This window comes from Scytonema hankhaensis NUACC26 (genome assembly GCF_045865695.1).
In the GTDB taxonomy this organism is placed as follows: domain Bacteria; phylum Cyanobacteriota; class Cyanobacteriia; order Cyanobacteriales; family Nostocaceae; genus Scytonema.
This window is the reverse complement of record NZ_BAACAP010000255.1, coordinates 57,672-115,342: the sequence shown is the minus strand read 5'-3', so window position 1 is coordinate 115,342 and position 57,671 is coordinate 57,672. Positions and strand designations below refer to the sequence as shown.

Below are 57,671 nucleotides of genomic sequence, written 5' to 3'. Positions count from 1 at the left end.
CTCATCAACGAGTGCTGGCTCAAGTTCCATTCTCTAGCTATCCTTTTACACTCGGTGTAGCTTCTGGAGAACCATATGCAAGTAGCGTAGTTCTCTGGACTCGTTTAGCGCCAGAACCGTTAAATGGAGGTGGGATGCCATACATTAATGTACCAATTCGTTGGCAAGTGGCAACCGATCCCAACATGAGCCGGATAGTAGCACAAGGCACTGAAATTGCCATTCCAGAATTGGCTCACTCAGTTCGTGTTGTTGTTAATGGGCTAAAACCTAACACTTGGTACTGGTACAGATTTATCTCAGGGACAGAAGAAAGCCCAATTGGTCGCACGCGCACAGCACCCAAACCAGACAGTGACATTAACAAACTCCCTTTTGCTTTTGTCTCTTGTCAACACTACGAGCAAGGATACTACACGGCATATAAATATTTAGCGGAGGAAGACCTTCACTTAGTCGTACATACTGGTGATTATATTTATGAAGGGGGAATTACACCAGATCGTCCCAGACAGCACAACGGTCCTGAAATCACAACTTTAGAAGATTATCGCAATCGACACGCTCTGTACAAAACTGATAAGAACTTGCAAGCAGCACACGCTGCATTTCCTTGGATTGTCACTTGGGATGACCATGAGGTTGAAAATAACTACGCCAATGCTACTTCAGAGGTCGATGATGAACCAGACCAAGATCCCCAAGTCTTCTTACAACGACGAGCAGTTGCGTATCAAGCGTATTACGAGCATATGCCACTACGTCCCTTCTCTAAACCTGAGGGACCCGATATGCAAATTTTTCGTCGGCTATCCTACGGGAAATTAGCAACTTTTCACGTGCTGGACACCCGCCAATATCGTACAGACCAACCTTGTGGAGATGGGACAAAAGAACGCTGTCCAGAAAATCTAGACCCTAATGCCACAATCACTGGTAAGCGTCAAGAAGAGTGGTTGTACCGTGGATTGGATCGCTCTCAGGCTCAATGGAACATAATTGCTCAGCAAGTTATTGTTGCTCAAAGAGATTTAACACCTGGAGAAGGTCAGACTTTCAGCATGGATAAGTGGGATGGATATTACGCTTCTCAAAGAAGATTGCTCGGTTTCTTAGAACAGCGCAAACCCTCAAATCCAGTCGTTTTGACAGGTGATGTACATTCTAACTGGGCAATAGACTTAAAAGCTGACTTTGATAACCCAAATTCTGCTACTGTTGGAAGTGAGTTTGTGTGTACTTCAATTACTTCTGGTGGAGATGGTGCGGATTCTAGCCCCGCAGTTGAAGCTTATTTGCCAGACAATTCCCACATTAAGTTTTACAACGGTCAACGAGGATATGTACGTTGTGTGGTAACTCCTGCAAGTTGGACAACAGACTATAAAGTTGTGTCAGAAGTGACAACCCCATTTGGTACAATTAGTAATCGTGCTTCATTTGTGGTTGAAAACGGACGTCCTGGAATCGAAAAAGCTTAACTGTTTTTATCAACGAGTTTCTTACCGTAAAAGAGGGGAATGCGATCGCTCTTCCCTCTTTCACTGTGGCTATCTCCAATAATGCTTATACTGTCATTGATAGATTAATATTTTTCTAAAATTTGATGAATGTTCATTTATGAATGATACCGATCGCCTTCAAGCACTCTTAGCAAATTCCCCTGTTGGTATTGTATTACCCGCGATCGCTGAAATTCACCTTCCTAACTGGTGGCTGGCTGGTGGCGCGGTACGAAACACTGTATGGAGACAAATCTTTGGTGAAGACTGTCAGTTGGTTATCAAAGATTTTGATATTGCCTTTTTTGATGAGGGGGGCGATCGCTCTCAAGAACTAGCCGCTAAAACAATCCTTATGGAACAATTTCCCAATTACCTATTTGATATCAAAAATCAAGCTAGTTTTGCGCGGTGGCGTCCTGGTAACAAAACTTATGACAGTACAGAAGATGGTATTAAAAATTGGTTGCACACTGCTACTGCGGTAGGAGTTCGGATAAACACAGATGGGAAGTGGCAGTTTTTTACACCTTATGGTCTGGATGACTTGTTTAATGGTATCATTCAACCAACAACAGCACATATTTACAACCTAGATGCAGAGCGTAAAGCATCTGAGTTCTTGCAAAAATGCCCTTGCTTGCGAATGGCATAAAAACTCATAAAATTCTGATTTGCTTAATAGATTTTATGAAATGGTACAACGAACCGCTCTCTTGGAAGGATGAAAATGGTACTGTTACTGTTACTTCTGGAGCAAAAACAGATTTTTGGCGTATAACACATTACGGTTTTATTCGCGATCATGGAAATTTTTATTATCGAGAGGTTGCGGGAGACTTTAGCGTAAGTGTGAAAATTACAGGACTTTACCAAGTTTTATACGACCAAGCAGGAATCATGGTTAGATTGAATGAAAAAACTTGGATTAAGACTGGTATTGAATTCGTAAATAGCGTACAACAAGTCAGTGCTGTTGTCACGAGAGAGTTTTCTGATTGGTCAGTTGTACCATTATTGCAAAATCCTCCTTCTTTGTGGTTGCGTTTGTACAGAAGAAGCGCCACAGTTGAAGTGCAATACTCATTTGACGATCGAAATTACACCATGCTTAGGTTGGCGTATCTGACAGAAGTAGAAACGCTGCAAGTCGGTCTTATGTGTGCGTCACCGGAAAGAGAGGGATTTCAGGTCACGTTTGAAGATTTCAAAATAGAAACTTTATAGCAATCGTTTTTGATTTTTGAAATATATGTAGTAGGGTGGGCAATGCCCACCACATAATTCTATCGGTAGGCATTGCCCACCCTACAAAGATCGGTAATTTTAAAGCGGAAAGGGAGTAATATTTCTCGCTCGGGAACAATTGTTCATAAATAATTTTTTTGATACCGCTTGACTTTTGACTCCCTATATAGTAATCTTGTACTATAAAATTATTCAACAGAGCAAAATGTCAGCACCCCATTAATGGTTTGTCTCATAAAACCACTCGATAAATAATGCTTTACCATACCAGCAGGAGAAAAAATTTGAATGAAACTATCTAAGATAGATTTGAGCAATCTTGTAGCGATCGCTCACTCGGATGACTATTTGCAATTATTGATTGACCGAGGCGAAGAGTTTGAGTGCGTAGCTATTCCTGCACCAATACAAGCTTACGAAGGATTACAGCAACTGAATGCGATCGTTGCTGATTCTCCTGCACTTCCTTCATCACCAGAATCCATTGAGATGTTACCTGTAAGTTCATCCATGGCTAACGCTGTAGGATACGATCCAGACGCGCAAGTTTTGCAGGTTGAATTTCACAGTGGATCTGTCTATCAGTATTCTGGAGTAGAGCCGGACACTTGGGAAGATTTACACGAAACCGATTCCATTGGCAGATTTTTCAACGAAAACATTAGAGGTCGATACTCATCCGAACGCATAGATGACGAATATTACGCGGATGATTGTTATTAAATAAAAAAACATTAAAATCTTACGAGTTTTGGCGCTCCTTGCTTAAATCGCTAACTGCTAATTGCTCTTCATGAAATGCCATTAACAATTAGCGATTTTCCTCATATTACCTCTCATTTAGCTTTTCACAACCTTTAGTAACCAAAGGTAATTGAACGCTAACTTTAGTTCCTATGACTGGATTAGATTGAATGAATAATTCTCCACCATGAGCATTAACAATGCGTTTGACGATCGCAAGCCCTAATCCAGTGCCATTAGGTTTTGTAGAAAAAAATAACTGTGTCAGTTTTGAGAGGACTTCTGGAGGAATAGGCTCGCCATCATTACATACATTGATGCAAACGTTACCAGGAGACGAACTCTCTACTTGCCATTGAATGACATCTCCTGCTGAGACTGCCTCACAGGCATTGCGAATAATATTAATAAACACTTGTTTTAGCTTATCTCTGTCCCCAAAAATTTGGACTCGAGAGGATGCTGGGATAAATTCAATTTGACGTGATAGCGCTTCTGGCATCTCACGAATTGACACAAGCAACTCGCGAATAAATTCATTCACATCCAATTCATTCAGTTGCAGCACTTGGGGCTTGGCATAGAGTAAAATTTCACTCAGCAGCTTTTCCAGACGATTAGCTTCGCTAAGGGCTAAAGATAATCGCTCTTGAGCTGGTTCGGTCAAAATAGTTTTCTTAAAATACTTCAATCCCATAATGGTTGTTGTTAGAGGATTGCGAATTTCATGCACAATCGTCGCTGCAAATTCACCAATCGCTACTAAGCGTTCCTGTTCTACAAGTTTGGCTTGTGCTGCTTGCAGTTGAGCAGTCCGTTTTTCTACCTCAACTTCCAGCAGTTGATTAAATTGGCACTGTTTTTGGTAAAGATGATAGTGGTCGATCGCTGTCGCCGCACGTTCTGCAAACAGTTCTACAATTTGGATTTCTTCTTGTGTGAATTCCCTTGGTTGCCGATGAAAAGAGCAAACCGTACCGAATATTTGACCTTCGGGGGTTTGTAATGGTATTCCCAAATAAGCTCGATAACCTGGTGCAGGTTTGCCATACTCTGGATTTGCCACTGCATCCTTAACAGCCAATGAGCGACCATTTTGAATAACAGTGGCAATTAACCGACCGTGCAATGCATAAATACGAGGAGCATCTTCAGCCATTTCCAGACTACTGGCTAGGATAGTTTCAAATCCCTCTTGGCAAAAGGTAACAACCGTCCAATCTACTCCAATGAGTTCGCTAACTCCACAGGCAATATTATGCAAATAGCTGCCCAGTTCGCCAGTGCGATAGTTCAATGAAGATAACCGTGCTATTATTTGCCGCTCGCGCTGCCAAGGTTGTTGCAACAACATATCTTCATCATTAGCTTTGCTCATGGATGCTTGTTGCATGGTTTAGTAAAGTAAGTTTAAAAATTAAATGTTAAATTTTGGATTTTCCAGGTATTAACTCTGGATCGTTCCAGGAAATTGAAACGTATTATACTATATAAATTGGCTATTTTTGTAGCATTAATACGATCTGTTATATTAAATAAATGTAAATTTTGTTAATTATGAGTAGTCACAACCAAGGCTTTTGTTGGGATATTGAATATGATTGCTACTAATGAAAGGACTTTTCAAACATCCTCTAAGGAAGAAAGTTAAGATTTTGCTGAGAACTGTATGAGAACCTTCTAGACAAAATTTCAGCTTTCTGTGTATCAATCTTTAGAACCTCATAATTTTTTGACAAATTCTTCAAGTAACAATTAGTTTATAGTTCAAGTTAAAATTCCAAACTGATTGATTCTTGAGGTATTTTCACTTATGAAATTAGGATATTTATTAACACTGGTTTTAGCTAGTACAGTTACAGTTAGCTGTACAAAAGAAATTTCCCAGAATGAGTTGACCCAAAGTGGCGCTCCAGCAAATGAAGCAGTTCACGTATCATTCACTCAAGGAAAGTCTCAAAATGCAACTGCTATGAGTTCTGGTACATTTGTTTCCGGAGAACACGCAACTCAAGGCACAGTTCGCGTTACTAATAAAAACAGTAAATTAGTACTAGAGCTTGACCAATCATTTAAGACTTCTGAAATGGGACCCGATCTAGTCGTTATTTTACACCGTTCAGAAAATGTAATAGGTTCAACTAAGCCCCCGTCATATCCTTTGAAAAAGGAAGATTACGTTGTAATTGCTCCTCTTAAAAAATTTAGTGGCGCTCAAACTTATACGCTTTCTAACAATATTAATTTAGAAAATTACAAATCTGTTGCTATTTGGTGCCGCAAGTTCAATGCCACTTTTGGTGCTGCTAGTTTAAAAAGTTAAACAATAACTTCAATTTGAAAAAAGAATGTAACACATGAACAAGACCCCAGACCAACCCTCCCTTTAGTAAGGCTACGGTGTACACACGTTTTTACCCCACCCTAACCCTCCCCTTGGAAAGGGGAGGGAATTATAGCGGTTTTCAATTGGGTGCAATACATAAAAAAGTTATGGAACCACAGCCTGTAGCAGACGAACGCGGATAAATCTGTACTTCAATAAGAGTGAAAACCGCTATAGAAATCAAATTTTGTTACTTTTCATAGCTGATTTTTTTCTACCTTGAAAAGAGGAGGGAAAATAGAAATTCAATCTTTCCTATTTTCAAGGGAAACTAGAAATTCAATTTCCCCCCTTTCCAAGGGGGGACTAAGGGGGGTAATTTAACGTTATAACCTTGAATTGTAAGCTATTACAACTTATGCGTATACCGTGGTAAGTAAGGGGAGGGGGTGCGTTAAAGGGGGTGGGTTGCTTTGGAACTCTCAGGAGCTGTAAATACCTTAATATCTCAGTAAGTCCAAAATAGCACTAGTCACAAAAGAATTATGACAAATACTCCTCTGTTTATTCCTGTCATTTTGGGTACTCCCCGTCAAGGTCGCCAGAGTGAATATGTAGCCAAATTTCTTGTCGAGCAGATTGCGGTACGAGATGATGTGGAGACGGAATTGATTGATATTCGTAACATTCCAATTACCACCAATGACGCCGGTGAGTCTATTAAAGACCCTCAGTTCTCCAGTACTGTTGAGCGAGCAGATGGATTAATTATCGTTGCACCAGAGTATAACCATGGTTATCCGGGTTTGCTCAAGCATGTACTCGACACCTGTCTCAAAGAATACATTCACAAAGCTGTTGGGTTATGTGGTGTCTCGGCTGGACCCTTTGGCGGTACGCGAGTTATTCAAAACCTTTTGCCTGTCATGCGTGAATTGGGGCTGATGACGATTTTTTATGACCTCAACTTTAGTAACGTCCAAAATTTGTTTGATAAATCTGGAAATTTGATTGACAAAGCAACTTACATTCGCCGTTTGGAACGGTTCATGAATGAGTTGGTTTGGATGTCAACAGTACTTAGGTATGGGCGGCTAGAAATCAACTTGGAAAAGAAAGACAGCACTCCAGTCAACCTCCATGCTAGCAAACCTTGCCCAGAAATGGCGGCTCGAATGGGTGTTGATGCAATGGATACTGTCCTTAATGTTGGTCATGATGCCCAGACTGGCAAAGTGGAAGCCACTTTAATCACTTAAGTTTCAGTTTTGCTTTTAACGATCGCTTCAAACTAGTACATGAAGGCTGAAGCATGAAGGCTAAAATTTGTTTGATGGAGTGCTGCTATGGCTGCTAAGTTAAGTAAGAAAATTGCTGGGGCAATTCTATCTTCGGTTGTTTTCATTACAATAGCTCTAACTCAAAATTCAGTTCGATCGCAAAGGTATCGTTGAATTGACAGAATATATGACACCGAAGGGAAAACCAATACCAGTCAATTCGCGTAGTCATGACCAATAGTTTCAACATATTGCGATCGCAGTGAGCGATATGGACAAAGCCTACAAGCACTTGCGTTCTTACAAAGTACAACACGCCTCCACTGCTCCCCAACGCATTCCTGCGTTATGCGGATTGTTGAAAAATAAACTTTGTGCAGATGAACGGGCGTCCTCGCCCGTTCACAAGAATTGGGTTGGCTCTTGTGCCTGTTATAACAGATAGCGCGTAGGTAGTTTATAGCAAGCGGAATACAACTGGACAATTAATAATGTTACCAGTTGAACCAAATTTACTACCATTGGGTCCGCTCAAGTAACCAGCTTCAACAAGACCTAGAATCTGAAATTCTTCTCGTAATTGCGAACGATAGCCTTTGCTAATTGCTTCTGGCGTCCACTCATAGAGGTTCGCATCCCAAAGTGGACTGTAATCTGTAGCTAAAGTCGGAATTCCGCCAAAGGTATTATTTGGGCGGAAGCCATCAGTTAAAGCTGCAAATAGACCTTGACGTTGTGGGTTTTCACAGGCATTTTCAGAGGGTCCATTGACAGCGATAAAGATCCGCTCAACTGCACTAGAAAAACTATCATCATTGCCTACTTGTATTCTTTTTAAAGCAGGAGCAAAGGTTGCGCCCTCGATCGCGGCGACGGTTGGATCGTTAGCATCCATTGATACGTACCATACTGGACGACCAAAGCTAAAGCCGTTGACTAAGTTAAGAGTCACTGTCATTTTGGTGGTATCTATTGCCACGACTTCATCATGGACTAACTTATAGTCGGGATTGCCGTCAGGGAAATGAATTCGAGAAGCATCTGTGTTAAAAGCAATCATTGGTGCATTGTAAACATGGCCTCCTGAATTACGAATCCGAACCAATGGACTATATGCAGCATCACCTACTGAACCAGGTTGTGCGGCTGTAGGCGGAAACGGACGATTACTCAAACCAGGTTGCACTTGCCGTTCTAGACTAAAATCAACCTTACCCTCGTTAAAAATAATTTGTCCTGCTGAATTAAAGTTTCCAGTGCGTACTCCTGATGCTGTAAAAGCTAGCTTAGACGATAAGTTGAGACCAAGAGCTTTGGCATTTTGAGCGTCATCAGTGTCAGTTAGAATATACCAGACGGTCTCGCCAGTCCTTAACTGACCTTTGTACAACGGTATTGTAATAGTGCCTTTTTGGAAATTAATTTCTCCTGTATTTAGAAGCTGAAGTGGACCTACTAGACTGGGATTGACACTGGATGGAGGCGGACCAAAGTAAGACGGGTCTACAGCAGCACCTACTGCTGCTGATACAGGAAAAAAGTTGCAACCAAGACCCGGTCCTAAAGGTCCAGGTCCAGGTCCGGATTCGGCAGTAGCTGCTAAAGGTAGAGCGATCGCAATTGCTACTGTTGTAGCGATCGCTTCAAATGCACTAAAAGCCAAGCGCAATCTCTGCTTCAGGTTCATAAATGTTAGCTCCTCAGAGCGTTATTTGTTTAAATTTATATCTTGTAAACTCTTACCTGCCGGTAATAGCCTATATGTAGCAAGGTTTAGGGTTACACAAAAATATTAATTGAAAAAGCTAGTACAATCTGAATTTTTCCTGAGAATAAAACTAGTTTTTCCTGAAAAATTATTCCTACAGTAATTAAAGTTTTTCATAAATTAGTTCTGCTTCTTAAAGTTCTCGATAAGAACATAAATGTCCATTTTTTTCTGAAAGGAATATAAGAATTTCCTGAGAAAGTTTATAGATTAATATGAGATTCGTACAATAAAATTAAAATTGTATTTATTGAAATAAAGTATTGACAAACACTCAAAAAGAAGTATTCTATTCAGTGTTGATATATTTATGTTTGAAAATTTTGGCAAATAGAATTCGCTACCTATACAAACAAAGCCCGCCTACGCAGCAGACTAACAAAAAAATTAATGTTTTGAACCCACCTCTGTGGGTTTTATCTGTGTAACAGCGAATTCTATTCGCCTTCGTTAGTAATAAGACTTGTCTTGGTGTTATAACAGCAATTTATTAAGCAAAACATAGTTTTTTAAGGAATGTTTTCCTATGACTACTTCTCTACCAATCGATCTGGATTCTGAAAATGTTTCGTATTCTCAATCTCTAATTATCAATAGAGGCTTTGAAACTGGTAATTTTACTGGCTGGTCAACTATTGGGACGCAATTTGTCGATAAATCAGAAGTTGGGCATATAGCATCTGAAGGAAATTACAGTGCTCTATTGATTACTGGTGCAGCAGAAGATGGGGAATTAAATATATTTTCAGACTCTACAATAGAATCTTTCTTGAGCTTGCCAAATGGTACTTTGGATGCTCTCATAACACAAGATGCGATTGAAGGTTCTGCAATTCAGCAAACCTTTGCTGTAACGGCAGGAGATCGTTTGAGTTTTGACTGGAATTTTTTGACTAATGAAACTACCTCAGAAGGTTTTAATGATTTTGCTTTTGTTAAAATCAATGGTGTTATTTTTAAGTTAGCTGATACTTTTTCTCCACTTGTTAGTTCTTCTTCTAATGACTTTGATACAGAAACAGGTTTGAAAACTTTTTCCTATACTGCTACTTATGGTAGCAGTTTAACGTTAGGGTTTGGGGTTGTAAATGTAGGAGATACAATTATAGGATCTGGGTTATTGATTGATAATGTCAAGATTGAGAGTGGTATAAGTAATTCATGAGAAAATACAAAGACCAAATACTCATTGGCGAGATTTGATTTTATTTTATGAATACTTTTATGGTGATAATGGAGTAGGTATTGGTGCAAGTCATCAAATCGGATGGACGGGTTTAGTTGCTAAACTCATTCGGCAATTTGGTGAGTATGAAGCACAACATCAAGAACCAGAAGTTGAAAAAGAGAAATAAGTATTTCTTGTATATAAAAGCTCTCGCATATACTTAGAGTAGGCAATGCTATTAGATCCCCGACTTCTCTAAGAAGTCGGGGATCTTGCATCTCTAATTCTCAGTCTAAATTAATTTAAGCCCTCATCAATTCGTATATATTTCTATTAAGAAATGTTTGAAAAATCTTGTTTCTAACCCAGTAGAAAAGGATATTTGTAAAGTTACAATTTATACTTTTATTGACAACTAAAAGTCGCGGCTCTACACGCAAAACCTACCTCCGTGGGTTTCAAAGCCATTAATCCGCGTAGGCGGACTTTGTTTGTATAGCAGCGAATTCTATTCGCCCAGAACTTTTAAAAGAACTAAAACAGTGAACAACATTAGAAGGCTTTGGCAAAATATAGATCCCTTCTCGTTGCAGTTACGCCTCACAACGGGTATGGCTGTATTTTCTACTTTGGTACTGGGTAGTGTTGCCTTATGGACGAGTTGGAAAATGCAGCAAATTTTGATTGATAGTCATAAACAGAATATAGAACACATAGCCAAGCGTTTACCGCAAGATGTACAACTTTATAGTGAGATGATGCAACCGGAAATTGGTTTGCAAAAGGCTATCAAGAACTTAGAAGATACTAATACATTACTATGGATAAAAAGCCGCGAGCGGAAAATACTAGCACAATCGACAAATTTAAATTTTTTATCTAAGTCTATGGTATCTGAGTTAATGTCTTTAGCTCAAATGCCGCTTAAACCAGAAGTTTATAAAATTAATCAAAGCTACTTTATTTTATCTGAAAATTCAGTGCAAGTCAAAGGTAAAATCCTTGGCGATTTATTTGTAGTTAAGAATATTACTCGCGAACAGTCAACGTTTGTACTTATGGTACAAAGCTTAATTGTTATTAGTATTCTAGCAATTATTACCCTTACGATCGCGATCGCATTTTACATCAAGCATTCTCTCCATCCTCTACGCCAACTCAACCAAATGACAGCAGTAATTTCTGTAGAGGACTTGGGACAAGCACAGCTATATCTTAACAATGCACCTAGTGAAGTCAAAGAATTGGCTCAAACCTTGACAATGTTGTTATCTCGCCTCGCCCAATCTTGGGAGCAAGAGCGAGAATTTGTGAGTAATGTTTCTCACGAGTTACGTACACCTTTAACAATTGTACACGGTTACCTCCAAAGCGTCTTGCGACGGCAAAATAACTTAACTCAAATCCAAAAAGAAGCTTTAGAAACTGCTGCATCAGAAGCTGAACGTACCATCCGCTTACTACAAGATTTACTAGATTTAGCGCGTGCAGATAGTGGTTATTTACACTTTCAGATGAAATCTTACGTGCTGAATGATTTAATTGAAGAAATTGTGATGATGGCAAAGAAATATAGCGATCGCGACATCACTATCGAGGCAGAAACACACCCCATTGAGGTTAAAGTAGATTACAGTCGTCTCAAACAAGTGTTACTAAATTTAATTGATAATGCTATTAAGTATTCTGACGCTGGCACACCTATAAATTTTAAATTATATCAACTTCAAGACAAGGCAGTTATTGAAGTTTGCGACGAGGGTTATGGTATTCCTCTGCAACATCAAGCACGTATTTTTGAGAGATTTTACCGTGTAGATGAATCTCGGAGTCATGCAACTGGCGGTAGTGGTTTGGGTTTATCAATTGTCAAAACACTTGTCGAGGGAATGGGAGGTAGTGTTAGCGTGCAATCAAAGCTAGGGGAAGGAAGTATTTTTACAATCACTTTACCCGCTTAAGCTAGTGAATGCAGCAATTCCCCAAACACCAACTAAAAATTTTTATTTTTCGACCACATAGGGGAGAAAAGCACGGCGCACTTCCGATGCACCCCGCAAGCTTGGCTCGATAGTTGCTGTGAACCAGGATGGATCTCCCTTGAGAAAGTGAGCGTGGAGATCGACAAATTGTCCGTAGCGGTTAGCAATTTCTTGAATTGCAGCATTCATGCGCTGGAGGTTCTTGCGAGCGATCGCCGCATCAACCCCTAAAAAGTTGCGCTGGTCATCTCCTAACGTAGGATCGTATACACTGCCTAGTAGAATGGGACGGATTGGCAACTGTTGCACGAAGGTTTTGAGGGCGTTAGCAAAGACGGCAATTTCTGCACCTGTATCCCGAATTAATCCGCGCAGTAGATCGTTACCACCGATGGTGATTAATGCAATTGCCTTTCCCTCAACCTGCAATCTCTGAGCTTGAAATGGCAGTTCATCAACCGTTGCACCATCACGAGCAAGATGTTCGAGGCGAGCAAGTCCGTGTGATGTGAGGTCTTGTCCCTGAAATTCTGGAAACAGGCGATCGTCATTCTTGACAAGGAGTTGTCCTGGATGAACGCCGAACTCGTTGTATCGTCCGCAGTCTAGAATCGAGTCACCAAATGTATATAACGTTACCATTGCTTGCTCCTGCCGATTGCAGCTCAAGAGCATTAGGACACCAGCCCCTCCAATCCCTTGAATAAATCTTCGGCGGGTAGGTCGAAAAGCCATCTCACTCTCCTGTTTGTTCGATGCTAGCACTGGAAGAAGGTCAAGATATTAAACGAAAGATGGATTTCGTTAAGGGATTTCCAAATAAAAAAATATTCAACTTGACTCTTGTGGTGCGGGCTTTTAACCCGCTACTCATACAGAACGGGCGTCCTCGCCCGTTCCACAACATAGGTAATTAGTTTCACAACATGGGTAATTAGTTTATCGTTGTTAGAAGTGGTAAAAACATAATTGAATACTGCTCGCTACTGGTCACTGGTCACTGGTCACTGGTCACTGCATAATCGGATGCGGCTTGGGTGCGACGGCGGCTCATTTTTTGTTCGTAAGCTTCGTAAGCGATGCACATCCAGATTAAAGTCATGAATAGGATATTTTTGTTAAAGCTTTCTGCTCCATTGGGAAACAAAGTGCCAGCAGGTATGATACCAAATGCCAGAACAATGCTAAATGTCATCAGAATTAAGAGTAAGCCCGTCCACTTTACCCAATAGTTGAGAGCAAACAATGCACCTAGTACAATTTCTGCTAAAGGGAGCAACCAAGCATAAGGAATCGCAATTAACCCAGGGAGAGGTCCTATACCTTCCCAACCTGGTGGAATTCCGGGACCAATGATTTGGAGTTTTTGAGTGAGGACAGTTTGGTATAAACCATTAGGAACGCTAAAGTTGAGGTAGTTCGCAATACCAGAGACGAAAAAGAATGCACCCATGACGACGCGATTAACAGTTACAGCAGTCCGAAGGTTGAGTAAGTATTTCATAAATAGCTCCTAAAGTTAAAACTAGTTTGAAAAATTAAATCCCACAAGGTTTTTTCAATCCAAAATCCAAAACCTAAAATCCAAAATTCAAAATGGTAAAAAACTTCATTGAGATGGGGGAGGCGCAAGCTGATTGAGTAATGTCGGTACGCCCGTCCAACTTAAGTTTTGCTGAAATTGGTTCGGTTGAGCAGCCCGCCAAACCAGAGGAGATGCCAAAATGACTCCGGCTGCTACAGTTGCAACTCCATATAACCAAGGTGTTTGTCCTAGCTGCATATGGGAAAAAGGACGATGGCGATGGAATAATTTATCGGTGAGCCATTCTGTTGTGAGTTTGAGGTTACGACCAGGGGTTGGTAACAGTTCTAAGTATGTTGCTTCCCGGATAAAATGACCGGGTTGACCTTTGATTTGGACTTTATTAAATAAGTTAGCCACACCTTCGTTGAGTCCCAGTTTCATTAACGTACCGCGCATATGAACTTGGACGGGAACGGTAGGTTTGTTTTCTTGAAAATATTGAAGATTCCGAGCGATCGCAATTCCTTGCTGATAGGCAACTTGTGCTGTAGGTGGTTGGGGATTGTCGCTATCCGCAGCGCAGTCTCCCGCCACAAAGACTTCTGGAAAATCAGGGAGTTGCAATGTCGGTGTTACCACAAGCCGCCCTCGTTTGTCTCGCCTTTTTTCTGGGATTGGTAGCTCTATTAAGAGAGGATTGGGAGTAGTCCCTGCAGTCCAAGCGATCGTTCCAGCTTGTAAAAACCTTGTTTGGTCTTGTTGCCAATACTCTATACCATCTGCTTGAATTTTTATGACAGCCGCGTCAAATACGAAATCCACGGGAATAACGCGACGTTTGAGCGCCCGTTGTGCTAAGCAACGCAAACTGCTGTTGATGTCTCCTTTCAGGATTTCACGGCTACGATTTATTAAAACAACTCGAATTTCAGAGGCATCACCGCCCAAATCGTCATACCAGATAGGCAACAGATCTGCCAACGTACATGCTAATTCTATGCCTGCTGGTCCCGCTCCAATAATGGCAACGGTAAGCAGCAACCGCCGACGTTCTAAGTCTTGAGTTTGGATTGCCAGATGCAAGCGGTGTCGTAAGTGTTTTCGCAGAGCGATCGCTTCCGCGCCACTAGTGAATGGCATTGCGTGCTCTGCTGCACCAGGAGTATTAAAATAAGTTGTTTTGCCTCCTAGTGCTAAGATTAAGTTGTTGTAGTCAAAAACTTTTCCAGACGCTACAGTGACTTTACACTCATGTATATTAATGGATTTCACCGTGTCTTGTACAAAGGTTACACGGCTTCCTGCTAGAAGATCTTTGTAGCGTGGATAAACCTGTTCGCTATGGAGTTCCTCACTGAGTAGCTCATATAACAATGGTTTGAAGCTGAAGCGATCGCGTTGCTCAATCAGAATAATAGGACGTAAATAGTTTTGATGGCTTAAGTGTAGAGCTGTAAACAGTCCAGCAAAGCCACCACCTAAGATGACTGTGGGATGAGACGCCTGCTGCATAAATGTAAAAGTTGTTTTTTGAAGTATCTAGATTGCCAAACTTTTAGATTTGTAAAGACGTGCCATGATACGTCTTTACTAATAGTTAATTTTTGTTACATAAAATTGATAAAGCGTAACAAACTATTTCACTTCATTGGGTTCAAATTTAGCAACTTTACCTTTTTTAACAGCAACTACAACATCATAAGTTGAACAGTAAGAAAATGTGGTGTCATTGGCTTTGTTATAAAGATTAACAACGTGACCCGCGCCTCCGGGCTGAATACCGATTGGCTCCAAATCTCCATAAAAGAAACGACGTAGCTGGTCGCCACTACCGATCTGACCCTTATTTTTAGTTATTAACGCGACTTTCTGCTCTACAGATAATTCTTGGGCTGATGCCTGAACCAATAAAGGATTTATCGCTTTTAATGGTGCTTCCCATACTGTTAAAAAACCAGTCAAGGCAATTGTAGCGATTAAGGGGGCGAATTTCATTTGTGTCTCCTTTTTCCCGGACATCCAAAGCTTCTCAGTGACTACTGAAGCCCATCTGAAACTCAGCTACGATTTTCATGAATTTATTCTTTAAGCTAATTTAGGGTATTCTCAGCATTTTCTCAGTTAAGTACTGTGACTCAGAGTCACAATTTAAGTAGGTAGGGCTAAAGCCCACCATTCTCTGTTGGTGGGCTTTAGCCCTACCTACTACGTGTATTTAAAAAATCAAATAGAAGTCTTAGTATAATTACTAGTGTTCTTATTGCGGTGGTGTTATGATGACTAAACTAAGAAAACCGCATCGCTTAATTCCCAGAATTCCAGGGCAAATATATCTCTGGCTCGCAATCCTAATTTTTGGAGCATCTGGTGCTGTTACCCGCAAACTTACAGAAATTGGAGCACAACATTTCATAGATGGTCGCAATCCAATTTCTTTATGTAATGTTTTATTCGTGGGAAACCTCTGTGCCTTAATAGTTCTGCTCTTAATCTATGGACGACAGTGGAACAAAGCGACTTTGAAACAACTCTCAAAGAAGAATTGGATTGGTTTAACAGCCATCGCTATCTTATCAGGAGCGCTTGCTCCTGGCTTAATTTTTCAAGCGCTGGGACTGACAACGGTTAATAATGTTATCTTAGTTGGACGCTTGGAACCGCCTCTCACTCTGGCTTTGTCAGTTTGGTTATTGAAGGAACGAGTCAATCTTTGGGAATATATAGGAGCGATCGCAGCATTTGTGGGCGTAACTCTCACCATACTTCTTCAACCCCCTGGGGAAGCGATGATGAATATGGGAGCTTTGCAAGTGGGCTTAGGAGAACTTCTGGTAGCAGCTGGATCTGTAGCTGTTGCCGCTTCTACAATTATTGGGAAAAAATACCTCTCCCAAGTTCCTTTAGGAATTTATAATATCTTTCGTACTGCCCTAGGAACTGTCATATTTTTCTTTTTTGCTTTAGTGCTGTACGGCAAAGACCATTTTGCAAATGTACTCTCACCTTTTCTATGGAAGTGGATGTTCCTTTATGGCTCTTTAATTGTTGTGGTTGGTCAATCATTTTGGCTAAAAGGCTTGAGAAGTTCAACAGTATCTATGGCTTCCTTAATCGGCTCCTTTACCCCTGTTGCTGGAATTGTGGCAGCTTATCTAATTTTAGGTGAGGCTCCTACCCTAGCTCAATATATTGGCGGTGGTGTTATTTTAATTGGTATTTTCTTAAGTCAAATTGGGACTCGTCGTCAAGCATCTCACAGAAGTGAGTTTTCCAAGGTCGATTCTACTCAGGCAGAACAACAGGTGGAAACTGGTATGGGATTTAAGGGAATCTGAAAGCAACCTAGTCCTCAGCCAAAGCTTAAAATTTGTTCAGGAAAAACTCATCTTTTTTCTTAATAAAGATATTAAATTTGAAATGTAAGCCAAAAACAGATTTATCTCAGCTTGACTTATGAAGTTCCGATTAAAATATATAGAGATGATTTATTCCAATGAAATTTTTAAACAAGTTAAAGAGAAAATTAGCTGGAGTCATTGGCGATCGCATCGATTCCTCTTCACTACAATTTCGCCTAACCATTGAAATTATTATAATTTTTATATTTGTATTTAGTAGTTTTACAATGTTGATAGTTTGGGAAATCAAACATTTTTTTGGGACAACTTATCAACAATATAGTGTGTTGAATTCAAACCATAGACTATTGATTATGATTCAAAGTTTGGCAACTGCAAGCGTTCTGTTGCTTGTTGCTACTACAGTTCTTACATTTATAATCATCAGGCGATCGCTCTTACCGTTGCAACAAATAAATCAGTGGGCTGCGACATACAATACAGAACTGATACCGTATCGAGTCCAGTTTGGTTGGACACCCAGCGAAGTTAGAGCTTTAGCCCAAACCTGGAATGAATTGTTAACAAACCTAAGAGAAGTGAAAGAACTACAGCAACAGTTTACTAATGACTTAGCTCACGAGTTACGCACGCCTCTTAGTATGGTTTATGCTTATTTACAAAGAACTTTGCAACAGAGTCAAAATCTAACAGTATCCCAGAAAGAAGCTCTAGAAATGGCTTGTTCTGATGCAGAACGCATGACTTATATCTTGCAAGGCTTACTAGAATTAGCAAGGGCAAGTAATAATGCATTGCCATTGCAAACGGAATCGCTTATCTTAAATGATTTAATTGCAGACATAGCACAGATGGTAGAAAAGTTTGACTATCGAGCAATCCAGCTTAAACTGCCTTTGTTGCCTATTAAAGTAACAGCAGAACGCAATTGGTTAATGCAAGTGTTAAACCATTTGATTGATAATGCTTTTCAATACTCTGAAGAAGGAGAGGCTGTAACAATACAATTGGATCGGGTCGATGGTTGGGCAACGATCCAAGTAAGTGACAAAGGCTGTGGCATTCCCCTATCGGAGCAATCCCGTATTTTTGAACCCTTTTACCGAGTCGATCCATCCCGTACCCGTTTAACTGGAGGAACAGGCTTAGGGTTACCGATAGTAAAACGCCTTGTGGAGCGCATGGGGGGTAAGGTTGGAATTCGGTCAGAACCCGGTTATGGCAGCACCTTTATTTTAAGATTACCTGCATTAAAAGCGAAATTCTAGTACACGATCTACCGGACAAAGTGAGTAAAAGTATGGCAGCACATATCCTTCTGGTTGAAGATGAAGTAAAACTAGCACGATTTGTCGAATTGGAACTTAATAGTGAAGGTTATAAGGTCAGTGTGGCGCATGATGGTATCACTGGTTTGACTTTAGCACGAGAATTTTCGCCAGATTTAGCAATTTTAGATTGGATGCTACCTGGATTATCAGGGTTAGAACTTTGTCGGCGCTTGCGTGCGACAGGAAACAAAATACCTGTGATTTTGTTGACAGCAAAAGATGAAGTGAGCGATCGCGTTGCTGGATTAGATGCAGGTGCAGACGATTATGTCGTTAAACCTTTCAGTATCGAAGAATTATTAGCCAGAATTCGCGCCCATTTGCGTCGTACTCAAGAAACAGAAGAAGACTGGTTGCAGTTTGAAGACTTGAAGCTCAATCGCACCACACGTGAAGTCTTCCGAGGTAATCGAGCCATTGAGTTAACTGCAAAAGAGTTTGACTTATTAGAGTATCTTCTCAGCCATCCGCGTCAAGTATTTACTAGAGATCTAATTCTAGAGAAAGTTTGGGGTTATGACTTCATGGGTGATTCCAATATTATTGAAGTTTATGTCCGCTACCTACGCCTCAAGCTTGAAGAAAATAATGAAAAGCGTTTGATTCATACCGTGCGTGGGGTAGGGTACGCCTTACGAGAGTAATCGTTATTGTAGGGCATAGCCTTACCTACAAAGATGGGTAATTTAAGAGTCCAAAGGGAGTAATCTTGTGGTATGGGAGTCCTCGCCCGTATACAGGGCAACACAGCAGGTTGAAGATGCTCTGAAAATGCCTTATCGAGCAGCGAACCCTAGCACTTCTGTCCATACCATAAATTGGGTACAATACATAGAAAAGTTATGGAACCGCAGCCTGTAGCAGCCTGTAGCAGATAAATCTGTACTTCAATAAGAGTGAAAATTGCTAGTTGACTCCACTTTTTGGCTATCTGGTATTACGTCTTGGAAAATGCAGTATGTGCTGAGTCAGCGGTACTTTTCCAGTGAAAGTAGAATTGACATGAACGCGATCGCGCCCTTGCCGTTTTGCTAGAGATAGCGCTTCTTCAGCAGCATTTAGCAATACATCCGGTGAATTGTCAGAACTTGGGGTAACAGACGCAACTCCAACGCTAATGGTTAGTACTTCAGAAGGTAATCCGTCAATACCCGGTAAGTTGTAAGGAATTCCCAACGCTTTAACATTGTCTCGCATACTTTTCCCAACCTTTAACACTTCCTCAGCATTAACTTGAGGAAATGTTGCTGCAAACTTTGTACCTCCATAACGCACCAAACTCGATTGCTTTTGCTGAATGCACTGACTTAGGGTATTGGCAATCTGTTGCAAAGCAGCATCTCCAGACGTATAACCGTGTGTATCGTTGTACCACTTAAAATAATCTACTTCACATATAATCAGTGACAAGAGTAAAAATTCTTTTCCCCCTTGCTGCCAAAATGTTCCTAAATCTTGCCTAATATGGGTACGACTAACACATTGAACTAGATCGACTTTGTTTGAAAGTTTGACTTCTTGCTGTCCTGAAGTGGATTGTTGCAGGGGAACATTTAAATGTTTTTCTACTAGTTGTTGGCTGAAATAGAGGCTATACAATTGGCAACTTGGTCGTGCTTGATTGCCATCTAGTTGAATCAAACCCATACTTTCCAACTTAAAAGCTGTAAGAGCATCTAATGGCACGCTTTCACAAGCAGTAACAACTTGTAGAAGTGCTGATGCTAATTCTGGTTGTTCTCGTATTATTGCTAAATGATTTCTTAAATGGTTGCTGTAAATACCAGTAGCTGTTGGAGATGTTTCCAACAGATCCTGTAGTGTCATTTCCCCTCGGTAGAGATGATAAAATGCCAAGTTGATTAGAAAAGGATGTCCCCCTACCATAGCCATAAGTTCTTGGCTTAGTTTGTTATTAATCCAATTCAATCCATAACGCGATGCTAAATCTTGTACTTCCTCTAAAGTAAACTGAGGCAGCTTAATAGATAGCCCAACATTAAAGGGAGATTGGTTAATGTTGAGAGGAATGTGTATTTCTGTAGAATGAACGATAATCAACCGTAGGTTTTGCCAAATTTCTACCGTTGTTCCTATTTCATGCCAAAATCGTAGCATCGACAGAAAATCATTGGCTATTTGGAGATGCTCAAAAAGTCTGTTAACTTCATTTAATGCTAAAACAATAGGAGCATCGAGCTGTTCGAGCAAATATTCCTCAAAATAAATTTTGCAGCTCACCTTGCTGCCCATGTCTTCGTCCCAATAATCATCAAGCTTGTTGTTGAGGTTTAACTGTCTGCTAACGTTAGCACAAAACCACCGCAAAAACTTGTCGAGAGAAGTAAATAAAATTTCTTCCGTCTCCTGAAAGTCTATGTAAGCTATTTTATACTCAGCACTTTGAGCGCAAGCAATCATGCGGTTAAGCAGCGAACTCTTGCCTGTCTTTCTTGGAGCTTTAATACGTATAAGGCATCCTGGTTTGCTAATTTCCTTATATACAAGTTCTTCTATTCGCAAGCGATTGATGTATAGTGGTGAGTTCAGTGGTAAGGGTACACCAGGATACTCTATTTCTACCCTTTCTACAAAACTTTTTTCTGTATATATAGTATTATTATTTACGTAATTAGTAGTTTTGTTCTCTCCTCCTGCGTGTATAAAGCTTTGCTGTGCTTCTCCTTTGGGTTCTTCTTGGTTTGGCTGATACTGTGCTAAAACAAGATGTAAATTTTTCTTGGTAACTCTTTGCCCTACTGCTTCTGACAAGTCATGCCACAATTGAGAGCCAACCTCTTTAAAGTAATTGCTACCATAGCCAGAATTTTGGGCCATTTCACCATAGCCTTTTCCCTGCCATGATTGGTATAGTATCACTCGCTCAATGGGGCTAAGCTGTCTAGATAGTAAGACTCGCTCAACAATATCTAGAACTAAATCGGTATTCATCTATTATGGTGTATTTTTACTGACTTTTTATTTTACAATCCTATGGCAATTGCTACTTTAATGCAAGTAGTAGGGTTTTTACTGAGACGCAAGCGCACTCATTAAATCATTAGACTTCTTTATGTCATTTTATAATTTATCCTTTTTCATATAAATTTATTACATAAATTATTTTTAACCGAATTTATACTTTTATCTCTAGGTAGATTTTTTTACATATATTTAAAAGGTTATATTTGGGCTCATAGTATCATTAATTACTATAGCAGTCCTAGACCGTTTATGAAAAATTTTAAGTACAGTAGGGGAGCCACTCTCGTGCGTGTCTTTATATGCATTGAGAGGAGTTGCGTTGGGCAATGCCCACCACACAAGGCTTTCGGTGGGCATTGCCCACCTTACAGGTATTTTTACTTACTGCTAACTACTAGCTATTTCTACTCATTCATATTGTGATAGGTAGCGACAGCAGAAGGAGAGATGCGATTTAAGTAGCGGAATATCCAGTATTTAAAAATGGTATCTAAGATCACTGGAAATGTAGCAATAAAGAGAAAGATGAAATCATGATTGGCTGGCAATCCCCAGTGTCGCGATACACCTTCTAAAATCACTTCCCAACCATGAGGAGAGTGGAAACCTACAAAGATATCAGTAAATAGAATGATGATAAAAGCTTTGGCACTATCGCTTAAACCATAAACAACATGGTCAAAGAAATCTTTCAGCACAGCGATTTCACGCTTACTTATTAGTAAAAGCCACGTGAAAGTAATGACTGATAATATATCTGCAAAAACATTTTTAATAGCATTTCCACTCTCTAGCTGAAATTCTTCAGCAATTTCACGTGCTTTGTTTCTGACTTCAAGTTCCATCTCCTCTCTAGATAGAGGTTCCCCGCTACTAATCAGACTATTAAATTTGATACGTTCTTCAAATCTTTCAAGTGCTGTCAGTGCCTCCTCTTCCATTTCATTATTAAGAAATATTTTGACTTGCTCGGAGTGCTTGCTAAAGTAAGATTCAACAATGGGTCCGACAACTAAAGCTTTTGATATTTGATGAGTCAAAATGGGAACTATGATGAGTAGTAAAAGAAACCTAATGGATATTATGGTTCTTTTTTGAGTGTTACGGAAATTTTTAACAACATCTTGTTCTGCACCGGGATCTAACTCAACCTGCAAGCGAGTGATAGTGTTAAAAATCGAACGAGGCAGTACTCCTGTCGTATTCGTCTTGCTACGAGGAGCGTTATCCAATTGATTTTTTAAAGGATTTTGCAGTTTTGTTTGATTCGGAGAAGGTTCTACTGGTACAATTTTACTCTGGGATGATAAAGTATTAAGTGCTACTTCATCAGGCTTAAAAGTGTTATATTTAGTTATGACTTCATCAATAAAGTTCAGCTTTTCTAAAATCAGTGACGGGGGTGAGTACTCAATACCCACTTGCTTCGCAGTTTTTTGATTGGCTTCATCTAGGAAAAAACGGCTAAATTTAAATTCTGTTAACCGCATCCGAACAATTTTTAATTGCTTTTTCAATTCAGACTCAAAATAATCCATAACGATACCGCTATGTCTAGTTGAATCGAAGTTAATTTTATTACCATCAAAATGCTCGTCTTCTATTGCTTTGATTTGCAAAGCAGCCTTGTAAGCCTTATCTAGGGAACGCTCCGATGTTTGTAAGTAAAGGTAATAAGCCTTCAGTAGAAAAGGGTAGATCTTTTGGCGATAAACAGAATTAATCATTTTTGCCAGTAATTATCTAACATTGTTTTATATCTCTTAAACTTACGTTAACGTATTAGTCTCTTAGGATCGGGGAGTAGGGGTTAGGGGTTAGGGGGTAGAGAAATGTTCTAGTGTATGCAGTTCATGATGGCTATTATATAAATCTCTAAAGAAGGTGGTTTGTGGTTTCTGATTCTCTATGGATAACGGGTCCGAGTCGAAGTGGTAAAACAGGTTGCTTGGTAGAGCAGTTTTGCCATTGGATCTCCAGTGCGAATAGTAGCAAAACACATTATACGAAAAGCAGAGAGCGAAAAAACAGCATACCCAAGCGTCTTTATCCTCAACAATCAGAACTAGGGGTGTTGCTCTTAGCAGCTAATGATGAAAACCGGCGGGATTTGACGGATAAACTTGTAAGCGCAACTGAGGGGAAGTATCCAGTACGCGGAAAGACCCCTCTTGGCTTTATTCAAGACGAAGTGATTCTATTTTGGCCTTTGCTAATCGAGTCGTTACAATTGAAAGCTCAATTTCCAGTGCGATTGCGACCAGAAACAGAGCAGGAATTGGCAACTAAACTGTGGCGATCGCAACTCAGTGAGGAGATTCTCAGACAAGTTGGTATCAATGAGTACCGTTTCGTCCGTCGTATTTTAGACATACTGCAATTAGCAGCATATAGCGGAACCAATTTTGAGGAAATTGAGAATATTTTATCGCGATCGCTTGCAGAACAAGAAAATATAAATTTAAACCCAGAATTAGTCGCATCCTTATTACTTGACTGGCGTAACTGGTGTTTGGAAAGGGGCTTTCTGACCTATGGAATTATGACTGAGCTTTACAGCCAGCACCTACTCCTACAGACTCGCTACCAACAAGCACTCTTTAAACGTTACCAAGCTGTTTTAGCAGATGACGTGCAAGATTACCCAGCAGTGGCACGTCAATTGTTTGAGGTATTGTTAACAGGTGGGGCGGTAGGAGCATTTGCTTTCAATCCCGAAAGTATCGTGCGTTTGGGATTGGGAGCAGATCCAAATGACTTGCAAGAGTTATCAGCCCGTTGTCAGCAAGAAACCTTGACTCAGTTACCCCGCGAATCCCTCGCAGATAGTTTGGGGACACAAATACAAGAGATAGCAATTGAATCGGCGGCGGGAGTGTTGAGTTTACCAGAAGCAGTGCAGTCAATTCAAACAACTTCTCGCTCCCAATTATTGCGGCAAACGGCAGAGGTTATTATTCATGCTATTAAAGAAGAACAAGTACAGCCGAAAGAAGTAGCAATAATTGCACCCGGTTTGGATGCGATCGCCCGTTACACCCTTGTAGAAATTCTAACTAAGCAAAATATTCCAGTAGAATTCCTCAACGATCAACGTCCTCTGATTAGTTCTCCCAGTATCCGAGGTTTACTCACAGTTCTAGCTTTTGTCTATCCCGGTTTGGGACGCTTAGTCGATAGAGATGCAGTAGCAGAAATGTTGGTTGTCTTAAGTAAGGGAGGAGAAGAAGAAAGAAACTCAGATTCCCCTATCGCTCCATCCTCCCACATCGATCCAGTAAGGGCGGGATTAATAGCAGACCACTGTTTTGTACCCCATCCCGAACAACCCAACTTACTACCCGTCACCACATTCGATCGGTGGGATAGATTGGGGTATTCAGCAACAACAGCTTACAGCGAGATTTTACAATGGTTGGAAGAACAGCGAAAACAACAGGAATTGCGTCTGATTCCCAGCCCAATTTCCCTTTTGGATAGATCCATTCAGCGTTTTTTATGGAATGGCAGCAATTTGCCTTATGACCAACTAGCAGTGTTGCGAGAACTGTTAGAAACTGCCCAACACTATTGGGAAATCGATACACGACTTCGGCAATTTTCCCCCAATCCCGTACTCCCTAATCCCCAATCGCCAATCCCTAATCCCCAATCGCCAATCCCTAATCCCCAATCGCCAATCCCTAATCCCCAATCCTCAATCGCCGAATTCATACAACTACTACGACGCGGTACGATTACTGCCAACCCCTACCCCATGCGTCCCGTCGGACTCCAATCAAACGCTGTCACCCTAGCAACTATCTTCCAGTATCGTTCCTCTCGGCGATCGCATCGCTGGCATTTTTGGTTAGATGCAGGTTCTCCCCTATGGGCAAAAGGTGGAGCGGCAACATTATTTGGTGCGCCATTCTTCCTGAGAGAAAGGATGGGACAACCGTGGACAGCAGAAGATGAAAAATTAGCAGATGAACAGCGATTGCAAAGGATTTTGACAGATTTACTAGCCAGAGTTTCTGAAAGAATTTATCTGTGTCATAGCGATTTAGCTGTGAACGGACAAGAACAGTTAGGACCTTTACTATCTTTAGTCAATGCCTGTGTTCCCCTTACAAGTAGTGTAACCATGCAGGAAAACCGCACCCAATCCGTAGAGTCCGATAGCTTACAATATGAAGTTAAGTGAAGAAGTTTATGAAAAATCAGAATCGAAAGCAATGGTATTATTTGGATTTGGTAAAAAATTAACTCTTCCCACTCCCGAACAAGCATTACCTGGAAGAGCAGAAGAAATGCCAGTACCCGGTCAGCACTATGTGTTAGGGAATCCTCTCAAACCTCCCTTTCCAGAAGGTATGGAGATGGTAATATTCGGTATGGGTTGCTTTTGGGGAGCAGAACGGAAGTTTTGGCAACTCGAAGGAGTTTACACCACAGCAGTTGGTTATGCTGCCGGAATCACGCCCAATCCCACTTATAAAGAAGTTTGTAGTGGAATGACTGGTCATAATGAAGTTGTGTTAGTAGTTTATGACCCAAAAGTCGTTAGCTACTCTCAGTTGCTAAAAGTTTTCTGGGAAAATCACGATCCCACTCAAGGAATGCGTCAAGGTAACGATGCTGGTACTCAATACCGTTCGGGAATTTATGTCTACTCTGAAGACGACAAGAAACTAGCACAAGCATCTCTTGATGCTTACCAAGAAGCCTTAAACAAGTCCGGTTATGGCAAAATCACCACTGAAATCCTAGATGCTCCCAAGTTTTACTACGCGGAAGCTTACCATCAGCAATATCTCGCTAAAAACCCTAATGGATATTGCGGGTTGGGTGGAACAAATGTGGCTTGTCCTGTAGGAATTTTACAGTGACCAGTGACCAGTGACCAGTGACCACCTGACCAGTGGTTGGTAGTTGATAATTAACAATTAACAATTAACTACTAACCACTAACAATCAAATCTTAAAATCTTCGCTAATCTCTTGCAGTATTGCTTGAAGTTGAGCCATTGCGTCATCTGATAGCTGCGATCCCCCATCTATTTCGATTTGCACTTTGATTTTTAGCTCGCCACCATTTGCTACGTTTTCTAGTTCTACAATTCTTTCTGCTAACTCTTGAAGTTCTTGAGGTTGCAAGTAAGCTGCTGTTAAGCGCACATTTCCCTTCGGTTTAAGTTCTGAGCCATTAATTCGGTATCGAGCAGATGAATCTGAAACTCCGGGTTGTTTCCGTGTCGCATCATTTCTTCCCTGGAGTCTGAGTTGACGGTTTTTTCCTTCGTCTTGGGGTGCTTTGAGTCTTTGTTTGAGAATTAACACCGCCATTTGAGACAAAGAACGATCTTCTGCTTCTGCTAATTTTTGCAGAGCTTCCTTATCATCTTCTTCTATATAGAGAGTCACAGTTACTTTAGCCATGTCCCCATCATAGGCTTTGTTACGTGTTTTGAGGGTAAATACATATAAACACACAAAAACACATAGATATTGTGTTATGCTAATTTCTATCAATCCTTCCTTAAAAGTCAAAAGCCAAGGCTCAACCTTTTACAGTTAGCACTGGCTTCTGACCTCCCTATTTCAGGAGAATTTTTTTATGGTAAAACCTGTTGGTTGTCAAACTGATGGGTGCAGGGGCTGTCTCCAAGCTTTAAATGTCTTTGGTATTGCACAAGTCATTGCGAAATGTCTGGCTTCTTAGAGAAGTTAGGCATCTAGACCAACTCGAGCCTTATCAACAGTCATTGAAGTGCTAAGAAAATCTCAATATGAATCCTCGTCCTCTGACTCAGCAAGAGCTAGATCTGATCCAATTCTATAGTTGTTGTCAACTAGGAATGACTCCCACTCGATTTTACGCTAAGTGGCAGGTCAGTTATGAAATGCTAGCTCAAATTTGTTCGCGATCGCCTTCAACTGTGAAGCGCTGGTTTGCTCATGGTGCTAACTACCGCCGACCCAAGCCTTCTGACTTACGCCATCTTGCATTGATGGATTTTCTACTAGAGCACTTTGACGAACTTCCACCCGAACTCTTGCTCGAACTTTGTTTTCCTAAATTCAGCACTGTATAGAGCAAAGTGTAAAAAAAAGCAAGTCCATTTTGAAATGTCTTTTTCAGACACCCTCACATAAACTTGCTTCAGTCCAAAAATAGAGTCACGACAATCGTATGACATACATAGACAGATTAAGTCCCTGGTGTCTGGTTCGACTTCAAGCAAATATGCAGCATGAAATTGTTGCGCGGTTTCGTCGTCGCAACGATGCAGAGGCGCATCTACAAGTGATGCAAAGGCTGAGTGCAGATGGAAAATATACCATCATTTTTAATCCAGTCATAGAAGAACAAATCTCCGATCGCAAAGGATAAAGGATGCAGGCAAAAGTTAACTCTTTATCTATTCTCCTTTAAACCTTTCTGAACAAAATGTAAGGGCGCTCTTAGAGGTTGTTTGAAAAGTAGTTGGCTGTGATTTTAGGCACTTATCGATCCCCCCTAGCCCACGCCAGTCGCTGTGAGTTCGGGAGACCCTCCTGCAGCGCTGGCTCCCCTTAAAAAGGGGGGAAAATACTTTTAAAGTCCCCCTTTTTAAGGGGGATTTAGGGGGATCTTGAATGTTTTACTACTGATGAAAGAACTTTTCAAACATCCTCTTGCGTTGCGCCCCTACTATGACTTGCAGGTTATTGGTTGTCTTTCTTTTTTTTGGTAGTGAAAATGGTGGTAAACATCATGAGAAAACCACCTAAGAGAATTGCGATCGCAATTCCTGCTGTTATCCCATCAAGTGTATTGGTGTCCATGTTAAAAATCTACCCCACGTTTGAGTTCTACACCTTGGTTAGCATAATGCTTATGACAATAAACTTCAGAGTGTGTACTTGCTAAGTCAAAGTATGCTGGCTGATGTTGACAGCGCCCGGTAATAATGACTTCCGTATCTCGTGGCTTGCGGAGTAAAGCTTGAACAATGGGTTCAATGGGTAATAGTTCTAAATCTACGGTTGGATTGAGTTCGTCAAGAATGATGGTTTTGTACAAACCAGACGCAATTGCGGTTTTCGCAATTTCCCAGCCCCGTTCCGCTTCGATGTAATCTAGCTGTTGGCGGGAGTTACGCCAAACAATGGCATCTCGACCACAGCGTTGATGATCTACAACTTCTGGATATGACTTTTGTAAAGCAGCTATGGCAGCATCTTCTGTGTAGCCAGTACCGCCTTTAAGCCACTGCATAATCAATACACGGGTAGAACCTGGATGATTGATTCCCCTACCAATCGCTTTCAAAGCTTTACCTAAAGCACTCGTTGATTTACCTTTACCCGCACCTGTGTAAATTTCAATACCTTGAATTCCCTGTAATTTAGCTGTTGGATGAACTTGAGGTTTCATCTCAGAGTGTAAATCCGCAATATCAAGCAACTGTTGTGGTGCAGCACGTCCAGTCGCAATGATTTCTAATTCTTGGGGCTTAGATTTTAATGTCCGAACCACTTCATCTACAGGAAGCAGCCCTAAATCTAGGACTGGGTTGATTTCGTCTAAGACAACAACTGAGTATAATCCAGAAGCAAGAGCGCCTTTAGCCACGTCCCAACCTCGTGCTGCTTCAGCGCGATCGTAAGACGTAATTTCATCTGGACCAAAAAATTCTGCTCTGCCAGTACGGACTTGATCGATTAGGTGAGGAAATCCGCTTTGCAATGCGGCGATTGCCCCATCCTCATCGTAATCTCGTTCTGGACCTTTAAGAAACTGTAGTAGTAAAACACGGTTAGAATTATTTCGTGCATGAATTCCCAAGCCGATAGAGCGTAAAACGACTCCCAGTGCAGCTTGTGACTTGCCCTTTCCCGCGCCGTCATAAACATGAATCTGACCTGTTAGTCGTGAGGAACGCAATTGTGCTGTCCGGATACCGATGCCGTTTCTTGTCATCTCGCAAAAAGCTGTAACGTCGCAGTCTTCTATATTACACAGATTTTGCTTAATTGTTATTAAGAAAGGCAGCCTTGCTGGAGGCTGAAGAGAATACAGGCTCCCGCCTTCTTCAAGTGGAGGCTTGTGTGTTGCAGAATATCGAGATATATAAAGAAAAGCAACAAAGACAGATTTGGACAAAAAGATGGTAAAAGAAGAATAAAATAATTACCTCTAAGTAGCTAGGCAGAAATAAACCAAACTATATTACAAAATGTAAACAGGCTAGAAATCTTTACCAAGGACGAATGACTAATGACGATCCTCACAGGTTAACTTTAATTGTCCTGACTCACTTATCGTAATGTGGTTACACCTTACCTATCACTTTTATATGTTTGAACTTCCCGAACTCCCACTTCCTAGAATTTTCCCTTTTGGCGCAATTCTGTTCAATTTCTTATTTTTACTAGTGTCTATTCCTATAGAATCCTTCATTTTAAATTCAAGATTAAGATTTGATAGAAAAACAAGCGTTTTCTATGCTATTGCCATCAACCTTTTTTCTAATGTTATTGGTTGGATTATATTTTTTCTGTTAGATCCAGTTCTACCAATACAGGTAAAGTCAGAACTTATTAACTACATTTTCTTCGACCAATTGCGGTCGAGTAATGTTCAATCTTTGTTAATCTTAACAGCATTTATTATTTTCTTTGGGACTTTTATAGTCAAATATATTTTGTTAAGAATTCTACTTTTATCATTAGCAGAATTTGGAAAAGCACAACCAGAACCTGTAGTAGAGAGAAACTCCCGTCGGGCTTACAAAAATAAACTGCAAAATTCAACTGTAGTGACTAGCATACTGGTAGCAAATGCACTTAGCTACAGTTTTATAGTGGCTGTTTTATTTATTCGTTCATTAGATATTTAAAGGAAAAAAAGTATGCAGATAGTTAGAGATTTATTTGGTGTATTCAATGTTGTTGGAGATATTTATGCAAGAATAAAGAAAATAGTCATTCCGCCAAAAGCATATTCCTGGCAGACATTAATTTATCTGAGTATTTTTTCTTGGTTCATGTCGTCCATGGCTACAGGCTTGATAAAAGATATTATTGCCTTTTGTGGCTGGATATTTTTAATTTTAGGGACTGCTTGGTATACAACGGATAGCCCAATACTCATTCCCGGAACTAATATGCCTATAGGGGCTGTTATAACTGGATTTTTAGTCAGCGTTTTTGCTTTTGGTCGTGATGAAACTATATTGACAACCAGAACAATAGTTCTTTGGCCAACAATTTCAGCAATCATTACTGCAATACCAGAATTTTTTGAAGGAACCGGTACAGAAGCTAAAACTCTGATTCCCAAAATAGAAGACCGTCAAAAGATGATAATATTAATTGGTAGCTGTGCAGTCATCAGTTGCTGGTTGCAATTTTACTTTGTGACGGAAAACTGGTTGAATGAATTTCCAAGCTTGCAGGTAGATAATTACCAAGGCAGTGCTTTTGTAAGTAGAATAGAACCTGCAGAGAAAATTCCGAGAAATGGCGTTGTTATTTTAGATAAGCTTGCACCTCAAATAGAACAGCAATTAAACGAACAACCTTGGTCTCAAGTGGAACAATGGCTTCTAAATGCCGGACAAAACGTAAATAGACTGGGTAGACAAGTCATTGAAACCAATTTGGCACAATTTGACGAGAAAGCTTTATGGGTTGTGGAACCTCGCGTAACAAATCTTAAGTCAGGTTACAAACTTGACTTACTAAGTATTTGGATGGGTCCCACTTCCACTCCTCGCGGGTATTATCTTAAGAAAACTTGTCAAATAGAACCTGTTGCAAATATTGGGAATACTAGAAGCAGAGTTACTAATAAACCCGATGAAAAAAATACACTGGCAGAAGTGAGTTGCGAACCGAAAACATCGTTCTTTGCAGGTTCACCTCCACCTCAGCAATAATAAAGGGTTAGTTGTTAGTAGGGGCGCAAGACCTTGCGTCCTTACAGTCGTTAGTAGCAAATAACTAATAACCACTAACCACTAACCACTAACCACTAACCACTAATAAATTTTTATGAATTTCAATAGAGTTTTTGTATTAGCAACTAACGTGTTTCGAGAAGTGGTGCGCGATCGCATTCTCTATATTGTGTGCTTTTATACTATAGTACTAGGAATTGCCATCCGTTTACTTCCTGATTTTGCTGCAGCCACGGAGGACAAAATGTTTTTGGACTTTGGTTTAGCGGCGATGAGCATCCTTGGTTTGATTGTTGCTATATTCGTTGGCACGGGATTGATTAATAAAGAAATTGAAAAACGTACTGTACTAGTACTGATTGCAAAGCCTGTTAGCCGAAGTGAATTTATTACAGGGAAATATTTAGGCTTACTTATGGTGCTAGGCTTATTGATTGCTGCTATGACAGCGATCTACTTGATATTTTTGCAAATGGGTCGTATTTCCTATCCATTGGTAAGTATTCTAGTAAGTACCATTTTTCTATTTTTTCAGTTATCCTTAGTGGCAGCGATCGCAGTCACCCTAGGAGTGTTCACTAGTTCCATTCTGGCAACAGCATTAACATTTGCAGTGTACTTAGCGGGTAATATCACTCAAGATTTGCTTCAACTTGGTCGTATAAGTCAAAGCCCCGGTATAGAACGCATAACTCAAGCTTTATACTTGGTGTTACCAGATTTATCTCGATTAGATATAAAAAATGATGCTATTTATGGATTTGGTACGTTACCCGACTCAGTAACGCTATTACTGAATGCTGGATATGGTTTGCTTTACACTATTATGTTGTTATTAATAGCCATTTTTAGCTTTTCACAAAGAGAGTTTTGACCAGTGACCACCTGACCAGTGACCAGTGACCACCTGACCAGTGACCAGTGACCACCTGACCAGTGACCAGTGACCACCTGACCAGTAACCAGTGACCACCTGACCAGTAAAGAGAAAAGGTAGGGGAACGAATTCTACCTTGTCCCCCTTGTCCCTTGCCCCTCAATACTACGTAGGTTTTGCCATTCTTTCCTCCCCTGCACCCCTTGCATCCCCTACTTGTCTTGATGGAAAATCTTGTTAAGCAAGTAGTATTGCCTTGCCGCTCAAACTTTGCACCCTGAGATTTATTAAAATAAATTAAAAGAATAATTGTGGGTAGTGAACTGTACTATCAGGCATAATAGTACCGTGTAGCTTTGCATTTGTGAGATTTGTCTCCCAGAGATTAGCCTCACTTAAATTTGCCTCTATTAAATTTGCCCACGTTAGATCTGCACCCGTTAAATTGGCTTGATTTAAATTTGCTTCTAGCAAAATTGCCCCACAAAGCTTTGCCCCGGAAAGATTTGCCCTAACCAAATTGGCTTCAATCAGTGATGCTTCAATTAATCTTGCTTCACTTAAGTCCGCTTCACTTAAATCTGCATCACATAAAGACGTTGACCACAGGTTACTGCGAGATAATTTGACCCTCCATAAGAAAGCCCCACACAAATTCGCAGCATATAAATTTGCACCGCTTAAATTAGCTTCGCATAGAGAAGCTTCGTATAGATAAGCATCTTGCAAGTTGGCTTCCTGCAAATTTGCACCACTTAAATTTGCTCCGGTGAGGATTGCCCCACTTAGGTTTGCACCACGTAAATCAGTTCCGATCAAATGAATTCCACTTAAATCAACGGCTCTTAAGTCAATTCCGCTTAAGTTACATCCACTCAAGTCCCTTCGATGAAAACACGTATCCGTAATTTGACTGAGAATAAATTCCTGTTTTTCAGCAAAGTTTCTCATGGTATGACCTCTGGGTGTGTAAATACCTCCACGGGAGATACTTAACAATTACTGCATCTCTGAGATTACACCGCAAACGTAGTCAAGCTGGGTAAAAAATCTAAAAAAATTGGAGAAAATTTCGGGAAAAATTCGGGAAGACCTTATGATAGGCAATTTATGTCATTTTTATGTCAAAAGATCCTGATAAAGGTTACAAAAGCTTGATAAGAATGGGGAACTCGGGGTCCCCTCTGGGGATAAGGGGCGATGGGGAACTCGGGGCCCCCTCTGGGGATAAGGGGCAATGGGGAATGGGAAAATGATTAATATTCAATGCCCAATGCCCAATGCCCTGTTTTCTCAAGAAACCTGCTTCATTCGATATCCCAATCCGTGAATTGTCTCAATCAAATCGTCTGGGGCTGCAACAGATCTGAGTTTTTGACGCAAAGCTTTGATGTGTGCTTTGACTGTATCCTCCTCTGGAGGATTTTCACTGTTCCATAGGTTTTCCAGAATGACTGCACGGCTGAGAACTCTACGTCCATTCCGGAGTAACAGTTCTAGAAGACTAAATTCTTTAGGTGTCAACTGTAAAGGGATATTCAGGTATGTCACTTCGTAAGTACTGGGATTGAGGTACAAACTCCCCCACGCTAGAGTGGGTGTAGAGGCAAAACTTCCGCGTCGTAATAAAGCACGAATGCGGGCTAATAATTCTTGCAAATCGAAGGGTTTGACGACGTAATCATCCGCACCAGCATCTAAACCATTAATTTTATCGGTTCTGGTATCGCAGGCGGTTAGCATGAGTATTGGCAAAGTATAACCATGATACCGCAAGCGCTGACAAAGACTGATACCGTCTAGTATGGGAAGCATAATATCCAGCAAAATGAGGTCGTAAGCTACGATCTTTATCTGTTTCCAAGCAGACTCCCCATCTTTCACTAAATCTACGACATAAAGCTGATCCGTTAACGCTTCACATAAGGCTTCTGCTAAACGCCCATTATCTTCAACAAGCAAAATTCGCATATCAACTACAAAGAAATCTTAAAAAAATCCTAATCCAAAAATCAGAAAGTGCTATCAATCATCATAGAAATTTTAGAGAGATATTGCAGTGTTGTACATGAAGTGGTTTTTAGAAAGGAAAATTTTGACTGTTGGGTTTGCCCTTGCAGTACTTATTCTCACGGTTGTCAATACTATTTCATATCAAAACACTGCAAAAGTTTTTTCTAGGCAAAAACAAGTAGAGGCTTCCTACGAAGTTTTGCAAAAAGTTAGAGATATATTAACTACACTACGAGATGCAGAAAGAGCAAGACGAGGTTATATTATTACAGGAAAAGAATCTTATCTGGAAACTTACAATACTGCTGTTCAAAGTATTAATACTGAATTTAATGAAGCTCAAAATGCAACTGCTAATAATCAAAATCAACGTCGAAAACTTAATCTTATTAGACCCTTAATAATTGAAAGAGTTAATTTAATTAAAACTTCAATTAAATTATACAAACAAAATAAATCAGATACAAAGACTCAAATAGCTTTGACAGATAAAGGGCTGATGCTTCACGATGAAATTTGGCAGATTATTACTCAAATAGAAAACGAAGAGCAGCTACTATTACAGCGTCGGAGGGCAGAATCAGAACAAAGTTTTCACTTCACAACTATAATGACGATCGCTGGTTTCTGCTTTAGCTTTAGTTTATTGTTTTCTGTCTACTCACTCCTTCAGGCACAAATTAACAAAAGACAGCAGTTGGAAAAGGTTTTAAGAGAAAGCAAAAAACGATACCGAAAATTATTTGAAGTCAATCCTCATCCTTTATGGGTTTACGACCTAGAAACTTTAAAGTTTTTAGTAGTCAATGAAGTTGCTGTTAAGCAGTATGGTTATTCTCAAGCAGAGTTTTTATCGATGACGGTTAAGAATATTTTGCCACCAGAAGATGTATCAAGCGTTATGAAGAGAATTTATCAACTCTCTTCAACAATAAAGCAAACAGCGATCGAGAGGCATAAAAAGCAAGACGGTACGTTAATTGATGTTGAAGCCATTTCTCACGAACTGATTTTTAGAGGAAGACGTGCAAGGTTAGTACTAGCACGCGACATTACTATAGAAAAACAAGCAAGGGAAGCAGAAGAAATCCGACGAAATTTAGAAAAAGAACTAGAATTGCGGGAATTGAAAACTCGTTTTTTTTCAATGGTATCCCATGAATTTCGCACTCCCTTAAGTACGATTTTGATTTCAACTCAAGTTTTAGAAAACTCTAAAGATTGGTCGGAAGAGAAAAAGCGAAAAAATTTGCAACGCATTCAATCTTCTGCAAAAACCATGACCCAACTATTAACAGATATTCTCACTCTATCAAGAGCCGAAGCAGGAAAATTAGAGTTTAAACCTCATCCTCTTAATTTAGAAAATTTTTGCTACACCATAGTGGAAGACATACAGTTTATTACGGGAAGTCAACAAGATATTATTTTTCTCCATCAATCTTTAGAAAAAATAGCTTGTGTGGATGAAAAACTTCTCCGTTCAATTATTACCAATCTACTGGATAACGCTATTAAATACTCACCTCAGAATAGTAAAATATACTTTACTCTAACAAAAGATAAAGAACAAGCAATTTTTCAAATTCAAGACCAAGGAATTGGAATTTCTCAAGAAGATCGAGAACAGTTATATCAAGCTTTCCAAAGAGGCCAAAACGTGGGTGATGTGTCAGGAACAGGATTGGGGTTAGCAGTTGTGAAAAAATGTGTGGAATTACATGGTGGTAGTATCAATGTGGAAAGTCAACTAGGAGTTGGGACTACTTTTACCGTCTCACTCCCCTCTTAACCCTCTTTCATCACTTTCGTCAAAGTTGGTCGGATTTGTGGTGCTAAATCATTGGCAATTGCAGTAATTAACCTATGATGAACACCCGACCCTAAAGATGGATGTTCCAAATAAGGATTCATTCCAGGAAAAGGATATGACATAAGTTAATTGCCGTCAATTTTACCTAAGAACAGGCTAATACCAATTCTCTATATTAAAGCAACAGATTGAGAGCCCCCCTAGCCCCCCTTAAAAAGGGGGGAAAGTACTTAAAGTCCCCCTTTTTAAGGGGGATTTAGGGGGATCGTGTGTAGCAATCATTTGGAGAATTGGTATAACATTTCTTGAAAGTAAAGTAGAATAGAAAAGTCGTTATGAATGTTATTTTTTATGAAGAGGCAAGTAATTATTTATCCAGGTGAAGATGGATATTGGGTAGCTGAATGCCCTAGCTTACCTGCTTGTATTAGTCAAGGTAAGACGAAAGAGGAATCAGTTGTTAATATTAAGGAGGCTATTGAGTTATATATTGAAGTTTTAAAGGAAGAAGGTCGTCCTATACCAGAAGATAATTTGGAAACGGTTCTGATTGACGTATTATGAGCAAGTTACCAAGAATTTCTGGTCAAGAGTGCGTTAAAGCATTACGGAAAACAAGATTTTACATATTACGGCAACGTGGAAGCCATATTATTTTGCGTAGGAATGAACCGTTTTCTGAAGTTGTTGTACCAAATCATGACGAATTAGACAAAGGAACTTTACGAGCTATTATTCGATAAGTTGGTTTGAGCGTTGATGAATTTATCGAGTTGTTGTGAAAAGGTATCCCCTCAATATTTCGGTGTAAGCAATGACTTGGCGTTACTTTCTTAGGACATGAATTTAAAACGTGCAACAACGCTAACTACATGGAAAATTCAACTCTTCGTCCATATCCTTATAATTTGCATTATTTATCTCTCAGCATGCACATAGTCTACAAAGTAAAATTTAGGGCTTAACAAGAATTTGAGCCAAGTGTAAACTGATAGACTTAAAAGTGCCAAAATAATTAAAGGTACACCTAATTTCACTCGAAGTACATCGGGAAAAGTAGCAACTGCTGAAACAAGAATGACAAAGCATCCCAAAAGTATCCACTGCAGGCGCTGTATGTTTTTCAGCGCACCTCGACAGCTACTACAATGTTGAGTATGTTGCTTATAACGATTGAGTAGTTCTTGACGATTCTCGTTTATTGTCAAATTTTGTGGAATGTCTATCCCAACTTCGTTCCAAGGTAATTGTCCTTGACAATATTTATCAAACCATCTCCGAAACTCAATAACCAAGAGATCTGCGCTTGTGGGTAGTCGGTAAGCAGTTTTCCAGTTACCTTTTTGCTGTTGGAGAAAATACTCTTGTTGGTGTAAAAAAATCATATCTCCATCCAGTACTTGATTCCGGTTTTGAATGTGATCCCACCAACGAGGTATGAGACGATGAAGGGTTTTGGCAAAGTTACGGGGAAACTGAGCTACAATTCTTGATTTACCCGGAGCCACTGGTATGCAATAAGTTACAAGCCCTATTTGTTTTCCTTGGTTACCAAAATTGATGGCATATTCTAAGTGACAAGGTGGCTCAAAAGTAATTGTTGTGTTGTACCCTCCTTGATTGGCGACTTGAATCAAGTTTGGTGTTGATTGTACAACTTTCATGTTCATGGGAGCTGCTTTTTCGCGATCGCCCTGCACTCCGTGATGGGCAAAAGGAACATGACTGGGGTCTGCCACATTTTCTACAAGGGTTTGCCAGTCATAATCCAAATCTCGTACAAAAGAATGCCACACAAAACCTTGACTTGCATCAACCTGTGGCGACAGAGGTAACGCTGTATTAGCTGCTTGCTCGGCAGAATTCACATCAGGCCAAACCCAGAGTAAACCATTTTCCTGACAGCAAGGAAATGCGATCGCGCACAGTTGTTTATTCTCAGTCACGAGTTCTGACTTTTCTGCTTGGGGAATGCGAGTACAAATCCCATTAGAATCGAATTGCCAACCGTGATAGCTGCACATTAAATTGCCAGTCTTCTCATCAATTCGTCCTTCACTTAACGGTGCAAGACGGTGAGGACATCGATCTAAAAACACTTGAAAATTGTCAGAGGACTTGGGTTTCCAAATGACCAAACGAAGCCCTAAAAGAGTTACTGGTGTTGGTTTCGTTGGGTCAAGGTCTTCTACAGGCGATATAGGATACCAGTGTTGGAAAAAGTTGAATTCCGTTTGCATATAGAACTCCTATTTAATTTTTTAACTATAAGTACTAGGTAGCCATGTGACAGTTGGGGTGCGGAATGGGGGTTTTAACCACATTAGTACCCCCCTTAATCCCCCCGATGTATTGGGGGGAAACTAGATTTCTAGTTCCCTCCCCTTGGAAAGGGGAGGGCTAGGGTAGGGTAAAAAATATTTGATACATCAATCATGACTTTTCAAACATCCTCTAAGCTCTATCATATCTAAATAATCGTTAGCAAATGCTTTGCGTAGAAGTGGGTAAGGAATAAATTCGTCATACTTTTGCATTTGCGGCGCTTCAGAAGTGCTGACTAACGCTTCATTAGGAATTCTTTGCTCGCATAGAGAAATAATTTCAGATTGTAAATATTTCAATTTTTCTGGTGCTAGTTTAATTATGAAAAAATAAGGATTATTGCCACCTATACTTTTAATTTCTAGTGATTCTCGACAAAAACAGTTCAGCAACCTTTCTAATGTACGATAAGCCACTGTACCTATCCAAGGAAAAATACAACACTTACCTTTTTCTAATTGTACGATATAATTTGTATCTAATCCAGAGGCTTTTGCCAATTTGCGAGCAGATTGCAATCTAAGTAAAGCGTTTTTTTGTAAATAGCTATATTCTGTCTCTTCACATAAAACTTGACGCAGTTTTTGCAAAATTTTCGTATGAATAGTACCACTTCCACCACGCCAGTAAATACTTGATTGACCTTCTCCTGGTTTTACCAAAACAATCCTTTTTTTGAAATCAACTTCCGTCACTTCCCAGGTTCTACCTGCTAAAGCAAAGGTATTTCCCACAGGAAGTAGTGTGGCTATACTACCTATTTCTGTATTTCCTTGCTTGACGAGATATTCTTGATTGTCGGAAAAGACAGCATAAAATTGAAATTTTCCTACAATTTTTTCTCCAGTCAAACCAAGAATAACTTTACCTCGTTCGGTTACCTGAATATGATCGATCGCAAGCAAATAATCTATTAATATTTTAAAATCTTCTCTTGAAATATGAGCAAAAGTTGGCAAACTTAAAACTTGCTTTGCCAAATTAGCAGGTGAAATCTCACCTTCAGACACTAAAATACTCATCATTTGTTGATACAACAAACTCCAAGGATATTTAGGAGTCTGAATTGGCTCAATCCAACGCTCCTCTAAATAAAGTTGAATAATAGCGATACACTGCAAAAGTTGCCAAGGGATTTGTTCTGGTAATGGCTTTTCCGAAGATATCTCTTCTTCAGCACATACAAAACGCATATCAGCCGCTTCTCCTCGTCTCCCGGTACGTCCCAATCTTTGTAAAAAACTCGCAACAGAAAGAGGGGATTCCAACTGAATCACTCGTTCCAAATACCCAATATCGATACCTAATTCCAACGTTAACGTTGCAGCAGTTACAGCCGGACGATTCGGTTCGCGCATTGCACTTTCAGTAGCTTGACGCAAACGAGCAGAAATACTGCCATGATGCACGTGATAAATATCTTCCTCTCCCGTCTCACGAGCAATTTTACGTAATGCTCCAATAACTGATTCGGTGAGGGATTTATTATTAGCAAAAATTAGACATTTTCGAGATTTACTCAAATTAAAAATATAGCGATAAGCCGAGTACGGCTTGCGCCAAGGGCGATGCTGCAAAGCAGCCGCTTCGCGAACGCACTCCCTAATTTCCTCTCTTTCACCTACTTCTTGATAGTTGACATCCCCAACATAAAAATGCTCTACAGCTAACTTAATTTGACGCTTACCTGCGTCAATTCTGGGAGTGATAACCGCTCTTCTAGTTCCAGACCGCAACCACTCCTCAGCCATTGAATAATCTCCCAATGTCGCCGATAAACCGATTCTTCGAGGTTCTTTCTTAATAACTCTCTCCAACCGCGTTAACTGGCAAAGAATTTGACCTCCACGTTCCGAACCCATAAAAACGTGAATTTCATCAATAATGATAAATCTTAAATCTCCAAATAGACGTAACAATTCATGATGCTTGTTAATCAACAAACTTTCCAAAGATTCCGGCGTGATTTGTAAAATTCCTCTAGGGGTTTTCAAAAGCTTATTTTTCTGACTTTGAGAAACATCACCATGCCAACAAATAACAGGAATTTCAGCTTCTTTCAACAAATCATTTAAGCGTTCAAATTGGTCATTAATGAGAGCTTTAATAGGACCGATATATAACGCCCCAATTGTAGTAGTAGGGTTTTCGTATAATTCAGTTAAAACAGGAAGAAATGCTGCTTCAGTTTTTCCAGAAGCAGTTCCAGCCGTCACGAGTAAGTGAGCATCTGTATTGAAAATCGCTTTACAGGCTTCGATTTGAACGGGTCTTAACTCAGTCCAGTTGCGATCGTAAATGTATTCCTGAATAAAGGGTGCAAGTTTGGAAAAAATAGCCTCACTCATTTCACAAACTTATTTCCGCAACGTCATCATCTTCATCCACATTAATGTCTACATTTTTCTTGACAGAAGTGGGTTTAAAGTCATTGCCATGAATGAGTTTCTTAAAAGTCAAACTAGGATTTTGGTAGAGAACGTTTGCGACACTAATAAAATCTCTGACAATTTCACCTGGTGTCAGCAAAGCTTCAGCACCCAACCGACTGACAATTTCCTGGACAAATTCTTTCAAATCTCGGTTTGTCAAAGTTTGCTGGTAACCATAGTTAGAAGCATGAATCTCAGCTAACCTTTGCAAAAGCATGAGAATTTCTTCTTCGACAAGCGGATTAAGCCGCAGCACGGGACCTAAAAATTCTTGTACGCCTGCTTGCAACACAAAACGGCTTTCTTTTGTACGTCTTCGCCAAGCAGAATCAGAAAAAAGTCCCCGATTCGGATCTTCTAAAAACCTTGTCGTTCCACCAATAAGAATTCCAAGATGTTCTGCTTTACATTGCATGGTGTCGTTAAACATTCCCAGCAATCTGTTATAATTTTTCTCACGAGTCACTGTAGTCGGTATTTTATACAAATACACGGCTTCATCAAGCAGAACTACCAGCCCTTTATAACCAATTTCAGCAACAAACTTTGCCAATAACTTAAGGTAGTCATACCACGTTTCATCATCAATAATGACGCGAACTCCCAAAGCCGCTTTTGCCTCAATTTTTGTCGTAAATTCTCCCCGCAACCATTTGAGAGCAGCATTCTTTAAATTATCCTCATCCAAACGATAGCCCCGCCAGTAAGCAACAATAACGTTTCCAAAATCAAAACCATGAACTAAATCTTCGATATACTGAACAACTTCTCTAATTTTGTCTTCAACTTTATCATCAAAACCTTCATCATTGGGACGCATACCAGTATCTTTTGCGACCTCTTGTTGAATTTTGTTAATCCATCCTTCTAAAATAGAGATTAAAGCACCGCCATCAGGGCGGGTTTTTGTGGCGAGGTGACTCATTAATTCTCGATAGGTTGCTAAGCCTTCGTTGTTACTTCCTGCAAGCCGACGTTCTAAAGATAAATCCGCATCAGTGACTACAAAACCTTGTTCCATAGCGTAATTTCGGACTAACTGTAGCATGAAGCTTTTTCCAGACCCGTAGTTACCAACAACAAAACGAAATGCTGCTACACCTTCAGCTATATCATCAAGATTTTGTAATAAACTTTTCAGTTCCTTTTCTCTTCCCACTGCTATATGTTCTAACCCCACTCTCGGTACTACCCCCGCACTAAGAGAGTTCATTAAAGCAGTAGATACTTTTTTTGATATTTTCAGCTTTGCCATGTAAATCACCTAAAAACCTCCGGGAGAGGAGAAGCCGCGCAACTTTAGTTCGCGGACGCCAGGTGCTTCAACGGGGGGGACCCCCGCAACGCACTGGCTCAGGAACCTCGACCCGTGCCATTTTAATGGCATTATAAAATGTTTAAAATCCATAGCTGTAGCCGTCTTTTGCATGAATTTGTTTGCAGTATTTGTGACTAATTCCCGCTACTCTTCCAGATTTAGTAGCGATGTCAAAACTACCAGTTTTACGACATAAAACACGACCAATATACTCTCCTACTTTCTTTCCATTCGTGACAACTGCTTTAACAATGTCGCCAGTCTTAAACCCAAAATGAATTTGTTTTTGTTCTCGATGACGAATTGGAAATCCGTGTTTATTTGTGCCGCACATTTGTCTTGTTCCATGACCGTTAGCCCTAATCAGCAAAGGTTTAACTCCTTTGATATTTAAAATCGGAGTCGATTGACCAACACACGCTGCGTCTACCCAATGAAGTTTCGGTAATTCAAGTTTCGTCCTATTGAACTTAGTCAAACCGCCACTACCTGTTTCTACTGGTAGCCCCGTAGCTTTCAGTGTTTCAAATAATGCAAATCGAGTTGTGTTAACAGCAGCCGCGTCTGGAAGAGGTTGTTTTGCTTGCTTTAATATTTTCTCTAATCTTGTTTGGTCTTTTTTGAGGAAATCTCTGATATCTTTTGTCCCTTTTTTCTGATTACATTTTTCGCATGATAATGTAAGATTTGTAATCGAATCACTTCCCCCTTTAGCACGACAATGAATATGTTCTATCTGGAGAGGAATATCTTTTACACCGCAGTAAGCGCATTGTCTGTTCCATTTTTCTAAAAGATACTCTCTCGTTTCGTAGCCGAAAAGAGTACCCTGCTGATATTCTTTCCCCTGAATATTTGGATTGCGGATTAGTTGCATATCAAATTGTACTAATTCTTGACTAATGGCTTCAATTGGTGCAACTTTACGTAATCTTTCAACCCAAGTTTTGATGTTATCAATACGACTTTTTAAGCTTGGTACTAACCAAGTTCTACGTTGTTTTGGGACGGGTTTTTTGTTGCCTTTTCTATACCATTCGTGTTTTGGTGGTTGGCAATATCTTGTTTTGCGATTTCTCCTACTCCTTCTTAGTTGTTTTCTTGAGGTAAGAGAAAACGAAATTGCAAAACCTCGATGTTTAAGTTCGGCTGCAAATACAACCTCACATGATGCATCGTTTACTATTGCTATCCCTGTGACTTGAGAGCCAGGGTCAATTTTAATTCTTAGCGGTTGAACTTCGATATCTGGACGTGCTTCTTTTAAAAGAATAGTAAATGGAAATTTGCAGAATATTGCTGCTTTCCCATTTCTTAAAAGTTGTCTTGCTTGTGCTGGATGGATTGGATTTATTGGACGTTTGTTTGTGCCAATTACAAATACTTTGCTCACAAGGAGCCTCCTTACGGGTAATGTTAGCCTCGCCAAAGTTATTAGTCGGTACTTTCCAAGTAACACTGTCTTCCCCTTCGTAAAACTGTTTAATTACTCGGTTTCAGAGCTACAAACTGGTAACGCATCTGTAGGTGAGAATTTTAACTCTTGCTAATAACGTAGTACTTAAAGTACTTAAGCTGGTCAACTAACTAAAATGTTAAGGCACGAAGCCCTGTCACTTTAGTGCAGGGTGCTGACCTCGTTCTATTCTCGTTATTTAGTTCAGACCTAGCGACGAGAATATATATATGTATATACCTTTAATTTCTTGAGGTTTGCCTAGCCATCATATCTTGGTGGATTGCGATCGCTTTTCTGACATCTGTTATGTATTCTTGATAAATCGTGGGATTATCTGATGCTGTATCAATTAACAGTTCACCCATTGTATCTCGAGCGAGTTCGTTGATAGAGTCAATTAACAAATTTGGCATTGTAATGTTGTCTTCAGCAATCTTTTTTATTGTAGGACTGGGATTCTCTTGTTCTAGTATAGCTTTTAAAACCTGAATTTCATAATTTGGTAGCCGTTCTACGAATTTCTCCCATTCTTCCGATAAATCTTCTGAATTATCTGCTAAACTATTTACTGGTTCTAAAGAATCCATTAATTCAGAGAAGGGGAAAAACTCTGCTTCTCTGTTTTGCTCATTGTGGTAAAGTGAGGTATCGGAAGTTAAAGTTTCCATTTGTTGGAGCAACTCCCAGACTTGACTTTGTAACTGGTCGCGTTCGTTGAGAAGTAATGAAACTTGACCTTGTAACTGTTCTAGCTCTCGACGTTGTTCCGTAAGTTCCTCATGTAAAGAATTTAAACTTGCTTCTATGTTTTCTCTCTCAGCTTTTTTAGCTGTTAGTAACTGAGATTGCTGTTGTTCTTGCACTTCCATCTCGTGAATTTCAACTCGCAACTCATACAATTTTTCTTCAAGTTGTGGCTTGAGCCTGTTCAGAAGGGTAAGACTACTTTCTAATTCTTGTTTTTGTTGTTGGAGTTCAATCAGCTGATTTTGTAAATTTGTGACCTCAACACGAGACACATTACAATTTAATTCCAAACGGCGCTTTTCTGAATTGAGAGCAGAGAAAGAATGATTTAAATCTGTTTTTGTTTTATCTAGTGTTTGTAGCTGGTTTTGAAGATAATTAAGTTCTGCTTCTAACTTTTGTTTTTCTTGAAAAAAAGAGCTTAACTCTCGATGAAAGCTGTCTCTTTGAGTGCGACGTTCTACAAGCTGATTTTGTAATTTACTTGATTCCGAATATAGTAAAGCATTATGTGCTTCTAGTTGCTTAATTTCTGAAACAATGTGGAATTTTAATCCCTCAAGTTCTTGAATTCTCCTTTGAAGAGAATCTAGAACGAGCATTTCATGATTTCGGCGTCGTTTATCTACAAAAAATGCAGCTATGTAAGTTGCAGGTACAGTGACTAAACCTGTAAGAAAGGCTCTATTAAAATCCCAACTTAGGAAGAGGCTGAGACCAAAACTGACACTGAAAGCAATTATACCTATAATGAACCGATTGCTACTCATACTTGATTGATGACTGCTGATTTTTAACATAGTTAAAGGGGATTGGTCACTGGTCACTGGTCACTGGTCACTGATTTAGATAGTGCCAAATCTGATTTTAAGAAGTCAACAAATTGTCGTGCTGTCCTTCCAGAACGACCATTATGACGGGTCGCCCATTGTAAAGCTTGACGTTCTAATTCCTCCCTATCGATTTCAATTTCGGCTTTTAGTGCTAAATGACGGACAATTTGCAGATAAGTTTTTTGATTGGCTGGTTCAAAAGTCAAAGTTAAACCAAAGCGATCGCTAAAAGAAAGTTTTTCCTGCATAGTATCCCAAGCATGAATTTCGTCATTTTCTTTAGGAGATGGGCGATCGGCAAAAAATTCTCGAATTAAGTGACGGCGGTTTGAGGTGGCATATACAACTGCATTTTGAGGTCTTGCAGTCAAGTTCCCTTCTAATACAACTTTGAGTGCTTTAAAAGCATCATCATCTTCCTCAAAAGAAAGGTCGTCAACAAAGATAATAAATTTTTGTGGTAAACCGCGTAACTGTTCCACGATTTTTGCTAAATCCTTTAATTCAGATTTTGCCACTTCTACCAGGCGTAAGTTCCCCTTGCCATATTCATTTAACAAAGCTTTGATTAGAGAAGATTTTCCCGAACCACGGCTTCCGTACAGTAGTACGTGCAAGGCGACCTGTCCTGATAATAAAAATTCAGTATTTTTTAACAAAGCTTCCTTTTGAGCCTCATAACCAGTCAATTGATTCAAACGAATTGGATCGGGATGGTATATTCCAACAAACTGTCCTGCTTCCCAACGCAAAGCTTGACATTCTGCAAATAAACCAGTACCGGATTTACGATAATATACAGCTAATTCTTCTATTGCGTCAGCCCAATTTTCTAAATGTTGTAGTTTTTCGATTACGGGTAATTCCCGATCTCCCACCGCCTCCTCTGGCTCCACATACCAAACCACTGGTGATATAGGTAGATATGCTCCAGTTTGCACCCATTCGCTTAAAGTCGCGCTACTGCATTGATAAAGACTTTGTAGCGCTTGTAAATCGTGTTCTGCTGCTGCTACCAAAGAATATGGCAAATTCTCGAATTCTTGCTTTTGAGCAAGTTGAGAGAAAGGATTGTCATCTCTAAGGATTTGAGTCACGAGATAATCTTCCCAGTTTTGACCTCTTGCAGCTAAGCATTTGAAGTAACTGCCGTAGGCTTGAAGACAACCTCGCGCATCCGCATCAATATAGCGTATAGCTTGCAACAAATCAAGAAATGCTTTCCCTGCTTCGCTTTGAAGTACAGATTGGTAGAGTAAAAGGGAGGCTGCTTGGCGTTGGAGGAACTGAACCTTTGCAACTACTTGGTTATCCATCAATTGATACCATGTTGGATTTTGGATGAGTGGATTTTGGATTAATAAAGCCTTGATAGAGCTTATTTTCACCCAATTATCTGTAGCACTCTTTTTTCAGATGGTATATTACAGCTGTTTTCCGTTAAATAGACTACACTTATAGGGGCGCGGCGACCTTGCGCCCTTACAAACAGCGTGGTTCATTTAGGTGGAAACTGTAGTAAAGTGATATGAGTTAAGAGTTCTGGTAAATGTTCTGCCAATGCTTGCAGCAAAATCAAAATCTACACAGGTTTTACAATGACTTTAGGTATTGTTGCAGCCCTTGTCTACGGCATTTTAGTCATTCTTGGTGGTATTATTGGCTACTTTAAGAGTAATAGTACGATTTCGCTTGTCAGTGGTATTTTAAGCGGCGTATTATTGCTTCTTGCAGCTTTTGTCCAATTCCAAGGACAAAGTTGGGGCGCGATCCTAGCATCTGGTGTCACTGCTTTTTTAGTCGTTTTCTTCGCATTCCGATTGGCTAAAACGCGCAAGTTTATGCCCGCAGGATTGATGATTATCCTGGGTACATTGGCATTAGCAATCATGGTGAAGCAATTGGCAGTGTTTAAGTAAATTAGGTATTGGATGAGCAATACTAATTTTTTCAACTCTGAAGAATCCCCGACCGTTTACTTATGTCTTATTAAATTCTAAACAACAACAATAGCGTAGCTGATATGAAGATGCATATTATTTTTACCCCTCCTAACCTCCCCTTATAAAGGGGAGGAAAATAAATTTCCTGTTTCCCCCCCTTTATAAGGGGGAGCTACTGCGCCATCGCGGGTTAAGCGACTTGTAGCAAGTGGTGAGTCCACCCTTGTAGGCGGGTTTCCCACGCCCAGAGGAGTGGCGAACCCGTAAGGGCGTGGATTAAGGGGGGTAAGGAGAAATGCCACAGATGGTAGAGTTTTTTCGGGAGCATCTTCATCTGAAAACGGTATTCCATCAGCATTGCTATATGAACCTCAAGCAATTAGCACCTATTTTTGCTATCTATTTGCTGACTTGCCCAATTTGGTTGCATAACTCTGCAAAGGCTCAGCAACAAGATATCAAACTCGTACCCTTTTTTGATAATGAAAACAATCCCGTATCTGTAGACTATCCTGAAAGACAACAGCTAGATATTTCCCCACCAGCACCTCAATTGAATCCATTCGACAAAGCTGTATTAAACGTTTGCGGACTTATAGGTACTAGAGTTAGCCCCAATAAATTTAGGAGTTGCTGTCATATTATCCAGATGTAGTACAAAAACTTCAGCAAGTTACCAATGGTGAATTGCGTTCCGGACGCAAGCAAAAAGCACAATTTATAGAAGATTTAACAGAAATTTGGTTTAAGCGTCGTGGGTTTGAACACATCTTTTGTGGAGAAATATATAACGCTAATGATATCGGTGGTTTACATTTTTACGGCAGATCTTTAGAATTACAAAATCAGGGAATTGGAGGACGCTTTGTTAGCGATAAAACTCGCGAGGAAGTTGTTCTTGGAGTTATATATACATTAGGAGTTGTTATTAAGCAAGGTAACCAAACAGTGACGGACGTTATTAAAGGATATGGTTATCTTAGTAACGCTCAAGAAATGCTTTTAAATGTTACAAAAATCTTTAAGCTTCAAGGAGAAACTGACGGAGCTTGCATATATAATGCACGAGACCAAGAAACTGGAAAAAAGTTCCCTACAGTGTTTGTCAGGAAGGAAAAGGCAATAATCACCTATTACCCCGATGCGACACCAAGTGGTGAAAAATGTAAAGATTCTTAATTGTTCCACCTTTTAACTAAAAGTTAAATCATAGGCAATCAGTAGTTAACTACTCCCTTTCCGCTCTAAAATTACCAAATTTTGTAGGTGGGGCTATGCCCTACAACTGCGAATGTGCGGCATAGCCCTATTTACTTGTTTAGTGCTCATTCGTACATGAGATCTTGGTGCGATCGCTACAAGCTGTTGGAGGGGAGCCTCCTGCCCTTGTTATAAGAGAAAGTGTGAGTTAACCTCGTAAAAATAACTGAGTAATGTAGTAAGTACTGCCAATTCTCCAAACACCTACCCCAGTCTCTCTAAAAATTGGACGTAGAATATTCTCACGGTGTCCGGGGCTTTTCATCCAGCCCTTCACTGCAACTGGTACGGGTTGGGGAATATTTGTACTTTTGAATAAATTTTCACCTACCACCCAGTATATAATTCCTCCCGATTGTGCTCTTTGGGAAAGAGTACTACCATCAGCTCCAGTGTGGCTAAAAAAGTTTTTCTCAGCCATTTGCCGACTGTACCTTCGGGCAACTTGTGCTAACTTTTCATTGTTTTACAAAGGTTTTAGCCCATATTTAACGCGAACTTTATTAATATCTTGCCTAACTGCTGCCTCAATCGTGGCTGTTGCAGAAGTTTGGGCGAGAACAGGAGGTTTTGGAGGTTTGCTAGATGGCACTTCCATTTTAGGTAAGGGAGGCAAATACTCTACAGCCTCCTCACAACCTGTGGTTAAAAATGCTAGTGTTACTCCTACAACCGAAATCACTTGGGTTATCAAGCTTTTGCGCTTGTATTTTATATGAAATTTCGACAACAAATTTCTCCTCTGAATTTGTCCTTCTATAATAAATACAATAATGAAAAATCAACTAGTAACCAATAAAACTAATGAAACAAGTTTCAAAGTTTGAGCAGGTTTTGGAATGTGTTGAGACTTTATCGATTGCAGAACAAAAGGCAGCAGTAGAAGCTATATCTTCGCTGCGGGCGCTCCAATAAAATATTAATTGTATCAGTGACACACGAGCGGGACAAATGACACTAACACAATTCTCGGATGAACTTATAAATACGTGGTTAGAAGATGGTCAATGTATTAGAGAATATTATTCTGAACTGGTTGCAAAGGAGGGACTAAAATCAGCAAGAAGTATCGGAGAAAGAGACGAAGAAAGAGATTTTCGAGTTTTCGAGCTGCTTTTTGAAAAAGTTTCGATTTGGTCTAATTGTTCAATACTGGATGTAGGTTGTGGCAAAGGAGAACTTCTTGATTACTTGTCATTCCGTTTTCCTAATATTAGTTACTCCAATTATCTTGGGATTGATATTGTCCCGACTTTCCTATCGACAAATCAGCAGAAATTTCCCTCACAAGAGTTCAAGTTAGTTAACTTTATCGACCCCTCTTTTGAGCCAGAAAATAAATTTGATATTGTTTTAGCGCTAGGAGTTTTAGTAACAAGAGTGCGACACTACGAATGTTTTGTAGACTATTTTGTGAAGAAAATGGTTAAGTGCGCTAAAAAGTATGTCCTCTTTAATGTCATTTCTTATATCGATCCATCTTCCTCTAATTACTCAGATCCATTGGGAGTTGGGCACTCCACAGTCCTTGACACCAACACTTTACATTCTATCATAGACGGTTTTTGCTGTTACAAGTGGTTAGTAGAACCTTACAACATCTTTTCAGACGCGACTGACCTTTTCGTACAAATACAGTTAGAACGTTGAGCAATGGCAATATCATCTGGCTCACCGATCTACCCAATTGGATGGAGGCGAGCGAGTTCTTTCCGTCCTGCTTCAACGTCCCCCTGTTGTTTAAGATAGTTCTCAACCATAAGTGTCCCAATACTCCTTGGTTAAGCTTAAAAAATAAAAACGTGTAGGTTGGGTTGAGGAACGAAACCCAACATTGTGCCGACTCTGTTGAGTTTCGCACGCGCCTCAACCCAACCTACTAATATTCGAGAGCCCTTGTAGTATTGATAGTAGAGCGATCGCGCCTCGTACATAAAGTAGTATTTTTGTTAATTAATAATTAAACTTTGGGAATTCTAGATACAGTTCAAATTTGAACAAGTAAAGCCATGTCCAGCCATAGTGAATTTCAAGGGTAAGTCTGTAATATCAGATGCACCGATTCTCCCTAATTGCGGAGTCAATTTCTAGTATATTGATGCTTAACTCCAATAGGAAAATATTCAGGGTCGCCTAATGGTGCTAAAGCAACTTGCGGCATTTGGTATTCTAAAGGTACGTAGTTGGCAAATTCGCTATTGAGGCGTTTTAGCTGTTCGAGAATAGAAGATGCGATCGCTTGTTTTTTCTCGTCACTTTCTTCTATACCTGGTGCCAATTCCACAACTACAGATAAGTATCGATTTTTATCTGCATCTTCCTTCACCTGCAACACAAATTTACCTGTCACCCATTCTCTGATAAGGGCTTGCTCTAATCCCACAGTGACATTCTGTGGATAAATATTGGCTCCAAAATATGAAACCGTAAAGTTGGAGCGTCCAAAGACATAAACAAACGGTAGCGAACGAATCCCCCTTCCACCATTTCCTTGCAGTTCTGTAACTGGGTCGAAGCCCCATTTTGCTAAAAACTGGAGCATAGCATCATAAGGAACTATACCTCCATTATCTAATATATTATAACGAACCAGAGGGATGCCGTTGTTTCATGAAAATAACAACGCACCATCTTTCACTTCAAAAAAACGACTGATGGGGTCATATTGTACTAGCGTAGGTAACCGCGATTCACCAAACAAAGCGCGTGCTGCTTCTGGATTATTTGCTAAAAAGCGCCGAATACAAATACTTAAAGGTGTCTCATTGCCCAACACGCCTGCATCAGCCGTACCGTAGAGAGATGCCGAATCATAGCAGAAATTACGAGAACCGAGGCGATCTCCAACTAAACTTCGCCATTCCTCACTAAACACCTCTCCCGCCATAACCAACTTTACCTGATACTGCTGCCACTCAATCCCACGAGCTATGCCAGTATCAATAACATCTTTTAAAAATGGTGGATATCCCAACAAAACAACTTGCTCAAAAGCCGAACCCAGTTCCTGCAAAACTCGCAAAATTTCTTCTTTATTATTACCAGGAGTAATTACAGTAATAGGATAACCTTTGCTTGCAAGATAACGACAGCAATTGGCTGTAAACATACCACCAACCCAGGTTCCCAGAGTGAAACAAATGACAGCAAGAGTAGGTTTGGTATCTGCGGAAAAGCTATCATGAAACACCTGCTCAAAGCGCGTCGCAATTTGCATTTCATCAGAGAAAAACCGAGGCCAAAATGTGGGTTTTCCTGTAGAATCAGAGGAGACAGCCACTATATCGCACGTTTCTAGTTGTCCGTGACGGCATAAGTTAGCTAAAGAATAACGCTGCAAGTAATTTTGTTTTGTCAGTTCTGGAAGGCTTTGGAAATCCTCAACAGTTTGGTATTCATCAGGATTTATCGCGTGTTGTGCCAAGAAATCTTTGTAAGCAGGGACATTACTAGCCACATCGCGAAATAATGCTAAGGCTGCTGCGGAAGCATCCGTGTTGATATGTTGCTGTAGGAGTGAGTCTAAGGGTGTAGTTAAAAACTCTTGAAATGCTGTAATAGCACGTTGCTGTTGTTCTACCTTCATTTCCAACACTCCCCCCACTTTTTATATAGCTACAGATTTAATGGGTCTATTAAGATTATCCCTTAATTGTTGATGAATGCGATCGCCCTCAATCTCCAGAAGCTCAAAACGATACGGTAGAGTTTGAGATCTTTAATCTTCAGTTTCTTCGGTTTCAAACTGCACTTGTCGGTACAAATCGGCGATCGCTATTTCCACATTTATTGATACGAGTGGCAATATCTCGTCTAAATTGTACTCAGACAGTACCCATTTCCCCTGTTCGTTGCGCCGAAACACTTCCACACCTGGTTGAGCTACTTGTGCTAAAACATATTCTTGTAGGGTAGAAGATTGGCGATACTTGGCAAACTTCTTCCCCCGATCGGCTGCTTCCGTTGAAGGTGATAGCACTTCGATAATTAAGCAGGGAAATTGCACCAGTTGTGGATTGATATCGCGCTCATCGCAAGTCACCACCACATCCGGATAAAAATACTTTTGCTCTGATTCTATCTGCACCTTCACATCTACAATGTATACTTCACAGACGCGATCGCGCTCGGCATCATCTAGCAGCCTGAAAAAATTTCCACAAACGCGATTGTGGTTGCGCGTACCACCGCTCATTGCCACAAGTTCGCCATCCCAATACTCGTAGCGTTCCTCTTGGGTTGGTTCCCAAATTAGATATTCCTTTGCACTCATCAAAATGCGATCGCTTAAAGCAACCATCGTTCGCTCCCTTGAATAATTCACTTTTCTAGAATAGCGAAAAAAAGGCGCTCTCTTGAACAATCATATGATTTACACCTGTCGATCGAGCGACTTGTAAATGATATAACCTTAACGATGAACGATACCCAGAAAATGATTCGATTCAGGGTGCAAGAAGTTTTTGGGTGAAAGCAGGTTTATATCCTCCAAATGAAGACCCTCGTCAAACTACTGACCCTGTATAGTAGGACTATTTTCGGAATTTGGTATGACTTGTTCTTGCTCGTTTTCTTGCTCTTTGATTAGACAAAAGCCAAATTGAGAACCTTGAGGAGAAGAGCAACCTGTACCAACCCGAACGAGGCGGTATTCCCTATTAGGATCGCCTGCTGCAAAAAACTGAAGTTTATCTCCTGAAGTTTGCTCTGGTGCAAGATTTACAAACCTCAGATTATTAAGTACCGTTTCTCGTGTCATATTTTTGGGTAGTGCGGCATTCCTAGCCTTGCTATATAGCGTATTTCCAGATATTGCATCAATGAAAGCTTGTGTTGCATCATAACCACCAGTAGTGCGCCAGTTGATACTTCCATTCCATTTAGCTTTTGCTTTTTTCGCATAAGAGGACTTTCCATCATCAAACCAGGGTACATTTAAAATTAAACCCTCAACCGCAGCTCCACCCTGTACTAAGGTGTTAGGACTGTACAGCGCAGTCCCGCCCAGCATATCTTTCAACCTTTGCTGATGCGATAGCTCGGCATTTGCTCTAGCAACAGAGATAGCGACAGAAATTGTTTGTGTACTTGGCAATAAAATAGCAGCTCGCACTCGATCTCGCTCGACACTGCGCTTAATTTCAGCCCGAGCGTCTAGGTTAGAATTCCTGAGGTCAACGGCTTGTCCGACAACCTTCCCTCCCCGTGCGATGAACGCGCTCTCAAAGTCTTGTTTCGCACTTTTGCTATAGACGCTCTTAGAGTCATAGAAAATGACCACTTTGTCTAAGAACAACTTGCTTCTAGCATGCTCAGCCAACTTTTCACCTGCTACCGTGGTAGAAGGAACTGTCCGGAAGAAAACCTTACTTTTTAAAAATGAACTGGTACTAGCAGGAGAAACCATAGCCAACCCAGCTTTTTCATATTCAGGTAATGCAGGAGAACTGGTTTCGCTGGATGTGTGACCAATCACACCTAAAACTGCTGGGTTAGCAACCAACAGTTGGGCAACTCTCCTTGCTATATCTTGATTATCTTTATCGTTAGCAATTACAATTTCCAATAATTGACCATTTAAACCTTTACCATTGTTAGCTGTGTTGAATTGAGTTTGTGCATCCGCCACACCTCGCAACACTTCTTCAGCATCGGTAGCGTTGTTTTCTATCGGCACTGCCACTGCTAATGTGAAAGGAGAACCTTGAGAACTTTTCAGACGGGCTTTTGCATTGTTAAGGTAAATCTGGGGTTCTGGATCGTTAGGAGTACTAGCTACGGCTTTTTCAAAGAACGTCTCTGCTTCTTTATATTTCTTTGACTTGAAAGCGTCAATCCCACGCTCAAGGTCGAAGTTACTTTGAGAACGAAAGAGGATGCTCTCTCCACTGCTAGCTATCGGTGAACAAGCATCGTTTAACTTCAATTGATTGAATGGACAAGATGTGAACTTTTGCCCTAATACAAAACCTCCACTTAAGGTAGCAATCACAACAGCGACGGCAGTAGCCTGTCTCCACTGCTGAGCTCGTATCCCTTCATGTGAAGCCATTTGTTGAGCTTTTTCTTTTTCTTGCTGAGCTTGATTTCTATCGAATTCTTGGCTGGCACGTAGGAATTGATAATCTTGTTCACCTAAACTTTTATCTGCTGACCATTCTAAGACCTCTTTGAGCTTTTGTCCTTTCAACAGCCAAGATCCTTGACGATTGGAATCTAACCAAGCTTTTAAAGCTTGGTTATAAGGACGAACCGTCTCTAGCTGCTTCATAACCCAAGATTGGTTAAAAACATTCTCATAAATGCGGTTGTAAACTCTTAAGGAGTTGTTCTGCTTTACTACCAAACCTGACAACCGCAATTCTATCTGTTCGGGGCTATCATCGGCAGCAATTTCTCCCTGTTGCAAAATTTGCTGATACAGACACAACAAACTAACAGTTCTTGTCTTACTTCCTAAAATGCGATCGCGAATTGTCCCTAAATGTGGAGGTCCATCATGAGCTTCCCAATTCTCAATTATCGAAGAGCGCACCAGGTTATCAATACACTTAGCTTCACCACCTTGTGGAATAGGAGATGGCGAGGTAGCAATAAGTTTACAGAGCTTTTGAGTCAGGAAAGGTTGACCACCCGTCCAAGTCAATACTTCTCTAAATACAGCTGCTCTGTTTCTAGCTCTATCCGTTAATCCTTGCGCTAATAATAAACCATCTTCTAAGATAAACCCATTTAATTCAATTGCTTTACCAATATTAAAAGGCGATCTTTTTTTATCTTTAATTAAATCAGATGGTGTTGCTACTCCTAACAATGCAAAGGTGAGTCGTTCGTATTTTAGATTGTTAGCACGCTTATTATAGCAGGCACGTATAAATGAAAAAAAATCATCTTTGAAGTCTAATTCAAGAACGCGATCGATTTCATCGATAAATATTACTATCTTTTGAGAAAGCTGTACTAACAGTACTTCTTCAATAAAATTATATAACCAGGTCACAGGAGAACGACGCTGACGAGAACTTAACCAAGTTTCTAAGTCAATTGGAAGATTGAATTCCGTACATAGTAGATTAATAAAGCTTCCATACCACTTTTCCGGTTGAGTTCCGGGTTGGCAACCAATCATCATCAGATCGATGTCAGCACAAATGACTCCTTCTGCTTGCAGCCGATGCATAACTTGAACCCGCAAACTAGATTTTCCCATTTGCCGGGAGTTCAGTACATAACAAAACTCTCCAGCTTTCAATGCTTCATAAAGTTCTTCATCAGCTTGCCGTGTCATGTAACTTGGGGCATCAACTGATAGACTTCCCCCAACTTGGTATTTAAACGCTGAATTTGGTGCTGAATTCATTGGGCATCCTTCAAAGGTTCTTTAAAATACGAACGAAAATATAAACGATACAATTCACAGCGCGGTTGCACGCTATTTTCTTGCAATTTCACCAGTCCTAGTTCATATAACTTTAATGCTAAATCTAACTCTAATTTTATGGGGGAATCCGCACTAACTACTTCTTGAAGTTTTCTATTAAGTTCCGGATACTTTTTTAAATTCCATCGATGTTCTTGTAATAAATCACTGTAAATTCTAGCTTCTGTAGAAGCCATCTCTAACAAAGTTTCAAGGTTCTTGTTTTGCCATTTAACATATGTAATAGCTTTCCGAACAAGATAAGGATGTCCTCCAACCATTTCCATTAGCTCTTTAACTTCTCGATTGACATCCCACTTAAGCCCATACCGATCTGCCAAATCTTTCACTTGATCTGAGTTAAATTCTTGTAACTCTATGAGTTCGCCTACATTAAATGGTGAACGGTTTATATCTAGTAGAGTGTATTCTTCGGTATAAGCTAGTATCAACCGCAGTTTTTTCCAGATAACGCTAGTTTTAGCCTTCTCATGCCAGCTTCGCAGTAAACTCAAAAAATCTTTAGCAACTTCAGGAGATTCATAAATGCGCTCTACCTCATCCAAGCCTAACACCAGTTCAAGCTGGTCTTTCTTCAAAAGATAATTCTCAAAATATTTTGTGCATTTACTTTGCTCGTCAAGAAATTGATTGTGCCAGTGTTTATCCTCCAAGGGACTTTCCAAGCCCAACTCCTGAGCAATGTTGATACAGAACCATTGCAAGAATTTATCCAAGCTTCCTAAATTATTAGTCTGTGCTGCTTCTCTGAGTTGCAAAACAACTGCTTTGTAACCAATGTTAGTTGCATGGTTAATTAGTCTAGACATGAGTAAGGTTTTACCCATTTTAGGAGAAGCTTTAATCCTAAGCAGGGCACCAGGTATCAAAATCTGTTCTTGACAGAAAGGTTCTACGGAAGGAGGCACATATTTATTTAAACCGGAAGCCTCCTGGTTCTCTGACTGTATTGGTACATTATCCTTATATGAGAATCGCGACTGCGATCGCTCCACAACCTCTCGAAAATGACTTTTACTAACCCGTTCTCCCAAAGCTTCTGAAAGCAGGTTCCAAAACTTATGACCAACGTCTCCCTTGAGGTAATTAGCCTTATACTGAGAGTCTTCTGCCATTTCGTCGTAGGTTCGACCTTCCCAAGAACCACGAAAAATGGTTAATTCAACATCGTTTAGGTGCCTGCTTTCGCGATCGTAAATCGCTGCATCTACAATCTTGAGTGCCTCTTGAAAATTCATGGTTTTACAAGGTGTCACAATCTATATATTTCAAAGCCTGCTTTTATTTTACTTAATTTTCCATACATTTAAGATTATGCATTAAGTATTATTACTAACGCTTGACTTTTACTGAAAAATTATATTCACTGATACACGCAAACTACAGTACGGGTACGGTCATCACAAAAACCAGGTTTTTTAGATACTGTAGGATGGGCAATGCCCACTTAGCCCTGTCAAGGTGGATAAAAACTTTAGGAAATCAATAGCCCTCTCACCTCTTATCTCTGCGTACTCTGCGTCTCTGTGGTTAAATAAATTATCCCATTAAAACATGATAAAGCATAATTTTTACTTTAACTAAAGTTTATTAACTATCAGCATTTTGTTGCATTCTCTTACCTACTAAGCTATATTTTGGACAAGCATGACAAAACATAATTTCATGTTAAAAAAATACTTAAAGACGTATGTATTCAATGCATCTACGTTCTCGTAACTAAGAGTTTGTCCTCTTTGGTTGCTTCTTTCTCAGTGTCTTTAAGTAAAAAGAGTTATAAACTTATCAATTGAAGTGACCAAAATACCCAAGGCTAAAGTTATTAATTTAACTTAGAAGACGGGATTTTTAAAATAGCTGCTTTGGTAAAAAGCAATGTTTTGACTGCTTTCAGGACAGATTCAACTACTGTTTGCTCCCTTTATTGTCGATCGCAACTTAAGAGAGCACAAATTACTTATTGCCGAGATATTATGAAACTCCAGACACCTACAACCAAAATATCCATAAAACAAATCTTTGCTTCTGGTTGCCTTGTTTTCTCATTATGCCTTTGTGCT

General features: G+C 40.1%; 47 protein-coding genes and 4 pseudogenes (2 of these 51 cut by a window edge). 26 read left to right on the top strand and 25 right to left on the bottom strand.

Features of this window, described 5'->3' with window-relative positions; all coding sequences use genetic code 11:
* From ACKTT2_RS51640 to ACKTT2_RS51625, 4 genes are all read left to right on the top strand, one after another.
* Positions 1-1,481, top strand: partial view of an alkaline phosphatase D family protein gene (locus ACKTT2_RS51640; protein WP_407900893.1) — the 3' portion only. The gene continues 109 nt to the left of window position 1, outside the view; the window shows 1,481 of its 1,590 coding nt (coding positions 110-1,590); its start codon lies off the left edge, out of view; the stop codon is at positions 1,479-1,481.
* A gap of 139 nt (positions 1,482-1,620) precedes the next feature.
* The gene (locus tag ACKTT2_RS51635) at positions 1,621-2,157 is read left to right on the top strand and encodes a nucleotidyltransferase family protein (protein ID WP_407900892.1); all 537 of its coding nucleotides are present in this window, start codon (positions 1,621-1,623) and stop codon (positions 2,155-2,157) included.
* 35 nt (positions 2,158-2,192) lie between these two features.
* Positions 2,193-2,729: a DUF1349 domain-containing protein gene (locus ACKTT2_RS51630; protein ID WP_407900891.1), complete on the top strand. Its 537-nt coding sequence runs from the start codon at positions 2,193-2,195 to the stop codon at positions 2,727-2,729.
* Positions 2,730-3,038: 309 nt separating this feature from the next.
* Positions 3,039-3,473 (top strand): KTSC domain-containing protein, encoded by a 435-nt coding sequence (locus ACKTT2_RS51625; RefSeq protein ID WP_407900890.1) that lies wholly within the window; start codon positions 3,039-3,041, stop codon positions 3,471-3,473.
* 106 nt (positions 3,474-3,579) lie between these two features.
* Here the strand turns inward: ACKTT2_RS51625 and ACKTT2_RS51620 are convergent, their stop codons facing one another.
* On the bottom strand, positions 3,580-4,872 hold the full coding sequence (locus ACKTT2_RS51620) for an ATP-binding protein (RefSeq protein ID WP_407901018.1): 1,293 nt from the start codon (positions 4,870-4,872) through the stop codon (positions 3,580-3,582).
* A gap of 435 nt (positions 4,873-5,307) precedes the next feature.
* Between ACKTT2_RS51620 and ACKTT2_RS51615 the strand changes: the two genes are divergently transcribed.
* Both ACKTT2_RS51615 and ACKTT2_RS51610 read left to right on the top strand, forming a co-directional pair.
* Entirely contained in the window at positions 5,308-5,817 is a 510-nt protein-coding gene (locus tag ACKTT2_RS51615; RefSeq protein ID WP_407901017.1) for a DM13 domain-containing protein, read from the top strand.
* A gap of 548 nt (positions 5,818-6,365) precedes the next feature.
* Positions 6,366-7,079 carry an NADPH-dependent FMN reductase gene (locus ACKTT2_RS51610; RefSeq protein WP_407900889.1) on the top strand — a complete coding sequence of 238 codons (714 nt, stop codon included), beginning with the start codon at positions 6,366-6,368 and terminating at the stop codon, positions 7,077-7,079.
* A gap of 145 nt (positions 7,080-7,224) precedes the next feature.
* Here ACKTT2_RS51610 and ACKTT2_RS51605 read toward each other — a convergent pair whose 3' ends face one another.
* Both ACKTT2_RS51605 and ACKTT2_RS51600 read right to left on the bottom strand, forming a co-directional pair.
* Positions 7,225-7,416, bottom strand: coding sequence for a hypothetical protein (locus ACKTT2_RS51605; RefSeq protein WP_407900888.1), 192 nt, complete (start codon positions 7,414-7,416; stop codon positions 7,225-7,227).
* A gap of 141 nt (positions 7,417-7,557) precedes the next feature.
* On the bottom strand, positions 7,558-8,787 hold the full coding sequence (locus ACKTT2_RS51600; RefSeq protein ID WP_407900887.1) for a hypothetical protein: 1,230 nt from the start codon (positions 8,785-8,787) through the stop codon (positions 7,558-7,560).
* 607 nt (positions 8,788-9,394) lie between these two features.
* Between ACKTT2_RS51600 and ACKTT2_RS51595 the strand changes: the two genes are divergently transcribed.
* The 3 genes from ACKTT2_RS51595 to ACKTT2_RS51585 all read left to right on the top strand — a co-directional run bounded on the left by ACKTT2_RS51595 (position 9,395) and on the right by ACKTT2_RS51585 (position 11,997).
* The gene (locus ACKTT2_RS51595) at positions 9,395-10,033 is read left to right on the top strand and encodes a hypothetical protein (protein WP_407900886.1); all 639 of its coding nucleotides are present in this window, start codon (positions 9,395-9,397) and stop codon (positions 10,031-10,033) included.
* Positions 10,034-10,067: 34 nt separating this feature from the next.
* Positions 10,068-10,223 (top strand): hypothetical protein, encoded by a 156-nt coding sequence (locus ACKTT2_RS51590; RefSeq protein WP_407900885.1) that lies wholly within the window; start codon positions 10,068-10,070, stop codon positions 10,221-10,223.
* A gap of 355 nt (positions 10,224-10,578) precedes the next feature.
* The gene (locus ACKTT2_RS51585; protein ID WP_407900884.1) at positions 10,579-11,997 is read left to right on the top strand and encodes a sensor histidine kinase; all 1,419 of its coding nucleotides are present in this window, start codon (positions 10,579-10,581) and stop codon (positions 11,995-11,997) included.
* A gap of 42 nt (positions 11,998-12,039) precedes the next feature.
* On the opposite strand, the gene ACKTT2_RS51580 is transcribed toward ACKTT2_RS51585, so the two are convergent.
* The 4 genes from ACKTT2_RS51580 to ACKTT2_RS51565 all read right to left on the bottom strand — a co-directional run bounded on the left by ACKTT2_RS51580 (position 12,040) and on the right by ACKTT2_RS51565 (position 15,541).
* Positions 12,040-12,753: an SGNH/GDSL hydrolase family protein gene (locus tag ACKTT2_RS51580; protein ID WP_407900883.1), complete on the bottom strand. Its 714-nt coding sequence runs from the start codon at positions 12,751-12,753 to the stop codon at positions 12,040-12,042.
* A 262-nt stretch (positions 12,754-13,015) separates the two neighbouring features.
* Positions 13,016-13,522, bottom strand: coding sequence for a DoxX protein (locus tag ACKTT2_RS51575; protein ID WP_407900882.1), 507 nt, complete (start codon positions 13,520-13,522; stop codon positions 13,016-13,018).
* Positions 13,523-13,627: 105 nt separating this feature from the next.
* A complete protein-coding gene (locus ACKTT2_RS51570) occupies positions 13,628-15,058 on the bottom strand; it encodes an NAD(P)/FAD-dependent oxidoreductase (RefSeq protein ID WP_407900881.1) in 1,431 nt (476 codons plus the stop codon).
* Between the two features lie 123 nt (positions 15,059-15,181).
* Positions 15,182-15,541 (bottom strand): hypothetical protein, encoded by a 360-nt coding sequence (locus ACKTT2_RS51565; protein ID WP_407900880.1) that lies wholly within the window; start codon positions 15,539-15,541, stop codon positions 15,182-15,184.
* A 281-nt stretch (positions 15,542-15,822) separates the two neighbouring features.
* Here ACKTT2_RS51565 and ACKTT2_RS51560 point away from each other — a divergent pair, with 281 nt between their 5' ends.
* The 3 genes from ACKTT2_RS51560 to ACKTT2_RS51550 all read left to right on the top strand — a co-directional run bounded on the left by ACKTT2_RS51560 (position 15,823) and on the right by ACKTT2_RS51550 (position 18,880).
* The gene (locus tag ACKTT2_RS51560) at positions 15,823-16,881 is read left to right on the top strand and encodes a DMT family transporter (protein WP_407901016.1); all 1,059 of its coding nucleotides are present in this window, start codon (positions 15,823-15,825) and stop codon (positions 16,879-16,881) included.
* Between the two features lie 158 nt (positions 16,882-17,039).
* Entirely contained in the window at positions 17,040-18,173 is a 1,134-nt protein-coding gene (locus ACKTT2_RS51555) for a sensor histidine kinase (protein WP_407900879.1), read from the top strand.
* 32 nt (positions 18,174-18,205) lie between these two features.
* Entirely contained in the window at positions 18,206-18,880 is a 675-nt protein-coding gene (locus ACKTT2_RS51550) for a response regulator transcription factor (protein ID WP_407900878.1), read from the top strand.
* Between the two features lie 283 nt (positions 18,881-19,163).
* Here ACKTT2_RS51550 and ACKTT2_RS51545 read toward each other — a convergent pair whose 3' ends face one another.
* Together ACKTT2_RS51545 and ACKTT2_RS51540 are read right to left on the bottom strand one after the other, a co-directional pair.
* Positions 19,164-21,188, bottom strand: a complete 2,025-nt coding sequence (locus ACKTT2_RS51545; protein ID WP_407900877.1) for an AAA-like domain-containing protein — start codon at positions 21,186-21,188, stop codon at positions 19,164-19,166.
* Between the two features lie 437 nt (positions 21,189-21,625).
* On the bottom strand, positions 21,626-22,948 hold the full coding sequence (locus ACKTT2_RS51540; RefSeq protein ID WP_407900876.1) for a proton extrusion protein PcxA: 1,323 nt from the start codon (positions 22,946-22,948) through the stop codon (positions 21,626-21,628).
* A gap of 164 nt (positions 22,949-23,112) precedes the next feature.
* Here ACKTT2_RS51540 and ACKTT2_RS51535 point away from each other — a divergent pair, with 164 nt between their 5' ends.
* Complete coding sequence (locus ACKTT2_RS51535) at positions 23,113-25,407, top strand: recombinase family protein (protein ID WP_407900875.1); 2,295 nt, start codon at positions 23,113-23,115, stop codon at positions 25,405-25,407.
* A 31-nt stretch (positions 25,408-25,438) separates the two neighbouring features.
* Positions 25,439-26,092, top strand: a complete 654-nt coding sequence (gene msrA / locus ACKTT2_RS51530; protein WP_407901015.1) for a peptide-methionine (S)-S-oxide reductase MsrA — start codon at positions 25,439-25,441, stop codon at positions 26,090-26,092.
* Between the two features lie 85 nt (positions 26,093-26,177).
* Here msrA and ACKTT2_RS51525 read toward each other — a convergent pair whose 3' ends face one another.
* A complete protein-coding gene (locus ACKTT2_RS51525; protein WP_407900874.1) occupies positions 26,178-26,642 on the bottom strand; it encodes a ribbon-helix-helix protein, CopG family in 465 nt (154 codons plus the stop codon).
* A 350-nt stretch (positions 26,643-26,992) separates the two neighbouring features.
* Between ACKTT2_RS51525 and ACKTT2_RS51520 the strand changes: the two genes are divergently transcribed.
* Positions 26,993-27,298, top strand: a complete 306-nt coding sequence (locus tag ACKTT2_RS51520) for a helix-turn-helix domain-containing protein (RefSeq protein WP_407900873.1) — start codon at positions 26,993-26,995, stop codon at positions 27,296-27,298.
* A 98-nt stretch (positions 27,299-27,396) separates the two neighbouring features.
* A complete protein-coding gene (locus ACKTT2_RS51515; RefSeq protein ID WP_407900872.1) occupies positions 27,397-27,597 on the top strand; it encodes a hypothetical protein in 201 nt (66 codons plus the stop codon).
* 435 nt (positions 27,598-28,032) lie between these two features.
* Here the strand turns inward: ACKTT2_RS51515 and ACKTT2_RS51510 are convergent, their stop codons facing one another.
* Positions 28,033-29,169, bottom strand: coding sequence for a cob(I)yrinic acid a,c-diamide adenosyltransferase (locus ACKTT2_RS51510; protein WP_407900871.1), 1,137 nt, complete (start codon positions 29,167-29,169; stop codon positions 28,033-28,035).
* 376 nt (positions 29,170-29,545) lie between these two features.
* On the opposite strand from ACKTT2_RS51510, the gene fraC reads away from it, so the two are divergent.
* The 3 genes from fraC (at position 29,546) to ACKTT2_RS51495 (ending at position 32,024) form a co-directional block, all read left to right on the top strand.
* Complete coding sequence (gene fraC, locus ACKTT2_RS51505; RefSeq protein WP_407900870.1) at positions 29,546-30,088, top strand: filament integrity protein FraC; 543 nt, start codon at positions 29,546-29,548, stop codon at positions 30,086-30,088.
* 12 nt (positions 30,089-30,100) lie between these two features.
* Positions 30,101-31,129 (top strand): septal junction protein FraD, encoded by a 1,029-nt coding sequence (fraD, locus tag ACKTT2_RS51500; RefSeq protein ID WP_407900869.1) that lies wholly within the window; start codon positions 30,101-30,103, stop codon positions 31,127-31,129.
* Between the two features lie 115 nt (positions 31,130-31,244).
* Positions 31,245-32,024: an ABC transporter permease gene (locus ACKTT2_RS51495; protein WP_407900868.1), complete on the top strand. Its 780-nt coding sequence runs from the start codon at positions 31,245-31,247 to the stop codon at positions 32,022-32,024.
* 300 nt (positions 32,025-32,324) lie between these two features.
* Here ACKTT2_RS51495 and ACKTT2_RS51490 read toward each other — a convergent pair whose 3' ends face one another.
* Positions 32,325-32,978: a pentapeptide repeat-containing protein gene (locus ACKTT2_RS51490; RefSeq protein ID WP_407900867.1), complete on the bottom strand. Its 654-nt coding sequence runs from the start codon at positions 32,976-32,978 to the stop codon at positions 32,325-32,327.
* A gap of 342 nt (positions 32,979-33,320) precedes the next feature.
* The gene (locus tag ACKTT2_RS51485; RefSeq protein WP_407900866.1) at positions 33,321-33,998 is read right to left on the bottom strand and encodes a response regulator transcription factor; all 678 of its coding nucleotides are present in this window, start codon (positions 33,996-33,998) and stop codon (positions 33,321-33,323) included.
* A 97-nt stretch (positions 33,999-34,095) separates the two neighbouring features.
* Here ACKTT2_RS51485 and ACKTT2_RS51480 point away from each other — a divergent pair, with 97 nt between their 5' ends.
* A complete protein-coding gene (locus tag ACKTT2_RS51480; protein WP_407901014.1) occupies positions 34,096-35,832 on the top strand; it encodes an ATP-binding protein in 1,737 nt (578 codons plus the stop codon).
* A 26-nt stretch (positions 35,833-35,858) separates the two neighbouring features.
* Here the strand turns inward: ACKTT2_RS51480 and ACKTT2_RS51475 are convergent.
* Positions 35,859-35,975, bottom strand: a pseudogene (locus tag ACKTT2_RS51475) (DUF4058 family protein); the annotation flags it as partial.
* Between the two features lie 229 nt (positions 35,976-36,204).
* Between ACKTT2_RS51475 and ACKTT2_RS51470 the strand changes: the two are divergent.
* Entirely contained in the window at positions 36,205-36,417 is a 213-nt protein-coding gene (locus ACKTT2_RS51470; protein WP_407900865.1) for a type II toxin-antitoxin system HicB family antitoxin, read from the top strand.
* Positions 36,414-36,596, top strand: coding sequence for a type II toxin-antitoxin system HicA family toxin (locus tag ACKTT2_RS51465; protein WP_407900864.1), 183 nt, complete (start codon positions 36,414-36,416; stop codon positions 36,594-36,596). The genes ACKTT2_RS51470 and ACKTT2_RS51465 overlap by 4 nt, the downstream gene beginning before the upstream one ends.
* A gap of 174 nt (positions 36,597-36,770) precedes the next feature.
* On the opposite strand, the gene ACKTT2_RS51460 is transcribed toward ACKTT2_RS51465, so the two are convergent.
* The 6 genes from ACKTT2_RS51460 to ACKTT2_RS51435 all read right to left on the bottom strand — a co-directional run bounded on the left by ACKTT2_RS51460 (position 36,771) and on the right by ACKTT2_RS51435 (position 46,283).
* On the bottom strand, positions 36,771-38,093 hold the full coding sequence (locus ACKTT2_RS51460) for an aromatic ring-hydroxylating dioxygenase subunit alpha (RefSeq protein ID WP_407900863.1): 1,323 nt from the start codon (positions 38,091-38,093) through the stop codon (positions 36,771-36,773).
* A 189-nt stretch (positions 38,094-38,282) separates the two neighbouring features.
* A complete protein-coding gene (locus ACKTT2_RS51455; protein ID WP_407900862.1) occupies positions 38,283-40,526 on the bottom strand; it encodes a DEAD/DEAH box helicase in 2,244 nt (747 codons plus the stop codon).
* 1 nt (position 40,527) lies between these two features.
* Positions 40,528-41,865 (bottom strand): ATP-binding protein, encoded by a 1,338-nt coding sequence (locus ACKTT2_RS51450; protein WP_407900861.1) that lies wholly within the window; start codon positions 41,863-41,865, stop codon positions 40,528-40,530.
* A gap of 142 nt (positions 41,866-42,007) precedes the next feature.
* Positions 42,008-43,321 carry an RNA-guided endonuclease IscB gene (gene iscB / locus ACKTT2_RS51445; RefSeq protein WP_407900860.1) on the bottom strand — a complete coding sequence of 438 codons (1,314 nt, stop codon included), beginning with the start codon at positions 43,319-43,321 and terminating at the stop codon, positions 42,008-42,010.
* Positions 43,322-43,626: 305 nt separating this feature from the next.
* Positions 43,627-44,904, bottom strand: a complete 1,278-nt coding sequence (locus ACKTT2_RS51440) for a tellurite resistance TerB C-terminal domain-containing protein (protein WP_407901013.1) — start codon at positions 44,902-44,904, stop codon at positions 43,627-43,629.
* Positions 44,905-44,957: 53 nt separating this feature from the next.
* A complete protein-coding gene (locus tag ACKTT2_RS51435) occupies positions 44,958-46,283 on the bottom strand; it encodes an ATP-binding protein (protein ID WP_407900859.1) in 1,326 nt (441 codons plus the stop codon).
* Between the two features lie 282 nt (positions 46,284-46,565).
* On the opposite strand from ACKTT2_RS51435, the gene ACKTT2_RS51430 reads away from it, so the two are divergent.
* Both ACKTT2_RS51430 and ACKTT2_RS51425 read left to right on the top strand, forming a co-directional pair.
* Positions 46,566-46,886, top strand: coding sequence for a TMEM14 family protein (locus tag ACKTT2_RS51430; RefSeq protein WP_407900858.1), 321 nt, complete (start codon positions 46,566-46,568; stop codon positions 46,884-46,886).
* Between the two features lie 388 nt (positions 46,887-47,274).
* A pseudogene (locus ACKTT2_RS51425) lies at positions 47,275-48,089 on the top strand (EndoU domain-containing protein).
* Positions 48,090-48,318: 229 nt separating this feature from the next.
* On the opposite strand, the pseudogene ACKTT2_RS51420 reads toward ACKTT2_RS51425, so the two are convergent.
* A pseudogene (locus ACKTT2_RS51420) lies at positions 48,319-48,864 on the bottom strand (CAP domain-containing protein).
* Positions 48,865-49,121: 257 nt separating this feature from the next.
* Here ACKTT2_RS51420 and ACKTT2_RS51415 point away from each other — a divergent pair.
* Positions 49,122-49,820 (top strand): class I SAM-dependent methyltransferase, encoded by a 699-nt coding sequence (locus tag ACKTT2_RS51415; RefSeq protein ID WP_407900857.1) that lies wholly within the window; start codon positions 49,122-49,124, stop codon positions 49,818-49,820.
* A gap of 430 nt (positions 49,821-50,250) precedes the next feature.
* Here ACKTT2_RS51415 and ACKTT2_RS51410 read toward each other — a convergent pair.
* From ACKTT2_RS51410 to ACKTT2_RS51395, 4 genes and pseudogenes are all read right to left on the bottom strand, one after another.
* Positions 50,251-51,756, bottom strand: a pseudogene (locus ACKTT2_RS51410) (phenylacetate--CoA ligase family protein).
* 132 nt (positions 51,757-51,888) lie between these two features.
* Positions 51,889-52,470, bottom strand: a complete 582-nt coding sequence (locus tag ACKTT2_RS51405) for a Uma2 family endonuclease (RefSeq protein ID WP_407900856.1) — start codon at positions 52,468-52,470, stop codon at positions 51,889-51,891.
* Between the two features lie 210 nt (positions 52,471-52,680).
* A complete protein-coding gene (locus ACKTT2_RS51400) occupies positions 52,681-55,530 on the bottom strand; it encodes an AAA-like domain-containing protein (RefSeq protein WP_407900855.1) in 2,850 nt (949 codons plus the stop codon).
* Positions 55,527-56,849, bottom strand: coding sequence for an AAA-like domain-containing protein (locus ACKTT2_RS51395; RefSeq protein WP_407900854.1), 1,323 nt, complete (start codon positions 56,847-56,849; stop codon positions 55,527-55,529). The genes ACKTT2_RS51400 and ACKTT2_RS51395 overlap by 4 nt, the downstream gene beginning before the upstream one ends.
* Before the next feature lie 735 nt (positions 56,850-57,584).
* Between ACKTT2_RS51395 and ACKTT2_RS51390 the strand changes: the two genes are divergently transcribed.
* A protein-coding gene (locus ACKTT2_RS51390; protein ID WP_407900853.1) for a hypothetical protein crosses the window boundary here: on the top strand, positions 57,585-57,671 show its 5' end (the start). It continues 114 nt past the right edge of the window; only the first 87 of its 201 coding nucleotides appear in the window; its start codon is at positions 57,585-57,587; the stop codon falls past the right edge of the window.

Bases quoted from the DNA above. Each gene is read 5' to 3' on its own strand.
- ACKTT2_RS51635 (WP_407900892.1), top strand. From the start codon at position 1,621: ATGAATGATACCGATCGCCTTCAAGCACTCTTAGCAAATTCCCCTGTT.
- ACKTT2_RS51630 (WP_407900891.1), top strand. From the start codon at position 2,193: ATGAAATGGTACAACGAACCGCTCTCTTGGAAGGATGAAAATGGTACT.
- ACKTT2_RS51625 (WP_407900890.1), top strand. From the start codon at position 3,039: ATGAAACTATCTAAGATAGATTTGAGCAATCTTGTAGCGATCGCTCAC.
- ACKTT2_RS51620 (WP_407901018.1), bottom strand. From the start codon at position 4,872: ATGAGCAAAGCTAATGATGAAGATATGTTGTTGCAACAACCTTGGCAG.
- ACKTT2_RS51615 (WP_407901017.1), top strand. From the start codon at position 5,308: ATGAAATTAGGATATTTATTAACACTGGTTTTAGCTAGTACAGTTACA.
- ACKTT2_RS51610 (WP_407900889.1), top strand. From the start codon at position 6,366: ATGACAAATACTCCTCTGTTTATTCCTGTCATTTTGGGTACTCCCCGT.
- ACKTT2_RS51600 (WP_407900887.1), bottom strand. From the start codon at position 8,787: ATGAACCTGAAGCAGAGATTGCGCTTGGCTTTTAGTGCATTTGAAGCG.
- ACKTT2_RS51595 (WP_407900886.1), top strand. From the start codon at position 9,395: ATGACTACTTCTCTACCAATCGATCTGGATTCTGAAAATGTTTCGTAT.
- ACKTT2_RS51580 (WP_407900883.1), bottom strand. From the start codon at position 12,753: ATGGCTTTTCGACCTACCCGCCGAAGATTTATTCAAGGGATTGGAGGG.
- ACKTT2_RS51575 (WP_407900882.1), bottom strand. From the start codon at position 13,522: ATGAAATACTTACTCAACCTTCGGACTGCTGTAACTGTTAATCGCGTC.
- ACKTT2_RS51570 (WP_407900881.1), bottom strand. From the start codon at position 15,058: ATGCAGCAGGCGTCTCATCCCACAGTCATCTTAGGTGGTGGCTTTGCT.
- ACKTT2_RS51565 (WP_407900880.1), bottom strand. From the start codon at position 15,541: ATGAAATTCGCCCCCTTAATCGCTACAATTGCCTTGACTGGTTTTTTA.
- ACKTT2_RS51560 (WP_407901016.1), top strand. From the start codon at position 15,823: ATGACTAAACTAAGAAAACCGCATCGCTTAATTCCCAGAATTCCAGGG.
- ACKTT2_RS51555 (WP_407900879.1), top strand. From the start codon at position 17,040: ATGAAATTTTTAAACAAGTTAAAGAGAAAATTAGCTGGAGTCATTGGC.
- ACKTT2_RS51550 (WP_407900878.1), top strand. From the start codon at position 18,206: ATGGCAGCACATATCCTTCTGGTTGAAGATGAAGTAAAACTAGCACGA.
- ACKTT2_RS51545 (WP_407900877.1), bottom strand. From the start codon at position 21,188: ATGAATACCGATTTAGTTCTAGATATTGTTGAGCGAGTCTTACTATCT.
- ACKTT2_RS51540 (WP_407900876.1), bottom strand. From the start codon at position 22,948: ATGATTAATTCTGTTTATCGCCAAAAGATCTACCCTTTTCTACTGAAG.
- msrA (WP_407901015.1), top strand. From the start codon at position 25,439: ATGGTATTATTTGGATTTGGTAAAAAATTAACTCTTCCCACTCCCGAA.
- ACKTT2_RS51525 (WP_407900874.1), bottom strand. From the start codon at position 26,642: ATGGCTAAAGTAACTGTGACTCTCTATATAGAAGAAGATGATAAGGAA.
- ACKTT2_RS51520 (WP_407900873.1), top strand. From the start codon at position 26,993: ATGAATCCTCGTCCTCTGACTCAGCAAGAGCTAGATCTGATCCAATTC.
- ACKTT2_RS51515 (WP_407900872.1), top strand. From the start codon at position 27,397: ATGACATACATAGACAGATTAAGTCCCTGGTGTCTGGTTCGACTTCAA.
- ACKTT2_RS51510 (WP_407900871.1), bottom strand. From the start codon at position 29,169: ATGACAAGAAACGGCATCGGTATCCGGACAGCACAATTGCGTTCCTCA.
- fraC (WP_407900870.1), top strand. From the start codon at position 29,546: ATGTTTGAACTTCCCGAACTCCCACTTCCTAGAATTTTCCCTTTTGGC.
- fraD (WP_407900869.1), top strand. From the start codon at position 30,101: ATGCAGATAGTTAGAGATTTATTTGGTGTATTCAATGTTGTTGGAGAT.
- ACKTT2_RS51495 (WP_407900868.1), top strand. From the start codon at position 31,245: ATGAATTTCAATAGAGTTTTTGTATTAGCAACTAACGTGTTTCGAGAA.
- ACKTT2_RS51490 (WP_407900867.1), bottom strand. From the start codon at position 32,978: ATGAGAAACTTTGCTGAAAAACAGGAATTTATTCTCAGTCAAATTACG.
- ACKTT2_RS51485 (WP_407900866.1), bottom strand. From the start codon at position 33,998: ATGCGAATTTTGCTTGTTGAAGATAATGGGCGTTTAGCAGAAGCCTTA.
- ACKTT2_RS51480 (WP_407901014.1), top strand. From the start codon at position 34,096: ATGAAGTGGTTTTTAGAAAGGAAAATTTTGACTGTTGGGTTTGCCCTT.
- ACKTT2_RS51470 (WP_407900865.1), top strand. From the start codon at position 36,205: ATGAAGAGGCAAGTAATTATTTATCCAGGTGAAGATGGATATTGGGTA.
- ACKTT2_RS51465 (WP_407900864.1), top strand. From the start codon at position 36,414: ATGAGCAAGTTACCAAGAATTTCTGGTCAAGAGTGCGTTAAAGCATTA.
- ACKTT2_RS51460 (WP_407900863.1), bottom strand. From the start codon at position 38,093: ATGCAAACGGAATTCAACTTTTTCCAACACTGGTATCCTATATCGCCT.
- ACKTT2_RS51455 (WP_407900862.1), bottom strand. From the start codon at position 40,526: ATGAGTGAGGCTATTTTTTCCAAACTTGCACCCTTTATTCAGGAATAC.
- ACKTT2_RS51450 (WP_407900861.1), bottom strand. From the start codon at position 41,865: ATGGCAAAGCTGAAAATATCAAAAAAAGTATCTACTGCTTTAATGAAC.
- ACKTT2_RS51440 (WP_407901013.1), bottom strand. From the start codon at position 44,904: ATGAGTAGCAATCGGTTCATTATAGGTATAATTGCTTTCAGTGTCAGT.
- ACKTT2_RS51435 (WP_407900859.1), bottom strand. From the start codon at position 46,283: ATGGATAACCAAGTAGTTGCAAAGGTTCAGTTCCTCCAACGCCAAGCA.
- ACKTT2_RS51430 (WP_407900858.1), top strand. From the start codon at position 46,566: ATGACTTTAGGTATTGTTGCAGCCCTTGTCTACGGCATTTTAGTCATT.
- ACKTT2_RS51415 (WP_407900857.1), top strand. From the start codon at position 49,122: ATGACACTAACACAATTCTCGGATGAACTTATAAATACGTGGTTAGAA.
- ACKTT2_RS51405 (WP_407900856.1), bottom strand. From the start codon at position 52,470: ATGGTTGCTTTAAGCGATCGCATTTTGATGAGTGCAAAGGAATATCTA.
- ACKTT2_RS51400 (WP_407900855.1), bottom strand. From the start codon at position 55,530: ATGAATTCAGCACCAAATTCAGCGTTTAAATACCAAGTTGGGGGAAGT.
- ACKTT2_RS51395 (WP_407900854.1), bottom strand. From the start codon at position 56,849: ATGAATTTTCAAGAGGCACTCAAGATTGTAGATGCAGCGATTTACGAT.